This window comes from Mycolicibacterium tusciae, assembly GCF_002086795.1.
Lineage (GTDB): Bacteria > Actinomycetota > Actinomycetes > Mycobacteriales > Mycobacteriaceae > Mycobacterium > Mycobacterium tusciae.
The window spans coordinates 56,579-112,699 of record NZ_MVIM01000011.1 but is presented as its reverse complement, the minus strand read 5'-3'; the positions used below and the strand labels follow the sequence as shown (position 1 = coordinate 112,699).

The following is a 56,121-nucleotide window of genomic DNA, read 5'->3' as shown; positions in this document are numbered from 1 at the left end:
CAGCGACCGCTGTGAATTATGGGACCTTTGCCTCTTTTTGCTGTGCCGGACGACGTTGTGTTATCTAATTGACGTTGGTGACGGGTCGGGGGGCCATTTGGAGGGATTGGCATGGGACCTGCCAGCTATATCGGCCGTGTCGGATGGCTAGCCGTCGCGTTGGGCGTCGGAACCGCGATCGCGATGGGCCACGGGGTGGCCGCAGCGCAAACAGGTTCATCCACCTCGACCGACTCGCCGAACACAGACACGTCAAACACAGACACGTCGAACATCGAGGCCTCGAATACCGGCGCGACCACCGGCACCACAACGACCGGTACCACAACGACCGGTACCACAACGACTGGCACGACCACCGGCACATCGCCGGTCGGCTCCTCGACGACGACCCAGACGGACGGGTCACCGACGGACGGTTCGGACACCACAGGAACGACCCAGGACGTGCCACGCGGCGCGGTGGAACCCGGCCAGGTGACTGCTCAGACCAACACCGGGACCCTCGATAGGTCCGGATCGGCTCCAGCCGACGAACCCACCGAAGAGCCCAAACCCACCGAAGAGCCCAAGCCCACCGAGGAGCCCAAGCCCACCGAGACGCAGGAACCGCAGCCACCCAAGATCGACGAGGCCGACAAGGACTCGAACAACGATCCCGCTGCGTCGCAGCCGGACACCGCCACGACGACAACGCTCACAGACCAAAAGGTGACGGATCCCGGCTCGATCGACTCGAACACTCAGGAGGTCGAGAAGGTTGTCACATTCGCCGATGCGCGCGATCTCGCCGCGTCGGGACCGTTGATCATCTCTCCGCTGACGGCCGCGCAGTCGATCGAAGACGCCCCCGTCATCGCTCCTGAGGATCCAAACCTGCTGACCGCGGCGGTGGAAATCCTGACGAACATGGTCGACTCGTTGCTCGACCCGCTCGCGGGTAACGCGCCGCTGGATCCCGCGGCCCCGCTGGCGTGGAGCCTGCTGGCCTTCGCCCGTCGCGAGGTTGACGAATTCATAGACGCGCTCGCCGGTGGCACGGAGGAGGACATGACCCTCGCCGGTGCGCAGACCATGAGCCTCACCCTTGCGGAACTTACACCTCCGCCGACGACGCGGCCAGGATTCCCGGCGCCCGGCCAATATCTCAGCGTCTCAACTCAATTCGTCGACTGGATCACCGGGAACAATCCAGCGAACAACACGCAGTACTACTACGGCGTCACCGGCACCGACCTCGGCATCATGTGGGACAACGGCATGGTCGACGACCCGAACACTCCCGACGTGAACGAACACCAGGTTCTGATCGCGTTCGGCGACACCTTCGGTGTCGGCGGCATGGCGACAGGCACCCATTGGCGACCGAACGTCCTGTTCCGCAGCGTCGACGCCGATCTGTTCGACGGCCTCGACTTCACAGATCCGGAATGGTTCACCGGCAGTGACTTCGGCGGATCGCCGTTGACCTATGTTCCCTCCGGTGCGCCGTACCAGTACATGGCACGGCAGATCATCTTCCCCGAGGGACTGCCCGCCGGGATCACGCTGATTCCGACCGCGGGCATCTCGGTGCCGACGCCGGGAACCGAATACAACGTCACGCAGTACATCAGCTTCATGTCGGTGACTCAGTGGGGTGCTCCGGGGGTGTGGACCACGAACTACTCGGCGATCGCCTACTCCGAAGACAACGGCGAGACATGGAAGGTCGCCCCTCAGACCGTCCGCTACAACAACGCGGCGACCGGTAACCAGAATTTCCAGCAGATGGCATTCGTCCGGCCGGGCGACGGCTACGTCTACGCCTACGGGACACCCAACGGCCGCCAGGGTGCGGCCTATGTCGCCCGCGTCGCGGAACGGGACATCCTCGACCTGAGCAAGTACGAGTACTACACCTCGGGCACTGCCGGCGGGTGGTACGGCGCGGGCGCCACCCCGGCCGGCTGGGTCAAGGGCAATCCGGCGGCCGCGACGCCGATCTTCGGCCAGTCGACGGCCGGAGCCTGCGGCGCAGTCAACCCAGGCAGCGCGGTCAGCGAGATGTCCGTCCAGTACAACCAGCAGCTTAAAAAGTACGTCGCCCTACATGGCGACCGGAACAACAACATCGTCATGCGGACGTCCGACCGCCCGGAGGGCGAATGGTCGGCGGGCAAGGTCTTGATGACACAGCAGAACGGCGGGATTTACGCGCCGATGATGCATCCGTGGTCACCCTCGACGCAGGGCACCGGCTCGGAGTTGTACTGGAACCTGTCGATGTGGTCTGACTACAACGTCATGTTGATGAAGACAGACCTCGACAAGGTGGGCTGACGGTGTACCGCACTGTGGCCGGTATGCTCGTGGCCGTTGTCTTGGTGTTCACATCGGGTGTCGCGGCTGCTGATCCCGTTGTTCCGCAGGCGAATACACCGTGTCCACCGGACGCCGCCGGGGCAGCGACGCGGCCCGCGGACGCGAATATGCCGCTGGTGTGCAGCGATGGCACGTGGCAGGCGGTGACCACGCCGCAGCCTCCGAACGACCGCTGGCTGAGCGTCGGTCCGCCGATCCTGCTGCACGGGAACGGTCGGCAAAACCCGGACGTCCAGTCCGGCGACTGGACTGCCACGCCGCGCAATGCGGATACCCGATGCCGCGCCGAACAAGTCACCGTTCTCGGCCCAGGTGTCCTCTCTGCACCCGAGGTCACCGAGGGCGCTGCTGACCAGCGACTCGAGGTCACATTCGCGCCGAGGTTGTTCAATGTGACGCTGAGCGGTGACTGTCTATGGATTCGAAGCGGTTAAGATCGCATCGAACGGTGAAGTAGCTTCACACGCCGCACATGAACGAATCCGACGCACGGACCAGCACACGCCGCATAGGTCGGTTCACTCCGCGAAGGATATCGAGGTCTCGTCACATCGCGTGACGGCCCAGTTGGCCGGGAATGTCGACGGATTCGCTTCTGCGACAACAGAATTCCGGTAGTACGCGTGCTGCGCGTCGGCCGTGCACTCGAAGTCGGCGTTCACGACGCGACCAGCGACACCGCCGCAATCAACCTGCGCACCGGGGAATCAAATCACCTAATTCACAGGAACATCGAGAATCGGGTGGTTGTTGTAGGCGCCGGGCGCGTCGAAATGCCACCACTCGCCCTTGTAGACGGTGAACCCGCCGGCGGCCATCGCGTCGCGCAACCGGGTCCGATTCGCCTGCGCCGCCGGGCTGACACCGTCGGTGGCGTACGCGTGGGCGCGGGGCGTGAACTCGTCGAAGCCGGTTCCCATGTCCACGAGCGCGCCGTCATGTGCGAGCGTCACGTCGACTGACAGTCCCGCCTCGTGGCTACGGGCATAGGGTCCGGGCTTGCTGACCCAGCCGGGTTCGGATACCACCTCATACATCTGGACCTGTACCGCGTGCGGCCGGTAGCAGTCCCAGAAGACGAGGACGTCGCCGTCGGCCCGCAGGATGCCGGCGGCGGTCTTGAGGCCGTCGGCCATGGACTGAGCGACGAGGCACCGTGCGTCGGCCGGATACATCGCCACCCCGACGAAGTTGTTCGACGTCGCGTAGCGCAGGTCGATGACGGCGTCGGGCACGACGGTCCGGACGTCGACCAGTCCGGCGGCGCGCGCCGCATCCGAAACCGGCGGGATGTCGGGGGCCGCCGACGCGACGCCGGGCACACCCCACGCCACCATGCCCGCGACGAGCAGACCTGCAATGACCTGTCGCACTCGTGACCTCACTCTGCGCTGGGGATCTCTGGCTGGGGTAGTCGTCTACGCTAGTCCGCTTCCCCGCCCCGGATCGACCATCGAGGTGTCCTTCAAACGCCGGGGAGGCCCTCATGACCATCACGCTTGAACCCACCGTCGTCGACCTGCCGACCGTCGACTACGAAACCGCACCCGACCCTGCAGAGGCGCACCGCCGACTGGCCGTCGCTCTGAGCCAGGGGCCGGTCGTGATGGGGGCGCGCGGCCCCGAGATTCTGAGTTACGACCTGGCCCGCACCGCGCTTCGCGATCACCGCATGTGCGTGCCGGAAGGCCTTGGCCTCGAGACGCAGAGCATCACGTCGGGCCCCATCTGGGATCGCGCGGTTTCGACCATCTTGAGCATCAATGGACCCGACCACGATCGGCTGCGCCGTCTGGTGTCCAAAGCCTTCACACCGCGGGCGGTGGGCCGCCTCGACACGGTGATCACCGACATCATCACCCGACTGGTCGAACCGCTGCTGCCCGCGGGCAAGAGCGAGATCGTCGCGGACATCGCCCGCCCCTACCCCGTCCCGGTGATCGCGGAACTGCTCGGCGCGCCGAGCGAGGACTCGAAGCTGTTCTCCGAGTGGGCCGATGATTTCTTCAAACTGTTCACCTGGAACGTGGCCGAGCACGAGCAGGTGATTCTGCAGGCGTGGGCGGAGCTCGACGACTACATCGACGCCATGGTCGCCGAACGCCGCCATTCGCTGACCGACGATCTGATCTCGGATCTGATCCGCGCCGAGGACGACAGTGACCGGCTGACGACACCCGAGCTGCGCATGCTGGCGGCGGGGATCCTGATGGCGGGCACCGACACCACCCGCAATCAGCTCGCGGCAGCGGTGGACACGCTGTGCGATCACCCCGACCAATGGGAGTTGCTCGCCGAGCGGCCGGAGCTGGCGATGAACGCGGTGGAGGAGCTGATGCGCTTCAACCCCGTCGTCTTCGGCGCGATGCGGATGACGATCGAGGACGTCGAGTTCGGCGGCGTGACGATCCCGGCCGGCACATTCGTCATGGTGAACACGGCCGCGGGCAATCGCGACCCCGAGGTGTTCGACGATCCGCATCGCCTCGACATCACGCGTGCAGGTGCAGCGCCCATGCAGACGTTCGGCGCGGGTGCGCACTACTGCCTCGGCGCGAACCTGGCACGACGCGAGCTCGCCGAGGCGCTGGTGGTGATGACCCAGCGGATGACCGACGTGCGGCGAGCGGCGCCCGCGGTGTGGAAGCCCTTGGTGGGCATCACCGGTCCCGCGGTGCTGCCGATCGAGTTCGACGAACGCGGCCGCTGCTGAAGTCGGCTTACACTACGACGGTGCGCGACGTCCTCGACGAGTTGCTATCGGTATGGCGGACCGGTGGCACAGCGGGCGTCGCCACCGTCGTTCATACGATCCAGTCGGCGCCGCGGCAGCCCGGAGCGACCATGATCGTCGCACCCGACGGCACGGTGGCCGGTTCGGTGTCCGGCGGATGCGTCGAGGCGGCTGTCTACGAACTGGCCAACGACGTCGTCGCGTCCGGGCAGGCCCGGTTGCAGCGCTATGACGTGAGCGACGACGACGTGTTCACCGTCGGGCTGACCTGCGGGGGGATCGTCGACATCTTCGCTGAGCCGGTATCGCGCAGCACCTTCCCGCAACTGGAGACGATCGCCGACGACATCGCCGCCCATCGTCCGAGGGCCGTCGCCACGGTCATCGCCCACCCGGACCCACGGCGCGTCGGGCGCAGGATCGTCGTCGGGCAGCACGGGGTCGACGGCTCGCTGGGATCGCATCGCGCCGACGCCGCGATCATCGACGACGCGCGGGGTTTGCTGGCGGCCGGGCGGTCGACAGTGCTGTCCTACGGTGCCGACGGGCAGCGGCAGGAGTCCGGTATGGAGGTGTTCGTCGCCAGCCATGCCCCGCGTCCCCGGATGCTGATATTCGGTGCGACCGACTTCGCGTCGGCACTTGTCACGCAGGGTTCGTTCCTGGGTTATCGGGTGACGGTGTGCGATGCGCGGCCGGTGTTCGCGACACCGGCGCGGTTCCCGGGTGCCGACGAGGTCGTCGTCGACTGGCCGCACCGCTATCTCGCCGGGCAGGCGGCCAAGGACTTGATCGATGACCGCACCGCGATCTGCGTACTCACCCATGACGCCAAGTTCGACGTTCCGGTCCTACATACCGCGCTGCGACTGCCGCAGGTCGGCTATATCGGCGTGATGGGCTCGCGGCGCACCCACGACGATCGGATCGCCCGCCTCCGCGAGGCCGGCGTCTCAGATGTGGAGTTGGGCAAGCTGTCGAGCCCGATCGGCCTCGATCTGGGTGCGCGCACACCGGAGGAGACGGCGGTATCGATCGCCGCGGAGATCATCGCGCGGCGGTGGGGCGGCGGGGGTCTGCCGCTCGCGGATACGGATGGACGAATTCACCACGCCCAGTGAGGTGCGGCCGTAGGCGCCTGCCAGCAAGACCCGGCAATGTGGATGTCATGAAAATCGGGTTCGTAGGACTGGGAAACATGGGCGCGGGCATGGCCGCCAACCTGCTGGCGGCCGGACATGAGGTGACGGCGTACAACCGCTCGCAGGACAAGGTCGCCGCGCTGGTCGAGCAAGGCGCCGTCGCGGCGCGGACCGTGGCCGAGGCGTGCGGGGGCGACGCGGTGATCACGATGCTGGCCAACGACGATGCGGTGGAGACGGTCACGTTCGGCGAGGAAGGCATTCTCGCGTCGCTTTCGGCCGGCGCGACTCATGTCTCGTCGAGCACGATCAGCCTCGCGCTGGCGGAACGGCTGACGGACGCGCATGCCGAGGCGGGCCATCGGTTCGTGGCGGCGCCGGTGTTCGGGCGTCCGGAGGCGGCGGAAGCGGCCAAGCTGTTCGTGGTAGCTGCCGGTGAACCCGCTGCGGTGCAAGCACTTTCGCCGGTATTCGATGCGATCGGTCAGCGGACGTTCGTCGTGGCGGAACAGCCGAAGGCCGCGAACCTCGTCAAGCTGAGCGGGAACTTCCTCATCGCGTCGGTGATCGAGTCGCTCGCCGAGTCGATGGCGCTGGTGGAAAAGGCCGGCGTCGACAAGCAGGACTATCTCGAGGTGCTGACGTCGACGCTCTTCGACGCGCCGGTCTACAAGACGTACGGAGGACTGCTGGCACGCGAGGAGTTCGAACCCGCCGGCTTCGCCGCCGCACTGGGCTTGAAGGATGTCCGGCTTGTGCTCGCCGCGGGCGAGTCATTGGAGGTGCCGCTGCCGGTGGCGAGCCTGATCCGCGACCGCTTCCTCACCCTGCTCGCCAACGGCGGCGCCCACCTCGACTGGTCCGCGCTCGGAAAAGTCGCCTCGTGGGAAGCGGGCGCCCGCCGGTTGTAACCGGATGGCGAACATTCGGCTCGAAACGCGCCGCCAGGTTACAAGCGGCGAGAACGACTCCCCGAAACCTACTGCGAGACGACCCCGCGCAAGCCGTCGGCCCCGAAGAGCGGCTCCAGCATCGCCGAGTAATCGGGCCCACGGCGAACCAGCACCCCTCCGTCGACGTTGATCACCTGGCCGGTGATGTAACTCGCGGCGTCGCTCAGCAGGAACACCGCACAGTTCGCGATGTCCTCGACCTCACCGGGCCGCGGCAGCGGCGTGATGTCCGCGTAGTCGGCGCTCAACTCGGGCGACTCCAGAACCGGCGCGACGAGTTCGGTGCGGATGAGGCCCGGCCGGATGCAGTTCACCCGCACCCAGGACGCACCGAGCTCGTCCGCGGCCAGTTGCATCATGTGGTCGATGCCCGCCTTCGAGACCCCGTAGGCGCCGAACCACCGGTGGGTATTGCTCGCCGCGATCGACGAGATACCGATGAAGGATCCGCCGCCGCCGCGAACCATCTCCCGCGCGGCGTGCTTGAGCACGTACATGGTGCCGTTGATGTTCAGGTCGACGGTGCGGCGCCACGCCCCGGAGTCGATCTGCGTGATCGGCCCGATCGTCTCGCTGCCACCGGCGCAGTGCACGACACCCTGCAACCGGCCGGACCACGCGGTCGTCGCCCCCACGACGCGGGCGACCTCGTCCTCGTTGGTGACGTCGGCGGGCTCGTACAGCACCTCACCGGGTCCGCCCAGGGCCTTGATCTCGTCGGCCGCGGCCGAAAGCCTGTCTGCGTTGCGTCCGACGAGCATCGCATTGCCGCCGGACGCGACCACCGCGGCGGCGCACGCTTTACCTATGCCACTACCACCACCGGTGACCAGAACCGTTTGCCCCGTCAATGACAGTTGCACTGCAGACCCCTTCGTCCGACAACTAGAACAGGTTCTAGTTATACGTCACGGCTCGTCATAACGCGCAGGCTTGGGCGCGCCCAACGTTCGCCAGTCCGGTACGTCTGGCGGCAGTCCGACCGGGTAGCGGTTCTCGTTAGCGGCAGCCCAGTGGGCGTGCCCGAGTTCGTGGATGTGGAACGCATGCCGCAGCGCCTCGGTGAAGCCCATCGCGTCGGCCGCGGCGTTGACCGAATCCTTGACCAACAGTGCCGCCATCGTGGGTCGCTCGGCGATGCGTCTCGCGAAATCAAGCGTCTTGTCCTCGAGCTCGGAGCGCGGGAAGACCTTCGACACCATGCCCAGCCGGTACGCCTCTTCGGCGTCGATCGAATCACCGGTCAGCAGAAGCTCTTTCGCCTTACGCGCGCCGAATTCCCATGGGTGCGCGTAATACTCCACTCCCGGCATGCCCATCCTGACGGCGACGACGTCGCTGAACTTCGCGTCGTCGGCGGCGACGATCAGGTCGCACGCCCAAATCAGCATCAGGGCAGCCGAGATCGCGTTGCCCTGCACCTGCGCGATGGTGATCTTGCGCAAATCGCGCCAGCGGCGGGTGTTCTCGAAGAAGTAGTGCCACTCCTGCAGATACGTCTTCTCGGCGACGGCGTGCCTCGTGGCTCCGTTGATGGAGAACGTCGGATGCTGGCCGGGGCCGGGCTTGCGCTCCAGCATCGCCTCCTCCGAGCCGAGATCGTGTCCGGCCGAGAAGTTCTTGCCGCGGGCGGCGAGAATCACCACCCGGACCTCGTCATCCGCCTCCGCACGGCCGAAGGCTTCGTCCAGTTGCACGAGCAGAGTTCGCGACTGGGCGTTCTGCGCTTCGGGTCGATTGAGCCAGATACGGGCAATACGCCCCTCGTCCAGAGTCTCGTAGGTGACCTGTTGTCCGGTCGGTTCCGCACGTGTCACATCAGGGCTGGCCACAGCCGACCACCTCGTTCGCGTAGTTGGGCAGATTGCACATTACGGTGCTCGGTCAAGCGGTCGCTCAGCGGTGCCACAGCCATCGTCCAGCGAATTCACAGTCCGATGAGCGCCAACTTCCAGACAATGCACCCACCTCGCTATTCCCTTGTTTACGAGTACACTTGAGCCACCCAGTGCGGGGTGCAGGCAAACTTCGTCGCCGCTCCGTGCCGGCACAGCAAACTAGATGGCGGCGTTGGCGACCCACGATGCGCCGCGGACAGCGGCTTGTCCCTCCGGCAAATCCGAGGATCTGTTCACCACGACGTGCACCCCGGAACTCGTGCCGAACCAGGGGGGATCAAACGCAACTTCGCCGTTTACGACGATTCCGGGTAACCCGGACTTGCCCTCGATCGACGGAATCCCCTGCGTTGGCCACAATTCGGGTCAGTGCATCGGACTCGCCGAAGAGCAGCAGGCCCAGACTCCCCTGGTTCAGCCGCACACCAGCGTGAGCTCCAGCCCCTAACCGGGGCGGGCGCTCCCTCAGAAGATCCACAGAATCACGGCGCGATCACTAGACTCTCGGAATGGCCTCTTCCTCATTCGCGATCCGGCGTCACCTTCTGATCGGCGCCTTCGTCGTCGCGGCGGCAGCCGCGCCCGTCGTCGCCGCGTACTCGATGCCCGAGCCCGGAATACCCGTGGCGCAATGCACGGGTGGTGAGGAACCCGACCAGTTCACGACCACCTGCGTGCCCTTCATGGTGCCCAACGCCGGATCCCCGTACACCACGACCGCGGCCAACCCGGATGTGCCGGAGATCGACGGCATTCCGTGCATCGGGCACAACTCGGGTCAGTGCATCGGTCTGGCCGAGGACCAAGCGCTCATCCCGAATGTCACGCCACGGTCCACCGTCAGCGCGAGCCCTACGGTGACCTAGCCCTGGCTTGTAACCAGCGAACTCACCGAAGCTGTGCAGAAAGGTGGCAGCTTCCATAGAATCTTGCCGACGACACGATCTAACTAGAGAAAGCGTGACGATGGCGACCTTCCAGCTCTCAGCTCGACGACTGATCCTTGCCGGTGGCTTTGCGGTCGCAGTTGCCGCGGCCCCCGCAATCTCTGTACTCGCGGTGCCGGCCACCGACATCGCCCCCATCGCTCAGCCGTGCAACGGCGGTGAGGAGGCCGACCAGTTCACCGGCGTGTGCGTCCCCCACACGGTTCCCAACTCGGGCTCCTCGCCGTACACGACGTTGCCGGGCAACCCCGACATTCCGACGGTCATGGGCATCCCCTGTGCCGGGCACAACTCGGGTCAGTGCATCGGCCTCGCCGAAGAGCAGCAGGCCATGACGGTGACCCCGCCGCCCGCACCCGTCTTCGGCGACGGTCGCAACTAGCCTTCGGAAGCCTCCGAACAGGGGCTATGACACCGTCCCCTAGAGTTGTCGTATGCCTGCGAAATCTGATCCCGCCGAACTCGGCGACGTCGAACCGCTTGCCGACAGCACTGCGCGCCAGGCCAGGCGCGTCGTTGCCGCATATGCGAACGACGCCGACGAGTGCCGGATTTTCCTGTCGATGCTCGGCATTGGACCCTCGAAACTCGAGGCGTAAGTGAGTCGGGGGGGTGACCGGAAGGTCAGCTCCGGAGATTCCGACTTCGTCGTGGTCGCCAACCGGCTGCCCATAGACATGGAACGGCTGCCGGACGGCACCACGACGTGGAAACGGGCCCCGGGCGGCCTCGTGACAGCTCTGGAACCACTTCTGCGCCGCCGTCGGGGTGCCTGGATCGGTTGGCCAGGCGTACCCGACGCCGGTGACGAGCCGATCGAGCAGGACGACATGCTGCTCTGTCCGGTCAGCTTGTCCGCCGACGACATCGCCGAGTACTACGAGGGCTTCTCGAATGCGGCGCTGTGGCCCCTGTATCACGACGTCATCGTCAAGCCGATCTACCACCGCGAGTGGTGGGACCGGTACGTCGACGTCAACCGCCGGTTCGCGGACGCGACAGCGAAAACGGCGGCCAGCGGCGCCACGGTGTGGATCCAGGACTATCAGCTGCAGCTCGTTCCGAAGATGCTGCGGGAGCTGCGACCCGACCTGACCATCGGCTTCTTTCTGCACATCCCGTTCCCACCGGTCGAGCTGTTCATGCAGATGCCTTGGCGTACCGAGATAATCGAGGGGCTGCTCGGCTCTGATCTCGTCGGCTTCCACCTGCCCGGAGGCGCGCAGAACTTCCTGATCCTGGCTCGTCGGCTGGTGGGCGCCAACACCTCGCGCGCCAACATCGGCGTGCGTTCCAGGTTCGGTGAGATCGAAGTCGGCTCGCGCACCGTCAAAGTCGGCGCGTTTCCGATCTCCATCGATTCGACGGCTCTCGATCAGCAGGCGCGGACACGCCCGATCCGTCAGCGGGCCAAGGAGATTCGCCGCGAGCTCGGCAATCCGCGAAAGATTCTGCTCGGCGTGGACCGGCTCGATTACACGAAGGGCATCGACGTCCGGCTCAAGGCGTTCTCGGAGCTGCTCGACGAGGGCCGCGCGAATCGTGAGGACACCGTGTTGGTTCAGCTCGCGACGCCGAGCCGGGAGCGAGTCGAGAGCTACATCGCGATGCGCGAGAGCATCGAACGTCAGGTCGGCCACATCAACGGTGAACACGCCGAGGTCGGACATTCGATCGTGCACTACCTGCACAGGCCGATACCTCGCGACGAGCTGATCGCCTTTTTCGTCGCGGCCGACGTCATGCTCGTGACGCCGCTGCGCGACGGTATGAACCTCGTCGCGAAGGAGTACGTCGCATGCCGAAGCGACCTCGGCGGCGCCCTGGTCCTCAGCGAATTCACCGGCGCCGCAGCCGAATTACGCCAGGCCTACCAGGCGAATCCGCATCACCTCGAAGGGGTCAAGGACGCCATCGAAGCGGCCTTGAGTCAGACACCTGAGGAGGGCAGGCGTCGGATGAGAGCCATGCGTCGCCAGGTGCTCGTACACGACGTCGACCTGTGGGCACAGTCGTTCCTCGAAGCGCTGGCTGCAACCCGCGACGCTAAATCGGAGTGATGTAGTTGATCAGCCACTTGCCGTCGATCTTCTGGTAATCGACGCGCAGTCGCGCACCGTCATAGATCGGCTCCTCGCGGTTCGTCTTGTCCGAAACCGTCCGGTTGATGTAGACCATCACCGCCGCCGAATCCCGCTGCGCGTCCAGCACTCCGACGCCGACCACGTTGGCTTGACTCACCAGTTCTCGAGCCCGGGCCTGCGGAATGATCTCAGCGTTCGCCCTGTCCTCGAACTCCTTGCGGTAGCTAGGTGTGAGCATGCTGGACGCGTCGGTGAGGTTGCGCTCGACGGTCTTGTAGTCATAGGTGAACACGCTCGGAATCTGTTTCTGCGCAAGCGGTCCGAGCTCAGCGCGAGCCGCTTGCTCACCGCGTGTCTCCACCCGCTGCCAGTACAGCCCGCCACCCACCGCGGCGAGACTCACGAACGCGACAGCCACCAGCGCGACGATTCCGCGCACCATCCAGCGCATCAGTTACCGCCGTTGGGGTAGTTGAGGTCGTAGGCCGTCATCCGCCCGTCGTCGTCCTCGTGCACGATGATGCGCAGCCGGTACGGCTGCGACGGCCTGTTGTTCCCGTTCATGTCACTGGCGGTGACCCTCGCCGAGACCAACACCGTTGCGTTGTTGCTGACATCGTCGAAGCTCTCCAGCGCGGCGCCGTTGATCACCGTCTCGGAACTGCCGCCGGTCTGCCGGAAGATCGCCTTGAGATTCTCGACATTGTTGTTCTGGCTGAACATGTCGCGCAGCGGGCCGCTGGTGCTGTTGTAGAACTGGTCGACGCTGTCGTCGATGCTGTCCGGCTTGAAGCTGAACATGTTCACCACGACCTGCGTCGCGGTGTCGACAAACCGCTGGTCGCGCGCCTGCACTTCTTCGGCGTTGTTCTCCTGGACGATCAGCACGGCCACCGCGGCGCCCACAATGGCGGTCGCCACAAGCCCACAGGCCAGCGCCACGATCGTGACGAGTCGGCTGGGCGCCGACCGGCGCGACGGCGGGACCACGGGCTTGACGACCTTGCGAGCGGTCGTCGCGCTGACCGCTTCAGCCGTCGGAACGCTTACTGCGGTGACCTCGGGGGCCTTGCCGGCGGTCGGACCGGCCGGCCTGGAAGCGCGCCGGCGCACGGGCTTCCCCGGTGGTGTCGGGGTGGACGTCATTACACCTGCTTCGGATACAGCATCAGATCAAGCCAGTTCTCAGTTGGCCGCAGATCAGCGGCACCGGGCGCGTACACCCCCGTACCGCCGGCCGGGTCAACGAAGACTCCTGTGTGCTGATCGTACGTCCCGTAGGCAGCCCCACCGGCCGCAGGTGGCGTTCCCGCAGGTGACGGCGCTGCGTCTGACAATCCCGCGAGCGGCGCAGCCGCAGGTGGCAGTCCCGAAGGAGGTGGCGCGGGCGCCGGCGGTGGCGGTGGCCCATAGGGCCCGGCGAAGATGTCCGGCGGATTGGTCGGATTGGTCGTCCAGCCCGGCGGGATCGCCGGCGGCGGCCAGGCATTCGGATACGGCGCCGGCGGAATCCACGCCGTGTACGGCGGCGGCGGCGGTCCCGAATTCGGCGGTGGAATGTACGGCCACGGCTGATGCGGCGCCGGTCCGGGGCCCCTTGGCGCGTCAGGCGGCAGCAGGCCGGGCGCGACGGGATATCCCGGATCAGGATCAGCTTCCGGCGGGATATACGGGAACTTGTTGGGCGGCAGGATGTTTCGCCCATCCTCGGGCGTGTCATCCTCCATGATGTCCGACGGCGTGCCGATCGGCACCGGCGGACCGCGCCATGGGTTGTTGCCCAGCGGCACATAGCCGGCCGGGTCGCGGCACAACTGGATCGTCGGGGCCCGCTTGCCGGGGAACTCCTGGCACGGGTAGTTCCTCGCGCCACGCACCACGCTCGGATCGTTCTGCGGGACCTTGCAGTACAGGTCCGTGGGCAGATCGCGAATGGTCGTGTCACCGGGTGTGCGGATCTCCGCCCCTGGCAGGAATCCGGTGATGCACGGCGGCGGGTCGTTGATCGAGATCTTGAAGTCCTGCTTGCCGCCCTCGCTCACGGGAAGCTGACCGCCGATCGTCAGCAGAGACGCCTGTAGGGCCGGAAACACGACCAGCGCCTGTTCGATCGACTTGTGATAAATGACGCCGACGCGGCCGAAGTTGGCCAGGTTGGCGGCGAGCACCGGGAACGACGGGCGGATGCCCGAGAACGTCTCGCTGGCCTCGGCGGCGGCTCCCGGCGCGGTGGCGAGCAGGTCACGCACCTGAGGGTCGGCGTTTGCCACTTCAGTGGTCAGGCGCGCAAGGCCTTCGGAGGACGACCGGATGTCGTCGCCACTTCGGATCTGCGCGTCCAGGAACGGTCCCGCCTGGTCGATCAGCGTCGAGGTCTGCGGCCAGCTCGCGTTGGCCTCGTCAATCAGCGTCCGCGCCGAGGAGAGCAGTCGCGCGAGCTCGGGCCCTGAGCCGTTGAACGCCGCGAACGTCTCACGCAGCAGATCCTGGAGGCGGGTGTTGTCAAGGCTGGCCACCAGGCTCTCGGCCTCTTGCAACAGCTCGGCGACGTCCTGCGGGATCGCCGTCCGATCCTTGGGGATGGTTGCGCCGTTGCGTAGCAGCGCCTGCGAGGGATCCGCGGGCGGGACGAAATCCACGTACTGTTCGCCGACCGCCGACACGCTCTTGACGGTGGCGGTGGAGTTCTCCGGGATCTTGATGGTGCTGTTGATCCGCATGCGCGCCGCGACACCGTCATTGGTCAGCCTGACGGACTCGACCCGGCCTGCCTGCACACCGCGGAAGGTGACGTTGGCGTTCTCGTACAGTCCGCCACCGGCCACGAAATTCGCGGTGACCTCGTACGTGCCGATGCCAAGTCGGGCGGGCACGCGCACATACAGCATAGCGATCGCACCGACGGCCAGCACCGTGACAACGGCGAAGACCCACAACTGAATTCGTGTAGTTCGGCTGTACATTACTCTGCTGGCACCTCCTGGCCCGACGCGGTGCCTGCCGGGATACTGAACGGGTCAGCGGCCTGTCCTGACAAGTTGGCCATTTCTCCGGTGAGGAATTCCGGCGGGCTCACCACTTCGGCGAGGCGCTTCATGTTCGGGTCGAAGAACGACGTCGTGAAGATGGTCTCGCCGAGCCGCCGAATCGTCAGATCGAAGGTCGAGAAGACGTTGAAGTAGTCGCCTCTGGCCACCTTGGGCAGGTTCTTGCCGGGGAACGGAAACGTCGCCAGGCTGTCGAGGCTGTACACGAGATCCGCACGAGTGTCGTTGATCGGCTTGATCACCGAGTACAGGGCGATCATGTCCTGCGTGAAGTCTTCCGAGGTTTCGGACAGGATGCGCGACGCCACCGTGCCAAGCCGCTGCAGCCCCGCGAACGCATCGACGATATGGCCACGGTTCTCGTTCAGCACCCGCAGTGCTCCCGGCAACGTGTCCAGCGCCCGGCCCAGATCATCCTTGCTGCGCGCGAGGACACCGGCGAATCGGTTCAGGCCCTCGGCTGTCGCGATGATGTCGTCGGTCTGGCGATTCAACGACGAGGCCAGTTCGGCAAGCCGCGGGATCAGACCGGCGAACTGCCCTTCACGGCCGGCCACCGCATTGTAGATCTCCTGCGTGATGTCTTGCAGCGCACCGAGATTGCCCTTGTTGACGACCGTACCCAACGCGGACAGCACTTCCTCCGTCGTCGGAGCGCGGCTGCCGTCACTCAGCGGAATCTGAGCGCCGTCACGCAGTTGGCCAACGGGCTCCTGATCAATCGGCGGGGCCAGCGCGATGTGCTGCGAACCCAACAGTGAGGTCTGCCCGACGCGCACCGTCGAGTTCTCCGGCAGCTTGACGTTTTCGTCCAGCGACAGTTTCACCGCCGCGTAGAAGCTGCCATCGGGACGCTGAACGGCCTCGATTCCCGAAACGCTGCCGACCGTGACGTCGTCAACCAGCACCGGCGAGTTCTGCGGCAGCGTCGCCACGTCGGACACTTCCACCGTGATGGAGAAGGAGCCCTTGCCGTGCCCGGCGGTGCCGGGCATGTCGAGCGAGTTCAGCCCGCCGAATTGGCAGCCGGCGAGTAGCACTGCGCCGGAGCCGATGGCCAGCGTCCGGGTGGCCGCGCGACCCGCTTTGAGGCGCACCGGCTTGCGTGTCACTGTCCACCTCCATGCGGGACGCCGCCGGCCTCGGCGGGAAGCGGACCGGGCGGAATCGGCGCGGGCGGCGCACCCGGAACCGGACCGGGCGCGGGCGCCGGACCAGGCGGGAGTATCACCGGACCGAGCGTGTACGGCTGCGCTGGCGGCGGCGGTCCCGGCACCGCGGGCTGCGGAAGCAGCAACGCGCTGGGATCTCCTGGATCACCCTGCCGCGGCGGGAACCGCCCGTCGGCCGGAATCCACTCCAGGTACGGGATGTACGTCTTGGCCTTGGCCTCGGTGGCCGGGGTGTCGTAGATGACCTGACCCTTATAGGCGGTGATCGTGTTGATCCCGTGCTCCATGAACGGTGGGAAGTTCATCGCGAGACGCTTCAACACCGGGGCCATTCGTTGGCGGCAGATCTCGGACCGCTTGTCGTAGTCGGGGATGCCGGCGCCGTCGAAGTTGCCGCAGATGAACTGCACCGGGTTCTGGAACTCCGGCAGGCCGAGCAGACCATTGGCGGTGCCCTGCGCCGGGTTGTAGATGTTGTAGAAGTTCACCATCGCATTCGGCAGGACATGCAGGATCTGCTCGACGTCGTCGGTCTGGTTCGTGAGGATGCTGGTGAAGTCGGTCAGCCTGTTGATGCTGTTGACCAGCGTCTCGTTGTTCTCGTCGAGGAAGCCGCGGACGTCCGAAAGGGCCTGGTTGAGGCTGCCCACCGTGCTGTCGAGACCCACCGTGCTGTCCGCCAGCACCTGAGACACCGACGCCAAATGTCCACTGAATTGGACGATCTGTTCGTTGCTCTTCGAAAGCGCGTCGACCAGGATCTGCAGATTCTTCACCGTGCCGAACAGGTCGGTGCTCGAGTCACCCAACCGTCCCGCGGTCTGCGACAGTTCGCGCAGCGCGTTGCGGAACGAATCGCCGTTGCCGTCGAAGGTATCGGCGGCCTGGTTGACGAACTCGCTCAACGGCCCCTGAACCTGGCCCGCGGACGGCCCGAGCTGCTGGCTCAGCCGCGTCAGCTCGGTCTTGACGTCGTCCCACTCCACCGGCACGGCGGTGCGGTTCAACTCGATGGTGGCACCGTCCTGCATCGCCGCGCCGTCCTTGTAGACCGGCGTGAGCTGAACGAACCGGGCGGCAACGATATTCGGCGACATGATCACTGCACGGGCATCGGCGGGGATCTTGACGTCGTTGTTGACCCGCATGGTGATCTTGACGGCATCGGCCTGGGGCGTGATCGATTCGATCATGCCGACCGGAACGCCGACCACGCGTACTTCGTCACCCGGGTACACGCCGGCGGCCGAGGCGAAATAGCCGACCACCTTGTATGTGGTGACGCGTGGCCAGACCACGTAGAGGCCACCGATCAACGCCACCACTAGGGCGCCGATGACTCCGAAACGTATGAGCCGGCTCATGGCGACTTCGGCTTGATGATCAGGCGCTCCTGGATGAACCCGCGCAGGAGGTCGGAAAGGCTGTCGGGGATCTTGCCCGGCTGGAAGTAGAGATCCAAGAGCAGGGCCTCTTGTGTGGTGTTCGGAATCGCGTTGGGCAGGTTGACCATGAAGCCCGAGCCCGAGCCCACCGACTCGCCGAGCGCGGTGGCGTAGGGCGGCAGGCGCTTCAGCGCCTCGCTGATGTGATCACGGCGTTCGAGCAGGTTGTCCAACACCAGATTCAGTTTCCTCAGGGCCGGTCCGAACTCGCGACGGTTGTCGTTCACAAAACCGGAAAGCTGCTCGGACACATCGTCGATGCCCGCGATCAAAGTGCTCAGCGCTGCGCGTCGCTCATCGAGCGCGGCGAACAACTGGTTGCCGTCGGTGACGAGCTGGTTCACCTGACCGGCCCGGTCGGCGAGAGTCTGGGTCACCGACTTGGCGCGCGTCAGCAACTGGCCCAACGCTTCATCGTTGGCGTTGATGCTGCGCGACAAGGTCGCCACACCATCGAGTGTGCGGCGCAGCTCGGGCGTTGCATCGCGGAACGAATCGGTCAGCACCCCCAACGCCTGGGTCAGCTGCTCCTGGTCGACGGCGGCCGCGTTCTGACCGAGGTCCTGCAGGGCCTGGTTCAAGGTGTACGGAACTGTCGTGCGGGCCACCGGAATCGAGGTCACCGACCCGCCGCCCGCCGGAGTGATACCGAGCGATCTCTCGCCCAGAACCGTGTCGGTGCGGATCGATACGAGGGTCTGGTCACCCAGCCTGATCTTGCGATCGACGGTGAAGGTCACCTTTGCGAACTCGCCCGCGAGGGCGACGTCGCTCACCTTGCCGACCGTGATGCCGGAGATGTTGGCGTCGTTACCCGGCGAGATGCCGCCGGCGTCGGCGAAGTATGCCTCGTAGGACTTGCCCTGCGGAAAGAATGGCAGGCTGCTGTAGCCGAACGCGACGACGACGACCATCGCCAGCACCGCGATTCCGAAGATGCCCGCCCGCAGCGTCTTATCCATTGGCTGAACACCTGCCCTTCGAGAGGTCCGGCACGCCGCCGATCGGGAGGAGGATGTCGCTCCCTGCCGGCCCGTTGAATTTCAGCGTGGTCGCGCAGATGTAGTAGTTGAAGTACGACCCGTACGCACCGAGGGAATTGAGTCGCAGATAGTTTTCTGCAAGCGGTTCGATGACAGCGTTGACCTCGGCCTTACGGTTGTCGAACTCGGTGGCCAGCGGTCGAAGGTTCTCGAGGACGCCCTGCACGGGCCGCCTCGAATTCGCCAGCATGTCCGTCAGATTCGACTCGGCTGAGGCCAGCGGCGGAATCGCACCGGCGATGGGGTCCCGGCCCTCCGCGAGCCCCGTGACGAGCTTCTGCAGCTCGTCCACGCTGGCATTGAATTCGGCGCTTTTCGAGTCGATGGTCCCCAGCACCTGGTTGAGGTTCTGGATCACCTCCGAGATCACTTGGTAGCGATCACCAAGCGTCTGGCTGAACGTTCCTGTCTCCGACAGCAGTTGAGACAGCGCACCGCCCTGGCCCTGCAGTAGCTCGAGGATCGCATTGCTGATCTGATTGACCTGCTCGCCGTCGAGGCCCTTGACCACCGGTCGCAGACCGCCGAGCAGTGCATCCAGGTCAAGGGCCGGCTGTGTGTTCTCTTTCGAGATGGTGCCGCCCCTGGGTAGCTTCTTCAGTTCACCCGGGCCCGAGGTGATCTCCATGAAGCGATCGCCGACCAGGTTTTCATACCGAATCACGGCTCGCGTCGACGTATACAGCTGATACTTCTTGTCGAGCGTGAACGCCACGTCGACGGTGTTGTCGGGGTTCAGCTTCACGGCTTCGACCGTGCCGACCGGAACGCCTGCGATCCTTACGTCGTTACCGCCCTCGAGCCGCGAGGCGTCCTTGAATGTGGCGTGGTAGCTGGTGGTCGACGCGAACCGGAACTCGCCGAAGATCACTATCAACCCGGCGGAGACCAATAACATCGCCACCACGAAGATGCCGACCTTCGTCAGGATTGCCTTCATCAGAAGTCGTCCCGTTCTGCGAAAGCGCCATTGAAGAGGAACTGGAAAGTGCTCGGGGCGTCGACCTGTACCTCGGTGAACGGCTCATACGGAATGAGCGCGTTGTCGGTGACCAGGAACGGTGACCGGAAGTACGAGCCGCCGAACTGCATGTTCGGCAGGTTCGGCAAGCCACGGCAGTTCGGACCACCCGTCGCGTTCACGATGGGCAGGCTCTCCGGATACGTGTATGTCGGCACACCCAACACGAAGCTGGAACTGACCATGGCGCCGGGCTTGTATCCGCCCAGGATGTCTGCGCCCCGCTGGCGGCCTTTCGCGACACCCTGGATGATGCAACCGAGTACGGGCGAATAGTCGCGGAGCACCTTCAACGGCGCCCGCAGTCGCTGGATCGCCGCGATGTAGTCGTCGGCGCCGGGCTCGAGTGTGTCGGCGCCCTCGTTCGCCAGGCCGATGGTCGCGAGCAACGTGGCGTTCAGGTTCTCCTGCTGGTCGACGACCGTCTGACTGATGGTCGGCACGTTCTTGATGACGGTCACCAAGTCGGGGCCGGCATCGCCGTAGATGTTGGCCACCGTGTTGGTCTGCGCGAGAATCGCCTCGACCTGCGGCAGCTTCGGATTCAGTTGTGTGAGGTACTGATTCAGCCCGGCCGTGCTGACGCCGACGTCCTCACCATGACCACGCAGGCCCTCCGCGAGCGCCGACATGGTCGCGTTCAGATGGATGGGATTGACCTTGTTCAAGACGTCGATCAGTGTCTGGAACAGCGTGTTGGCTTCCAGCTGGACATTGTCGGCCTTGACAGCAGCGCCAGCGGCCATCGGCTTACCTGACGGCTGTTCCGGCGCAAGGAATTCCACCGACTTTGCGCCGAACACCGTCGTGCTGGCGATCCGCACCGGCGCGTTCGACGGCACGTAGCGCAGCTCGCCCTTGTTGATGGCTAGCGTCAGCTTCGCATCCTCACCGGTATACGAGATGTCTTCGACCTTGCCGATCTGGATACCGCGGTACTTGACCTTCGCGTCGCGGTCCATCACCAGACCGGCCCGCTTCGAGGTGACCGTCACGGTTTCGGTCGGTGTGAACGCGGCGGAGTAGGACAGGTAGGTGAACACCGAGAACGCCACGATGATCGCCGCCAGCACTACGGCGGCGATCCTGATCGCGACTGTCCTCGACATGGTTTCTCTTTCCCCTTACCCCGAGAGGTTGAAGTTTCCGGTGGCACCGTACACGGCCAGGGAGATGAACAAAGTGATGATGACGACGACGATCAGCGAGGTCCGGACCGCCTTACCCACCGCGACACCGACGCCGACCGGTCCGCCGGATGCGTTGTAGCCGTAGTAGGTATGGACCAACATCACCGCGACCGCCATCACGATCGCCTGAGCGAAAGACCACAGCAGATCGGTCGGGATCAGGAACGTGTTGAAGTAATGGTCGTACAGCCCGCCGGACTGTCCGTTGACGAAGACGGTGATGGTGCGGGCCGAGAAGAACGCGGCCAGGACAGCGAGCGAGTACAGCGGAATGATCGCGATGAGCCCGGCGACGATGCGGGTGGACACCAGGTAGGACATCGAGTGCACGGCCATCGATTCGACGGCGTCGATCTCCTCGGAGATGCGCATGGCCCCCAGTTGGGCCGTGGTGCCCGCACCGATAGTGGCCGCGAGCGCGATGCCGGCGATGATCGGCGCCACGATGCGCACGTTGAGGTACGCCGAGAGGAAGCCGGTGAGCGCCTCGATGCCGATGTTGCCCAGCGATTCGTAGCCCTGTACGGCGATGACACCGCCGGAGGCCAGGGTGAGGAACGCCGCGACGCCGACCGTGCCGCCGATGAGGACCAGCGCGCCGGTGCCGAGCGTCATCTCCGCGATCAGCCGGGTCGTTTCCTTGCCGTAGCGCCGCACCGCGTTCGGCATGTACCGGACCGACTCGGCGTAGAACAACGCCTGCTCGCCGAACGTGTCGACGGCCCTGGGAAACCATCCGAGCGCCCGCCGCATCCTCACCGTCACGTCGTAGCTCATCAGCCGAGCACCCGGACGCCGATTGCGGTCATCAGCACGTTGATGACGAACAGACAGATGAAGGCATAGATGACTGTCTCGTTGACAGCCTCTCCGACGCCCTTGGGTCCACCCTTGACGGTCAGCCCGCGGTAGCAGCCGACAAGGCCTGCCATCACACCGAACAACAGGGCCTTGACTTCGGAGATCACCAACTCGCCCAAGCCGGTCAGGATCGTCAGACCGTTGATGAACGCACCGGGGTTCACCCCCTGCAGCAGCACGGAGAACACGTAACCGCCGGTGAGACCGATCGCGATCACCAAACCGTTGAGCAGCAGAGCGACGGTGGTCGAGGCCAGCACACGCGGAACCACAAGGCGCTGAATGGGATCGATGCCGAGCACCCGCATCGCATCGATTTCTTCACGGATGGTGCGGGCACCCAGGTCGGCGCAGATTGCGGTCGCGCCTGCGCCGGCGATGACAAGCACGGTCGAGATCGGACCGAGCTGCGTCACCGTGCCGAACGCGGTACCGGAGCCGGACAGATCCGCGGCTCCGATTTCTCGCAAAAGAATATTGAGGGTGAAGGCGACCAGCACCGTGAACGGAATCGAGATCAGCAGCGTCGGGATGAGCGCAACCCGCGCGATCATCCACGTTTGGTCGAGGTACTCGCGGAACTGAAAGGGGCGTCGAAATATCTTGACGAAGGTGTCCATCGACATTTCGAAGAAACCGCCCACGGCCCGAGTCGGTGCCGCGAGCTGTTCGATCAACCTCGGGCTCCGTTTCTCTGCGGTGGCGGGCGGAGAGCTCGCGTGGCGAAGACTTCGGATAACGTCGCCGACGCTTGCTTTACACCCGTGGTTTAAGCACTGCTCTTAGTGAGCCGGATCATACTAACTAGAACAAGTTCACAGTGTCAAAGAACCGGAAAAAAGGTCCAAATTGTTATATCCGCGCTGGTCAAAGCCGGTGTGACACACGCCATGTTAGAACGTGTTCTAGTCTCCCAAGTCGGGACCGGTCAAGATTATCGAGCTTATGAATTCATAATGTCGGTCGCTGCGAAATTCGCATCCGAGCCGCGTTCAGCAAAGTAGTCGCGCAAAGTAATTGACAGGTCCGTAGGTTTCCAGGCGTCACCCAGCGCGCTGAACTGAGCTTCGACCGTTGGCGCCGCAACAAGCGTCACAGTAGGACCGTAAACGATGAAGAGCTGTCCGTTGACGCCTTCCGCGGCGGGCGAAGCCAGAAATTGCACCAACGTGACGACATGCTCGGGCGACAGCGAGTCGATCTGCCCCTCGGTCAGCTCCGGCGCCTCGCCGAACACGTCGGCGGTCATCGCGGTGCGGGCGCGGGGCGCGATCGCGTTGGCCCGCACGCCGTAGCGCTCCAGGGCCCGTGCCATCGTCAGCGTCAGCGCGGTGATGCCCGCCTTCGCGGCGCCGTAGTTCGCCTGCCCGACCGGCCCGACCAGGCCGGCCTCGGACGACGTATTGATGACGCGGCCGTAGACGCGGCCGTCGTTCGCCTTCGCCTTACTGCGCCAATACGTCGCTGCATTGCGAGTCAGCAGGAAGTGACCGCGCAGATGGACGGCGATGACCGCATCCCAGTCTTCATCGGTCATGTTGAACAGCATGCGGTCGCGCGTGATGCCGGCATTGTTGACGACGATGCTCAGACCGCCGAGGCCGTCGGCGGTGGACACCAGCTCGTCGGCCGTCGACCGCTCGCTGATGTCACCGGCAACCGCGACCGCCTTGGAACCCGCGGCGACGATCTCGTCGATCACGTCGGAGCGGTCCAACGCTCCTGCGATGTCGTTGACCACGACGGTGGCGCCGGCTCGCGCCAGACCGATGGCCTCGGCGCGGCCCAGCCCAGCGGCCGCGCCGGTCACCACGGCAACGAGGCCGGAAAGATCAGTCGCATCTGCAGTCATTTATGAATACCTCTAGTCTCTGCGGATCAGGGCTGCTCGCGGGCACTCGGCGATCGACTGCTCCGCCAGGTCCTCCTGGTCGGCGGGCACTGGATCGGCCTTGACGACCGCATAATCCTCGTCGTCGAGATCGAACAGGTCGGGGGCAATTCCAACGCATACGGCGTTGCCCTCGCAACGGTCACGGTCCACTTCCACTCGCATGACGCACTCCTTGCGCTCGGGGCTGCTTCGAGCAACCAGTGTGGCACCGGCCTGGACCCCAAGACTAGAACGTGTTACAACCGGGAGTGAAGTCGGGCTGGACTTCGGTTCAAGCCTGGTGCACTTATACCGGTGCTCTACAGAAGTTAGGACAAGGCGATGCGGATCGGCTACACCCCAGAGCAGGAGGAGTTGCGTCGCGAGCTACGGGCGTACTTCACCAAGCTGATGACCCCCGAGCGCGCCGAAGCGCTGGCCTCCAGCGACGGAGAGATGGGGCGGGGCAACGTCTACCGCGAAACGGTCGCCCAAATGGGCAAGGACGGGTGGCTGACGCTTTCGTGGCCCAAGGAGTACGGCGGCCAGGCGCGTCCGCCGATGGACGGGCTGATCTTCAACGACGAGGCCGCTATCGCGAACGTCCCGGTGCCATTCCTGACCATCAACAGCGTCGCGCCGACGATCATGCACTTCGGCAGCGACGAGCAGAAGAAGTTCTTCCTGCCCAAGATCGCAGCCGGAGAGCTGCACTTCGCGATCGGATACTCCGAGCCGGGCGCCGGTACCGACCTGGCCGCGCTGCGGACCACGGCGGTACGCGACGGTGACGACTACGTCATCAACGGTCAGAAGATGTGGACCAGCCTGATCGCCTATGCCGACTACGTGTGGCTCGCGGTGCGCACCAACCCTGACGCCAAGAAGCACCGCGGCATCTCGATGCTCATCGTGCCGACGACGGCCGAGGGCTTCTCGTGGACTCCGGTGCACACCATGGCCGGCGTCGACACCAGCGCCACCTACTACCAGGACGTGCGGGTGCCGGTGTCCAGCCTCGTCGGCGAGGAGAACGCGGGGTGGAAGCTGGTCACCAATCAGCTCAATCACGAGCGCGTCGCACTGGTTTCCGCGCAGCCGATCTTCTCGGCGCTCGACGGTGTCCGCGAATGGGCACAGAACACCAAGGACGCCCATGGCAGGCGCGTGATCGACTCCGAATGGGTTCAGCTGAACCTGGCTCGGGTGCACGCCAAGGCCGAAGTACTCAAGCTCATCAACTGGGAGCTCGCGTCCTCCACGGATGCCGCCCCGTCTCCGGCTGACGCGTCGGCGGCGAAGGTGTACGGCACCGAATTGGCCACCGAGGCCTACCGACTGCTGATGGAGGTGCTCGGCACCGCCGCGACACTGCGCACGAACACCCCCGGAGCCCTGCTGCGGGGCCGCATCGAACGCATGCACCGCTCGTGCCTGATCCTCACCTTCGGTGGCGGCACCAACGAGATCCAGCGCGACATCATCGGCATGGTCGCGCTCGGCCTGCCCAGGGTCAACCGGTAAGGACTGAGACGACATGGACTTCAAGACAACTGAGGCATCCGAGGATCTCGGAGGTCTGGCGCGCGCCATCACCGAGTCCGTCAGCACGCCGGAACGCCAACGCGAACTCGACGGTCTCGAAGAACGCTTCGACAAGACGCTGTGGAGCAAGCTGATCGAGGCCGACATCTTGTCCACCGCTGCGCCGGAATCCCTGGGCGGTGGCGGGTTCGGTGTGCTGGAGCAGGTCGCGGTGCTGGTCGCACTGGGTAGGCAGATGGCCGCTGTGCCTTATCTGGAATCGGCAGTGCTGGCCGCGGGCGCGCTGGCGACGTTCGGGTCCGAAGCGCTGCAGCAGGAGTGGGCGGCGCCCGCCGTCAACGGGCAGAAGATCCTGTCCGTCGCGCTTGACGGTGAGATGGGCGAAGGCCCGGTCCAGGCGAGTGCGAACGGCGACGGATTCCGGTTGACCGGCAGCCGCACCCAGGTCAGCTACGGCCCGGTCGCCGACGCGTTCATCGTGCCCGCCGAAACCGATTCCGGCACCAAGGTCTTCGTGGTCGCCGCCTCCGATTCCGGTGTCACGGTTGAGTCGCTGAGCACCACCGGACACGGCAGCGTCGGCCATCTGGAACTTCGCGGTGTCGAGTTGAGCGCCGACCGCGTCGTCGGCGGCGACGAGGTCCTCGCCTGGCTGACCACGCATGGCACGTTGGGCCGCAGCGCATTCCAGCTCGGAGTGGTCGAGCGCGCACTCGAGCTCACGGCCGAATACGCCCGCGAGCGTGAGCAGTTCGAGCGGCCGATCGGCAGCTTCCAGGCCGTCTCGTCACGGCTGGCCGATGGCTACATCGACGTCAAGGCGCTGCGCCTGACGGTGACGCAGGCGGCATGGCGGCTGTCCGAGGACCTGCCCGCCGAGGTCGAGGTGAATACGGCGGCGTTCTGGGCGGCCGAGGCGGGGCATCGCGTCGCCCACACCACGGTGCACGTGCACGGCGGCGTCGGGATCGACACCGATCACCCGGTGCACAGGTACTTCCTGGCGGCCAAGCAGACCGAGTTCGCGGTCGGCGGGGCCACCGGGCAGCTGCTGCGCATCGGTCGCGAACTGGCCGACACCCCGGTTTGAATCCGGCGACGGGAAGCGAGCTTCCCACCGTAACCTCGCTGATCGCACCGCTGGTCGACGTCGACGACCGCGGGGTCTACTTCGAGGACACGTTCACCTCGTGGCGTGCGCACATTGCCAACGGTGCTGCGGTGGCGGCTGCGCTGCGTGCGCGCATGGATCCTGAGCGGCCGCCGCATGTCGGTGTGCTGCTGCAGAACACCCCGTTCTTCTCCTCGGTTCTGGTGGCGGCGGGGTTGACCGGGATCGTGCCGGTGGGGTTGAACCCGGTGCGCCGTGGTGCGGCGCTGCAGCGCGACGTCACGCACGCGGATTGCCAGGTGGTGCTTGCGGATTCGGCATCGGCGGCGGTCGTCGGCGATATCGAGCACATCGACGTCGACTCACCGCAGTGGGCAGCCGAGGTAGCGCGCTACGCCGACGAGCCCGTCGTCGCCTATGACGCCGATCCGGGTGATCTGTTCATGCTGATCTATACGTCGGGCACCAGCGGGGACCCCAAGGCGGTCAAGTGCAGCCAGGGCAAGGTCGCCATCGCGGGTCAGATGATGACGCAACGATTCGAGCTCGGCCCCCGTGACGTGTGCTACGTGTCGATGCCGTTGTTCCACTCGAACGCGGTGCTGGTCGGCTGGTCGGTAGGCCTGGCTTCGCAGAGCTCACTTGCGTTGCGGCGCAAGTTCTCCGCGTCGCAGTTCTTGCCGGATGTCCGCCGGTTCGGCGCCACGTACGCCAACTACGTGGGCAAGCCGCTGTCGTACGTGCTCGCCACTCCCGAACAACCCGACGATGCCGACAATCCGCTGCGCGCGGTGTACGGCAACGAGGGCGCACCCGCCGACGTCGACAGGTTCGCCGAGCGGTTCAACACCCTGGTGATGGACGGGTTCGGTTCGACCGAGGGCGGCATCGCGATCGGCCGCACACCGGATACCCCGCCGGGGGCGCTCGGCCCGCTGCCCGAAGGCACCGAAATTCTCGACGTCGAGACCGGGGAGCCCTGCCCGCCCGGCGTCACGGGCGAGTTGGTGAATACCTCCAACGCCGGGCGTTTCGAGGGTTACTACAACGATCCGGGCGCCGACGCCGAGCGGATGCGCGGCGGGGCGTACCACAGCGGCGATCTGGCCTACCGCGACGAGAACGGCTACGCGTACTTCGCCGGACGGCTCGGCGACTGGATGCGCGTCGACGGTGAGAACCTCGGCTCAGCGCCGATCGAGCGGGTGCTGCTGCGCCATCCCGACGTCGTCGAAGTGGCGGTGTACGGGATCCCCGCGCCTGATGTCGGAGACCAGGTCATGGCGGCCGTGGTGTTGGTCGAGGGCGCGTCCTTCGATCCGGAGCAGTTCCGCGGATTCCTCGCCGATCAATCCGACCTCGGACCCAAGCAATGGCCGTCGTATGTGCGGGTCGGCACCGACCTACCTCGCACCGAGACGTTCAAGGTGATCAAACGCCGGCTGCAGGCCGAAGGGACTGACTGCGACGATCCGGTGTATCCCGTTCCGCGCTGAGAATTGATGTCGCGACGACGGTAGCCCGCACGCGGTATACCTCTGTCATGTTGGCTGACTCACCGCTGTGGCTGATCCTCGATCTCGTCGGCACCTTCGCGTTCGCGCTCAACGGCGCGCTGACCGCGGTCCGCGCCGAGCGGCTGGACATTGTCGGCGTCGTCACGCTCGGTATGTTCACCGGCCTTGGCGGTGGCACCATCCGCGATATCCTGCTCAATGCCTTGCCACCGGCTACGTTCGTCGACTGGCGCTACCTCGCACTGGCGGCGGCAGGTGGCTTGATCGCCTTTGCGCTGAGCCGGGTACTTCACCGACTGGCCGCCGTGATCAACGTTCTCGACGCCATCGGATTGAGCGTCTTCGCCGTGCTGGGCGCCTACAAGGCACTCGACATGGGATTCGGTGTGGTGCAGGCGATCATTGTCGGCGCGATCACAGCCGTGGGGGGTGGCACGATTCGCGACGTGCTGATCGGTCGAATTCCCGTTGTCCTACGTAGCGAGCTCTACGCCATCCCCGCCCTCATCGGTGCAAGCTGCGCGGTCGCGGCCAACAGCCTCGGCTACCACGGAACGTTTGCCGCACTCGGTGCGGCATTCGTCTGCTTCGCTATCCGCGTGGTGGGCATCCGATTCGACCTGCACGCACCGCAGCCGCCGGGCTGGCGCCACGAACAGAATGGTTCGCGCTAGCGACTGTGTTGTCAGTTCTTCGGGTAAGTCCACCGCTGTGGGCGCGGGCTTGCTCCCCCGTCGGATTCCCATCGCTCCAGAGCGATAGGTGCCAGTACACGGTCGTCGTTGTGCCGCATCTGATTTCCGAGATGACCTTCGGCGATCCTTTCGGGTGATGAAAACATCTCTTACTCCTTCCATGGTCGGACATGAAGCGTCGCAATCATTTTCGGCCTCGTCCTCCCGGCTAACCCATCTCAGCGGTGTGCAAACCGTAGGGAACGGCTGCCAACATTGTGACAGGCAGCTCAGCACCACTTGGCGATTTGACCGTGCGCTGCTCACTGGGACGAGCACCGAGAATGGCCGCGCCGAGCGGAGATTGAATAGAGTAGACCTCGATATCGCCATGCTCAGCGCCGCGAACACCGAAGAGAAACGATTCGGTATCCCCGGTATCGTCGTATCGGACAGTGACGACCATGCCCGGTTCGGCGATACCGTCATTGGGCGGGTCCTCGCCCACAACAGCGTAAACGAGCAGGTCATGAATCTGTTGTATCCGGGCTTGCCGGGCGCGCTGGATCGCGGTGGCATTTTCGCCGATATCCCCATCCACAGCGGCGGTCTTGCACAATTGGCGCAGGGCGGCCAATTCCTGCTGTAGACCGTCATAGGCTTCCGAGGAGATCCAGACGCGTTGTGCACTAGTCATATTCGTTCCTTTCATTGCGAAGAGCTGACAGTTGCCCGTATTTGGTTGTCGTCAGGGGCGGGCCGCAACAACTGCGCCGCCCCTGACGACTCGCGGTGCCCGTAACGGGCGAGACCCTCGGTCTAGGTAACAACTCGCCGCAGCGGATCGAATGGCCGCAGGGCTTCGGGTTGCTTGCCGGTGGTGATCTGTTCGGCGAGTAGCCGGCCGGTGATCGGCCCATGTGCTAGACCCCACATGCCGTGCCCGCCAGCGACATACACGTTGCGAGACATCTCACCGATCAATGGCAGGCCGTCGGGGGTTATCGGGCGCGGACCGACCCAGATGTCGCTGCGTTCGGCCCAGCGAACCCCTTCCATCAGCGGGCTCACGGAGGCGACGATTGCGCCGACACGTTCAGCCATCAATGGTTCATGCGGGTCGCGGAATTCCATCGTGCCCGCGACCCGCAGTGCCCCGTTGAAGGGAGTGCAGGCCACTCGCGCGTCCGGCAGGTAAATGGGACCGGGTATGGGCCGGTCGACGGGCACGGTGAACGAGTAGCCGCGACCGGCCGTCACCGGTACCCGCAGTCGGCTGCCCGCCAGTCGTGACAACCACGCGCCGGTGGCGATCACCGCAGCGTCGGCGGTCAACGGCTTGCCGCGGTAGGGCACCACGGTCGCTGAGTTACCGGAGCTGAAGACGTCCCGCACATCCTCTGTGCGGATGGTGGCTCCCCGCTCTTCGACAGCTCTTCCCAGGGCCGTGACGAAACGACCCGGATCCACGAATCGTTGACCGTTGATGTTGAGCGCAGCGGTGATCGCCGGCGACGCCAGCGGAACCTGCTCGCGAAGTGCCTCACCGGACAGCCCGGTCACGAACACAGACTGTCCGGCGTTCTCGAGGGCACGGAGGTCCCGCAACATGTTCTCCGCGTCACGGGTCGTTCGGAACACCGCCGTGATCGGAGCATCGGTCACGGGCGCGTCGACCCCGTTCCCGACGAGAACGTCGTATGCCTCGATGCATTCCTCGTTGAGTGGCACGTTGGCTTGCACCGCGCGAATCCACGCCGACGGGCGACAGTTGGCTGCGAATTGAATCAGGAACGCCCACAGTGCGGTGTCCGCGGACAACGGGATGTGCAGAGGAGCGTTCCGGTCGCGCAACGATCGCAAACCGTAGCGAAGCAGCTTCGGAGAGTTCAGCGGCGTCGTCAACGCGGGTGAGATCCAGCCGGCGTTACCCCGGGAGGCTCCGGCGGCTACGCCCGCGCGGTCCACCACCGTGACGTCGACTCCCCTCTCCTGCAGGAACCATGCCGTCGACAATCCGACGATGCCTGCGCCGACCACGACCGCAGACCGCGGACCGCCATCGATACGCTCGTCGCCGACCATTGCCATACCTCCATCGCTGAATCCACCTACGGATAACCCCATGGTGGCCTGACCAGCGATGGCAAGGGTTGCCGCGAGGGGACAACCAACGGCGGCGCCGTTGTGGCGATCCGACAAACGGTGCGTCAGTCGGCTTGAGTGGCAGCGAGTTCGATCATCATGGCCAGCCGCTTGCGGGCGTCGTCCAATTGAAGGTCGGTGATCTCGCCCATCTTGCGCAAGCGGTACCGCACGGTGTTCTCGTGCACGCCCAATCGGTTGCCCGCTTCGGCCGGGTCGCCCATGGCCTCCAGCCAGGCCCTCAGAGTCGATACATAGTCGGTGGTGTTATCGGCGTCGTGGCGTCGCAACTCGGCGACGGGTCCGCGGTCGGGGGTCCGGCCTGAGCGCGCCGCTGTCCGAAGCCGTTGCAGCAGGATCTCGTCCCACGACTCGTCGTAGGCCGGCGGCGGGGCATCAGGCGGCTTGATCCCGTGCAGCGCGAGACATTCGTCAGCTTCCTGACGCGCCGCAGGCAGATCTGTGGCCGCGGCCGCCTTGCTGATACCGGCCAACACGGTCAACGGATCGGGCAGAGACGCCTGCAGGCCCGCGAACCACCGTCGAGCGGACTCCGCCTGCTCGCCCGGCAACAATGTGTACACCGTGTTGCCGCAGAGGGCACTTCGGCCGGGACGTGACCAACCGAACCCGGTCGTCGCCCGCTCGAAGGCAAGGAGAAGACCGGCGTCTCGATCGAAGTCGATGAAAGCCTGCACCGCGATCACGCGCATACGGCCTGGTGCCAAACCGAGTCTGCTGGCCGACGCCGCGGCATCGGGGCTGCCGTTCAGGAGTCGCAGCACCAATTCGGATTCGACCTGACGCTCCAAATCCGCGCTGGCGCGTGAGCGCAACAGATGCAAGGCCACTGTGCGGGCCCCGTCGGCCAACGCGGTCCGTTCGGGTTCGGCCAGCGGCTCGAGGCAGGCAACCCACAACGACCCCATGAGTTCTGTCCCCGAACGCACCGCAACGACCATGCGGCCCGACATTCCGCGATCGGTGTCCGGACTGACGAACAGCGGTTCGTCAGAGTTTGCCAGATGCGTGAAAACACCACGAGTTTCGAAGAATTCGCGCAGACTTGCCGGCGCCTGCCTATCCATGACCGTCGCGACACGCGCCGGGTCGGCGTTCTGCTGCATCGTGGAGTACGCGAGTACCCGCGACAACGGATCCTCGATGGTGACCGCGCCGCCGACCACCTCGGCCAGGCTATCGGCGAGGGCGAACAGATCGGTTGGACCGCGGCCGGATTCGGTTTCCCGACCTTCCAGAACCAGCCCGTAGACGACAGCCGAAAGCTCGCTCCACGAAACCGATGCATCGACAACCATCATCGCGACGCCCTCGTCCATCCCGGCGAAGGTGGTGTTGTCATCGTGGTCACGCAGAAGAACGACCACGGCGTGCGCCGACACCGCCCACCGCAAGGCCTCGTCCACCGAACGCGCCCCGATGGCCAGCAGCACGTCGCCGATGACCGTACGGCCGCCTGCATCTTCGTGCACTACGACGCTGCCGAGTTCCGTGGAGCGCGGTATCGGACAGAAACGCAGTCGGACGCCGTAGCTCCCCAGCACGTTCACCAAGCGGTCCAAAGTGACCACGCACTTCTCCTTTTCAGCCGAGTCTATTCTCGCCAATATGGGGTACCGCGAATACGCGCCGACCACCGCGCTGGCCGACCTGGTCGAGGTCGCGTGGACGATGGACGGGCCGCCCGCACCGGTGCGGGTGCTGCCCGATGGATGCATGGATCTCATCGCGATGGACGACGACATCGTCGTCGCGGGCCCGGACACCGCGCCGCTGATGACGACGCGTGACGTAGACCCGTACGTCGGCCTGCGGTTTCGGCCCGGCATCCTGCCCAGGCTGCTTGGGATTCCGGCGGTCGAGATACGCGACACCAGGGTGGGGCTCTCCGATCTCCGACGGCTGCCGCGGGCCCGGTCACTGACCGACCTGACCGAACAACTGGCGGCCGAGACCCCGCGTGGCGAAACCGCACCCTGGACGCTGCCGCAGCTGAGGCAGGTCACCGCCCGCCTCGCCAGCGGATCCGGTGTCGCCGATGTCGCGCAGACCCTCGGCTGGTCACCGCGCACCCTGCAGCGCCATTGCACCGCCGTCTACGGCTACGGCGCCGCGACGCTGCGACGCATCCTGCGGTTCCGTCATGCCCGGCGGCTGCTCGATGAGGGGCTGCCCTTCTCCGACGTCGCGGCCTGCGCGGGCTACGCCGACCAATCGCACCTGCACCGCGAGGTCCGCGCGCTCGCTGGTGTCCCGCTGGGGTGGTTCGGTCAGGATTCCAGTGCGGCGAACAGATCCACCCAGTTGCCGTCGGGGTCGGCGACGGTCGCATAGCGCTGCTGCCACGGCGCATCATATGGGGTTAGTACGCCGGAATAACCTGCCGCCGTGACCTTTTCGAAGAGTGCATCGACCTCGCCAGGCGTGCCGACACCGAGTGCCAGGGCAACCCTGCTGTGCGATGACGACGGCGCCGCCCAACCGGGATGCATCGCCGCGATCGTCTCCTCATTGTCGAAGGACAAGGTATTGCCTCCCGGCAGTTCGACCGCCACATGCGGAGCGTCGGAGCCGGGAACCGGCAGCCCGAGCAGCCGGTAGAAGGCCAGCGAAGCTGTGAGGTCGCTGGCGAATACCTGAAAGACGGTTGATGTCAGACGAATCTCCATGGCCCTGACGCTATGTCGGTCCACCGCGAGGTGTCGTGAACAAATCGGACACGGCCCGGCTGCGGTTTGCCGGATTTCACATCGAGTAGAACTACTCGCCCTTCATAGAGCCGCTTTTCGATTACGCTTCGTCACGACCAAAGCAACCGGCCATGTTTGCCGAGAACGGCGACACGCGTTGCAGGACGACAGGAGTGACTGATGAGGCGCACGGCGATCACCGGAGCGGCGGCGTTGGCTGCCGCTCTGGCCCTGGTGTTGTCGGGCTGCGGCTCGGACACCAAGACCGAACCGAGCACCAGCGAGTCGGAGACCACGACGACCACCACGGCCAAGGCCGCACCGACGACGACGGCCAAAGTCGCTCCGCGCGATGAGGATGCCGCCGGCCCGAACCCGACGATCGCCAGCTACATCAAGGAGAACAACATCCAGGAGACGCCGGTCAAGCGCGGCGACCCGGGCTCACCCACCATCGACCTGCCGATCCCCGAGGGCTGGGAGCCGGCCGGCGAGAACACCCCCGAGTGGGCCTACGGCGCCATCATCTACACCGGCCCCGAAGCCGCCGAGTACTCGCCGAGCATCGTCGCGCTGGTTTCGAAGCTGACCGGCAACGTCGACCCGCAGCAGATCATCGACCTGGCGCCCGGCGAACTGCAGAACCTGCCGGGCTGGAGCGCGTCGAACGAGGGTGAGAACAGCACGCTCGGCGACTACCCGGCCTACCAGCTCGGCGGCACCTGGGACTCGGAGGGGCAGACCAAGATCGTCGCCCAGAAAACCGTCGTGATCCCCGGAGCCGACGGCCTCTACGTTCTGCAGCTCAACGCCGACGGCCTGGAGAACCAGGGCGACATCGTCGGCGCGGCAACGGATGTCATCGACGCGGAAACAAAAATCACGCCGTAACAAAGCAGACGCATCGCTTGAAGCCACGCCGCCAGTGTCCAAAGGACTTTGGCGGCGTTCGGCTTATCCGACGCCGTCCAGTACCGCAGCCAGGTCACGCGGTCGAGAAAGAAACGGCGAATGGCTGCCGGGCAACTCGATCAGCTCCGCGCGCATCCGCTCGCGCGCAATCCGACGCGACCAAACTGGGTTGACGATGCGGTCCTCGGTGCACAGCACATACGTGGAGTCGACAGTAGGCATCTCCGACAGCGAGCAGGGAATCCGATAAGGATTCGTCGCCTGCGGACAGAGGCGGGCGACGGCGGCAGATGCGACGGCCTCGTCACAATCATCGAAGAGATGCCTACGCGCTATTACTTCGTCGACCCAGGCACGTCTTCCCTCGGAGTCCTTGTCGCCGAGGCCTTTCGCATAGTCCGGGTTGAGCATCACCGTGTCCTCGGCCATCTGTTGCGTCAGAGGCACTCCGAGCTTGGGCAGAAGGGCACACAGGTATACGACCCGGCGTAGCGGCCGACGTGCCGCGACGAGCGGAACGGTCAGCCCCGCGAGTGAATGCCCGACAAGGACCAAATCCTCACCGGAGCAGTGGTCGACTGCGCGACAGACGATGTCGGCGTAGTCGTCAAACGTGGCCGAGCTGTCGTCGATGGGGAGGTCCATCGTGATCACGCGATGACCCAGTTTCTCGAGCTCGGGAGTCAGCCTCTCCCAACACCATGCCCCGTGCCACGCACCGTGGACCAACGCGAATGTCGCCATAACCCCCCCTGCGGTGGGCCGATCATACGAAGAATGTCGAGTGCGCCGCTAGCCCTCGCGAATGACGTCGAGTCGCTTCGAGGCCTCGTCGAAACCGGAGACCAACTCGGCGATGATGTCGGCGACCGGCCGGATCTCGTTCATCCGTCCGACGATCTGGCCGACGGGCATCGCGACGATGTCGGGATTGTCCGATTCGTTCATCCGCTGATGGGCCTCGCTGACGAGGATGTTCTGCAGCGGCATCGGCAGCGGCTCGGGCGCGTCGGGCGCATCCCAGGCGTCGGTCCAGCGCGACTTCAGCAGGCGCGCGGGCTTACCGGTGTAGATACGGCGGCGCACGGTATCGCTCGAGTTGGCCCGCAGCAGGGCCTCCTGGATCGTCGACACACCGGACGGCTTGCGGTGGCCCAGGTCGTACTCGGCCGACGTCAGGAACGCCGAGCCCATCCACACCCCCTGGGCGCCCAGCGCGAGAGCCGCGGCGACCTGCCGCCCGGTGCCGATACCGCCTGCCGCCAGCACCGGGGTCGTACCGTCGAGCGCATCAACGATTTCCGGCCACAGCACCATCGAACCGATCTCGCCGGTGTGTCCACCAGCTTCGTGGCCCTGCGCCACGACGATGTCGACCCCATTCTCGGCATGACGCTGCGCGTGCTTGGCGCTACCGGCCAGGGCCGCCACTGGCACCCCCGCCGCGTGCACCTGATCGATCACGTCCTTCGGCGGTGAGCCAAGGGCGTTGGCGATCAACTTGATCGGATGCTTGAGCGCCACCTCGACGTGCGAGCGGGCCACCGAATGCAGCCAGCCCAGCACACCCGAGCTGCGCTCCTCGTCCTCGGGCAACGGCGGAACGCCGAGATCGGCGAGGGTCTTGTCGATGAAGTCACGGTGGCTCTGCGGGATGAGCTTGCCGATATCGGCGGCCGTGCCCTCCTGCGGCACTTTGGCCGGCATCACGATGTCGACACCGTACGGCTTACCGTCGGTGTTCTCGTCCATCCAGCGCAGCACGTTCTCGAGATCGTCGGCGTCGTTGAACCGCACGCAGCCGAGCACACCGAGACCGCCGGCCTTGCTGACCGCGGCGGCGACCTTCTCCGACGGCGTGAAGACGAATATCGGATAGTCGATGCCGAAACGGTCACACAGCTCGGTACGCATCAGGATGTGCTGCCCGCATGCTTGGCGTGTGCGTCGTCGGCGGGCCGCTCCTCGGTGGTGTCCTTGGCCCACCGGTAGTCGGGCTTGCCGGCGGGCGTGCGGTGGATCTCGTCGACCCACCAAACCTTGCGTGGCACTTTGTAACCCGCGATCTCATTCCGGACGAAGGTGTCGAGTTCGGCCAGCGTCGGGTTGGTGCCTTCGCGGCGGTGGATGACGGCGGCCACGCAGTTGCCGTACCGCTCGTCGGGCACGCCGACCACCAACGCGTCGAAGACGTCGGGGTGGCCCTTGAGTGCGGCCTCGACCTCTTCGGGGTAGATCTTCTCGCCGCCGCTGTTGATGGACTGCGAACCGCGGCCGAGCATCGTCACGGACCCGTCCGCGTCGACCTCGGCGTAGTCACCCGGAATCGCATAGCGCACACCGTTGAACGTCTTGAACGTCTCGGCGGTCTTCTTCTCGTCCTTGTAGTAACCGACCGGGATGTTGCCCTTCTTGGCGATCATTCCGCGCACCCCGGACCCGGGCTTGACCTCGTTGCCGTCCTCGTCGAGAACGACGGTGCGATGGTCGATCGTCACGCGCGGTCCGCCGGTGTGCGACTGGCCCTTCGCCACGATGCTGGTGCCGCCGAAGCCGGTTTCCGAGGAACCGATCGAGTCGGTGATCACCCGGTTGGGGAGCAGCTCGAGGAACTTCTCCTTGATGCTCGTCGAGAACAGCGCGGCCGTGCTGGCGAGCAGGAACAGCGACGACAGGTCGGGCTCGCGGCCCTCGTCGTGCAGTTTGGTCAACGCGTCCAGCAGCGGGCGCGCCATCGCGTCGCCGGTGAAGAACAGCAGGTTCACCTTGTGCTTCTCGATGGTCTCCCAAACCTCGTCGGCGTCGAACTCCGGTGCGAGCACTGTGGTTTGGCCCGAGAAGATCGACATCCAGGTGGCCGACTGGGTGGCGCCGTGGATCATCGGCGGGATCGGGTAGCGGATCATCGGCGGGTTCTCCGCGGCAGCCTTGGCCAGGTCGTACTCGCCGGAGACGAACTCACCCGTCGCAAAGTCGGTGCCGCCGAACAGCACCCGGTAGATGTCCTCGTGGCGCCACATCACGCCCTTGGGGAAGCCGGTGGTGCCGCCGGTGTAGAGCAGGTAGATGTCGTCGGCGCTGCGCTCACCGAAGTCGCGCTCGGGCGAACCCTGCTCCAGCGCCGAGTAGAACTCGACACCGCCGTAACGCTGGTAGTCGTCGTCGCTGCCGTCCTCGACCGAAAGGATGGTCTTCACGGCGGGTGTCTCGGGCAGCACGTTGGCGACGCGGTCGGCGTAGCGGCGCTCGTGCACCAGCGCGACCATGTCCGAGTTGTCGAACAGGTACTTCAGCTCGCCCTCGACGTAGCGGAAGTTGACGTTGACCAGAATCGCGCCCGCCTTGACGATGCCCAGCATCGCGATGACGATCTCGATGCGATTGCGGCAGTACAGCCCGACCTTGTCGTCCTTCTTCACGCCTTGGTCCAGGAGGTAGTGGGCCAGACGGTTGGCCTTCTCCTCCAATTCGGCGTAGGTCAGCTGTACGTCACCGGAAATGAGGGCGACACGGTCTGGCACGGCGTCGATGGCGTGCTCGGCAAGATCGGCAATGTTCAGGGCCACAGCACATAAACTAGAACGTGTTACATTTCCAGACAAGTCTGTGGCATCGACGCTGGAAGGCGGACTAGTTCGTGAGCGACGAAGGAAAACCGGAAAAAGGCCCCGACGCCCTCATTGAGCAGCGCGGACACACCTTGATCCTGACGCTGAACCGACCGGAGGCGCGCAACGCGCTGTCCACCGAAATGATGTCGATCATGGTCGACGCCTGGAACCGCGTCGACGAGGATCCCGAGATCCGGACCTGCATCCTCACCGGCGCAGGCGGCTACTTCTGCGCAGGCATGGACCTGAAGACGGCAACCAAGGCGCCTCCCGGCGACTCGTTCAAGAGCGGGGCGTTCGATCCGACGAAGATCGAGGCCCTGCTGAAGGGTCGTAGGCTCACCAAGCCGCTGATCGCTGCCGTCGAGGGCCCGGCCATCGCGGGTGGCACCGAGATCCTGCAGGGCACCGACATCCGCGTCGCGGGTGAGAGCGCGAAGTTCGGCATCTCGGAGGCCAAGTGGAGCCTGTATCCGATGGGCGGCTCGGCGGTGCGGCTGCCGCGCCAGATCCCGTACACGATCGCGTGCGACCTTCTGCTGACCGGTAGGCACATCACCGCCGCCGAGGCGCTGTCCTACGGCCTGATCGGCTACGTCGTGCCCGACGGCACCGCGCTGGAGAAGGCGCTGGAGATCGCCGAGGTGATCAACAACAACGGCCCGCTGGCCGTGCAGGCGATCCTCAAGACCATCCGCGAGGCCGAGGGCATGCACGAGCTCGACGCGTTCAAACCCGACACCGCCAACGGCATCCCGGTGTTCCTGTCCGACGACGCCAAGGAAGGCCCGCGTGCCTTCAAGGAGAAGCGCGCGCCCAACTTCCAGATGAAGTAGTGATTTCGGTGCGCAAACAGTCGCTGAGCGATCGTAGGCGCACCCGAATCGCTACCTCAGCCCACAGGTTGGGTCGGGGTGAACGTCACCGGCATCGACTCCAGGCCGCTGACGAAGTTGGCCGGCCGCAACGGCAGCGTCGCGGAGCTGTCGGCCAGCTGCAGGTCGGGCAGCCGCTTCAGGACCGCGCCGATCATGTTGATGAGTTCGATCCGGGCCAGCTGGTTACCCAGGCAGAAGTGCGTTCCGAAGCCGAATGCCAAGTGGCTGTTCGGATCTCGCTGGATGTTGAAGTTTTCGGGATCACCGAAGACGGCTTCGTCGAAGTTCGCCGACTCGAACATCAGCAGCATCTTCTCGCCCTTGCTCAGCTGTGCTCCGTGAAACTCGGTGTCGGCGGTGATCGTGCGCGCCATGTTCTTCAGCGGTGAGGTCCAGCGCAGCATCTCCTCGATCGCGAGGGGGATCCTGTCGGGGTTGTTCTGCAAACGCTCCCACTGCTCGGGGTGGCGGATGAGCTGTTCGATTCCACCGGAGATCGTGTGGCGTGTGGTCTCGTCGCCGCCCACGAGGATCAGCAGGGTCTCCTGCAGGATGTCGTCGTTGGACAGCCGCTGACCGTCGACCTCCGCGTGCACCAGAACGCTGATCAGGTCTTCGGTCGGTTCCGCTCGACGCTGTTCGATCTTGTCCATGGTGTACTCGTTGTATGCCATGAAGGCATCCAAGGTGACCTGCATATCAGCCTCGGACACAGTGGAACTCAGACCTTCCATCATGTCGTCAGACCACTTGAGGAACAGCTCTCGCTCGTCGGGCAGCACACCGAGCATGTCGCCGATCACCGCCATCGGCAGCGGTGCGGCGATGTCTGCGACGAAATCGCACTCACCCCGCTCGCACACCCGGTCAATGAGGTAATCACACAGCGAGCTGATTGAATCGCCTTGAACCTTCAACCGCTTCCGGGTGAAGCCGGCGTTGACGAGCTTGCGGCGCAACAGATGTTCCGGATCGTCCATGTCGATCATCATCGGCAGCGCAGGTTGATCGGGGCGGATGCCGCCCGCGTTCGAGAACAACTCGGGATTGCGCTCCGCGTCGATCACGGCCTCGTATGTCGTCGCCGCGGCCAAACCGTTGCGGTCCCGAAACACCGGTTCGTTCGCGCGCATCCACTTGTAGGCGTCGCGGGACGACGGGCGGTCGGCATAGAATCCGCCGTCGGCAAGATCCACGTCCGGCTTCGTCGCCTTGGTGGGCGCAACCATGTCAAACCTCCTGCGCGTCTGCGAACGACATCGCCACGTTGCCTGCCGAACCGGAGACCATCGCGCGTTTCGGGAAGCCTAGCGAGGCGAGTTCTTTGGCGTATGGATGTTCGCCGAGACGCACGGTCGCACCGCCGGGCCGGTAGCGCGCGTCGGTCATCGTCATCGTTCCGAGGGTCCGGCGGCGAACGCCGTCCCGGTATGAGTAAGTGGGCTGCTCCTGCGGCTTGGACGTGAAAGCCGACGGCATCGGTAGGCCGGGCTTGAAGTCCATGCCGACGGCGAATTGGCCGTCGATCGTCACGTCGAACGAATATGTGTGGCCGTCGCGAATCGTGAAGTCGGCCATCACCTTCGGGTAGCCCCATATCTTGCACCCGGCCTCGAGGGTGAACGGTTGGTCGACGGGCAGGTGGTGGACGAACGCCCCCGCCGACTGCAGGGCGCGCAGTCCCTTGGCCTCAGATCCGGGCGGATTCACCATCACGTTGGTGCCGTACTCGTAGTACTCGCCGAGATCGGTGTCGATGTAGCGCATCAGCATCAGGACCGCGACCGCGCGGTTCGGTCGGTAGCGGCAGACCTGGAATCCGCTGTAGTCGATCATCGCCTGAGCGGCGTCGGCGTCCACGGAGAACATCGCCATGTGTTGGGTGGCTTTGCGGACCTCTACCGGCATGGTCAGCACCGTGCCGGCGATGGTGTGCTGCGAGGCAGTCATCGGGTCAATCTAGAACGCGGACTAGACAACTAGCAAGGAAGTGTCTACCCGAGTTTCAGACCTGTGCGGCAAGATCCTTGATCTGCTCGACCGAGCGCGCGCCGACGACCATCATCGTCACGCCGGCGGCCTCCCACGCCTTGATCTGTTCCTGCACGTAGGCGAGGTCACCCACGATCGCCGAATCGTCGACGAGCTCGTCCGGGATGATCTTCGCCGCCTCGTCCTTGCGATCGGAACGGAACAGCTTGGTGACGTCGTCGACCACCTCGGCGTACCCCATGCGGCGATAGACGTCGGCGTGGAAGTTGGTGTCCTCGGCGCCCATCCCGCCCATGTAGAGCGCCAGGTGGGGCTTCATCAACTCCATGATCTCGGCGCGATCGTCGGTGACGACGACCTGCGCGGTCGCGCAGATCTCGAAGGTCTCGCGGGTGCGCCGCGCGCCGGGACGCGCGAAGCCCTCGTCGAGCCATTCGTTGTACATGCCCGCGATCCGCGGCGAATAGAAGATCGGCAGCCAGCCGTCACAGATCTCGGCGGCCAGCGCGACGTTCTTCGGCCCCTCGGCGCCCAGCATCACCGGGATGTCGGCGCGCAGCGGGTGGGTGATCGGCTTCAGGTTCTTGCCGAGACCGGTGGTGCCCTCGCCGGTCAACGGCAGCGGGTAGTGCGGGCCGTCGCTGTGCACCGGCGCCTCGCGGGCCCAGACCTGGCGCAGGATGTCGATGTACTCGCGGGTGCGGGCCAGCGGCTTGGGGAACTTGGCGCCGTACCAACCCTCGACCACCTGCGGCCCCGACACCCCGAGACCGAGAATGTGCCTGCCACCGGAGAGGTGGTCGAGCGTCAGCGCAGCCATCGCGCACGCCGTCGGCGTCCGCGCCGACAGCTGGATGACCGACGTGCCCAGCCGCATCTTCGTGGTTTCACGCCCCCACCAGGCCAACGGTGTGTATGCGTCCGAACCCCACGCCTCGGCGGTGAAGACGGTGTCGAAGCCGGCCTCCTCGGCCGCTGCCACGAGTTCGGCCTGGTTCTCCGGCGGCTGCGCGCCCCAATAACCCAGCTGCAGTCCTAACTTCATTAGCCCGCCTCTCGACCCATGGTTGAAACCATTCTTAGAACCTGTTCTACTCGATGCCGTGACCACCAGCCAAAGCAGCCCGGTGCAGATCGATCCGCATGAGCCGCCACTTTCAGCGCCGTTGCGGCTTTCATTCGACTACACCCGTTCAGTCGGACCACTCCTGTCCCAATTCTTCACCGCCCTGCGCGAGCGACGCGTCGTGGGCGTGCGCGGTTCGGACGGTCGGGTGTTGGTGCCGCCTGCCGAGTACGACCCAGTCACCTATGAGGAATTGACCGAAATCGTACCGGTGAGCAGCGTCGGAACCGTCGTTTCGTGGACCTGGCAGCTACAGCCGCTCGAGGGCCAACCCCTGGACCGCCCGTTCGCCTGGGCGCTGGTGAAGCTCGACGGGGCCGACACCCCCCTGGTCCATGCTGTCGACGCCGGCTCGTCCGACGCGATAAGCACCGGTGCCCGGGTACACGTGCACTGGGTTGACGAACCGGTCGGAGCGATCACCGACATCGCCTACTTCGAGCTGGGTGACGAGGCTGAGGACGTCCCCGACGTGACCGATGACAGGGACCCGGTGACGATGCTCGTCGTTCCCACGACCATCGAAATCCAGCACACCGCTTCACTTCCCGAGAGTGCGTTCCTGCGTGCGCTCGAGGAGGGCAAGCTGCTCGGCGCCCGCACCGGAAAAAACGGGAAGGTGTACTTCCCGGCGCGGGAGGCCGACCCGGCGACGGGCCAGCAGCTCGACGAGTTCATCGAACTCCCTGACAAGGGGACGGTGACGACGTTTGCGATCATCAACATCCCGTTCGCAGGCCAGCGCATCAAGCCGCCCTATGTCGCGGCGTACGTGCTGCTCGACGGCGCGGACATCCCGTTCCTGCACCTGGTCACCGAGATCGACGCGACCGACGTGCGGATGGGCATGCGGGTCGAAGCGGTGTGGAAACCCCGCGAAGAGTGGGGTCTCGGCATCGACAACATCGATTATTTCCGGCCGACGGGCGAACCCGACGCCGACTACGAAACCTACAAGCACCACCAGTAAGGGATGCCCACATGACTTCACATGACGTTGCCGTCGTGGGCTTCGCCCATGCTCCGCATGTGCGCCGCACCGAAGGCACCACCAACGGCGTCGAGATGCTGATGCCGTGCTTCGCCGAGCTTTACCAGGATCTGGGTATCAAGCAGACCGACATAGGATTCTGGTGCTCGGGTTCCTCGGATTACCTTGCCGGGCGCGCATTCTCGTTCCTGTCCGCGATCGACTCCATCGGCGCGGTCCCGCCGATCAACGAATCGCACGTGGAGATGGACGCCGCGTGGGCGCTCTACGAGGCCTACATCAAGATCCTGACCGGTTCGGTGGACACCGCGCTGGTCTACGGCTTCGGCAAGTCCAGCGCCGGGGTGCTGCGCCGCGTGCTGGCGATGCAGACCGACCCGTACACGGTGGCGCCGCTGGTGCCCGACGCCGTGTCGACCGCCGGCCTGCAGGCCCGGCTCGGGCTGGACTCCGGTAAGTGGACCGCCGAACAGATGGCCCAGGTCGCGCTGGACTCCTTTGCGGTTGCCGAGCGCACCGACTCGGAGAAGCCGGCGAAGAGCATCGACGAATTGCTCTCCCGGCCTTACTTCGCAGATCCGCTGCGCCGCCACGACATTGCGCCGATCACCGATGGTGCATCGGCGATCGTGCTGGCTGCGGGCGACCGCGCCAGGGAGCTGCGGGAGAACCCGGCATGGATCACCGGCATCGAGCACCGCATCGAAACGCCGGTGCTGGGGGCCCGCGACCTGACCACGTCGCCATCCACGGCGGCGTCGGCCGCGGCCGCGACGGGCGGCGACACCGGGTCGATCGACGTCGCCGAACTCTATGCACCGTTCACCCACCAGCAGTTGATCCTGACCGAGGCCATCGGGCTTGGCGACTCGACCAAGATCAACCCATCCGGCGGCGCGCTGGCCGCCAACCCGATGTTCTCGACGGGCCTGGAGCGAATTGGTTTCGCGGCCAGGCACATCTTCGACGGCTCCGCGCAGCGGGTGTTGGCGCACGCCACCAGTGGTGCTGCGCTGCAACAGAATCTCGTCGCAGTCATGGAAGGCCGATGAGCGCTTGCGCGAAGAGCAAAGGATTGAGTGATCATGTCTAAAAATCTCGCTGCGGTGCTGGGCACCGGGCAGACAAAGTACGTCGCCAAGCGCAAAGACGTATCGATGAACGGCCTCGTTCGTGAGGCCATCGATAAAGCGCTCGCGGACTCGGGCTCGACGTTCGACGACATCGACGCCGTGGTGGTCGGCAAGGCGCCCGACTTCTTCGAGGGCGTCATGATGCCCGAGCTGTTCATGGCCGACGCCGTCGGCGCCACCGGTAAACCGCTGATCCGGGTGCACACCGCAGGCTCGGTCGGCGGGTCCACCGCCGTCGTGGCCGCCAGCCTGGTGCAGTCCGGCAAGTACAACCGCGTGCTGACGATGGCGTGGGAGAAGCAGTCCGAGTCCAATGCCATGTGGGCGTTGAGTATTCCGGTGCCGTTCACCAAGCCGGTTGGTGCCGGCGCGGGCGGGTACTTCGCCCCGCATGTGCGCTCCTATATCCGGCGCTCGGGCGCACCGACCCACATCGGCGCGATGGTCGCGGTCAAGGACCGGCTCAACGGGGCCAAGAACCCGCTGGCCCACCTGCACCAGCCCGACATCACGCTGGAGAAGGTGATGCAGTCCCAGATGCTGTGGGACCCGATCCGTTTCGACGAGACGTGTCCCTCATCGGACGGCGCGTGCGCGTTGGTGATCGGCAACGAAGAGATCGCCGATGCCCGTGTCGCCGAAGGCCATCCCGTCGCATGGGTGCACGCCACCGCGCTGCGCACCGAACCGCTGGCCTACTCCGGTCGCGATCAGGTCAACCCGCAGGCCGGGCGCGACGCCGCGGCTGCACTGTGGCGCGACGCCGGGATCACCAGCCCGATCGACGAGATCGACGTCGCCGAGGTCTACGTGCCGTTTTCGTGGTTCGAGCCGATGTGGTTGGAGAATCTGGGCTTTGCGCCCGAGGGCGAGGGCTGGAAGCTGACCGAGGCCGGTGAGACGGCGATCGGGGGACGCATCCCGTTCAACCCCTCCGGTGGCGTGCTGTCGAGCAATCCCATTGGCGCATCAGGCATGATCAGGTTCGCCGAGGCGGCGATCCAGGTGATGGGCAAGGCGGGTGAGCATCAGGTCGAGGGCGCCCGTAAGGCGCTGGGCCACGCATACGGCGGCGGTTCTCAGTACTACTCGATGTGGGTGGTCTCCTCCGACAAGCCCGCTGACAAGCCGTGACTCGCATGCAGTACACGATCAGTATCGCGTTCAGCCCACTGGACCAGCTGATCGAAATCGCCAAGGCGGCTGAAGAACTCGGCTTCGACAACATCGCCCTGCCGGACTCGATCTTTTATTTCGAGGAACAATCCGTCGACTATCCCTACACTGCCGACGGCAAGCGGATGTTCGATGAGAACTCGCCCTGGGTCGATCCGTTGATCCTCGCGGGTGCATTGGGTGCGGTGACCTCGAAGCTGCGCTTCTACACCAACGTGATGAAGCTCGGTTCGCGGAATCCGCTGCTGCTGGCCCGACAGGTCGGGTCGGTGGCGAACCTCACCAACAACCGGTTCGGCTTCGGTGTCGGGATCGGCTGGGCTCCCGAGGAATTCGAGTGGTGCGGGGTGCCCTACGCGAAGCGCGGCAAACGCGTCGACGAGATGATCGACGTCATCAAGCTGGTGCTCGCCGGAGGAATGGTCGAACACCACGGCGAGTTCTACGACTTCGACCGGCTGCAGATGAGCCCGGCACCGTCGGAGCCGGTGCCCTTCTACGTCGGCGGGCACACCGATGTCGCGCTCAAACGCGCCGTCCGGATCGGTGACGGCTGGACGAGCGCGATGATGACGTGCGACCAGCTCGCCGAGACAATCGGCAAGATCAAGACGCTGCTGGCTGAGAACGGTCGTGGCGACGACCCGTTCGAGTACCAGGCCGTGTGTATCGACAAGTTCGGTGTCGACGGCCACCGCGACATCGCCGCGGCGGGTGTCACCGACTACATCGGGATTCCGTGGGTGTTCGAGGGCCTCGCCTTCGACGCACCGCTGGAGCAGAAGATCGATTCAATGAAGCGCTTCGCCGATACGTACATCCACTCCGGCTGGCAGGACTGACGCATGGCGGTCACCGACCCGAACGCCCCGGTTCACCTGGCGGGCAAGCGTTCTCGCGAGGCGGCGATCACACACGACAAGGATGCCTGGCTGGCGAACTTCGCCGACGACGCCGTCGTCGAGGATCCGATCGGGCCGTCGCACTTCGACCCGGAGGGTAAGGGTCACCGCGGCAAGGAAGCGATCGCACTGTTCTACGACAAGGCGATCGCCCCCAGCGACCTGACCTTCCACTTCGAGCAGACGTACCAGTGCGGCAACGAGGAGGCCAACGTCGGCCACATCGTGATCAGGGCCGCCGGCTACGAGGTGAAGGCCGAAGGCGTGTTCACCTACCGCGTGAACGACGACGGCAAGATCGTTGCACTGCGGGCGTTCTGGGAGCTCGACCGGGCGACGGCAAGCGCTCGCAAAATCTAACGCGACGCCGGCTGTGGCACGGTGGAGGTATGCGATCCAGATCCACCGCGGCCTTGGCAGCGTTGATGTGCGTGGCGGCGATCGGGTGTGACTCATCCGGCACCGGCCCCGCCGGTACCGTGCCGAGCCTGCCCGCGTCAACGACCTCGTCGGCGTCGGCCGCTCCGACCACCACCAAGACGGACGAACAGGTCGACTACAGCCGATTGCTGCTCCAGCCAGGCGACCTCAGCGACAACGAGGACACCTTCACCGAGCAGTCGCGCACACCGTCCGGTCCGGACGGACTGCCCGGTGCCAGTGCGTTGTTCGTCAACCAGGACGACACCAGGGCCATCTCCGACACCATCGTGATCTATCCCGATGCCGAGACGGCCGCCAACACTCTGAAGGCGGCGCTGCCCACGATCGGCTCCACGGTCACAGGCGCCACCACGCGTCCGGCGCCGGTCGGCAGCAACGGCACGATGGCCGTCGGCACGTCGGCGGACGGCAGTAAGGCCACGACACTGCTGCTGTTCAACGAGGGCCCGGCGTTGGTGCGTCTGGAGTTCCAGAGCGTTCCGGGCGACGTCACCACGGACCAGTTCGTCATCAACATCGGCAAGATGCAGCAGATCGCGCTGCGAACCGGGTTGGCGTCGGCCGGCTAGCGCCCGAGTCGTTCCATGGCCGACGTCGCCACGCCGAACGCGAACCGCTTCGTTCGGCGGGCGGCATCGGCGAGCACACGATTCCTGCTCTGTTTCAGTGTCGCCTCGTCACCGACGCTGACCGGGCCGCCGACGTTCACCCAGCAATAGGTGCCCAGGCAACGTCCCGCCCGGGAAGCGACCGCCTTGGTGATTCGGCGGTCGACCTCGATGCCGGGTTGCGCACGACTCGGCACGACGCACCGAATGGTCGGCATCGTCACCGCGAGCACGGCGCCGCCGACCGAGAGGCGTCCGCCGGTCCACTGCGACTCGGGCAGCCCGTCCTCGGGGTTGGCAAGGTTGAGCAAGATGTTGGGGCGGAAGCGGCGCGCATCGACGTGGGTGTCGTCGGGGTCATCGCCGAGTTCGGCGCCGATGGTCGCCAGGCTCGTCCGGGTCATGACATGGACGGGCGCCAGGTCGACGAACATGCCCGGCGGCGTCGAGTACCTGCCCAGCAAGGTCAGATCGGTGACGCGGAACATCGACATGTCCGGGAACTTCTCGCCTTCGGCGACCCCGAAGTCCTTGCGCAGCGCGGCGATCGACATGTTCTCGCGCTCGTCGCGGCTCAGCTTGTGCAGCGAGGTGTCGTCGGCGGGTGGCAGGGCGGTCAGACGGACGTCGCGATCGGCCAGTTCGGAGAGCTTCTTGTGCACACCGGGGTCGCTGCTGGAGCACACACTGCCGTCGGGGAAGGTGATCTCGACCTCGGGTGCGTTGCCCGGGCCTGCGTCGGCACCGACCGGCTGCGCGTAGCGGGCCGTTGCACCAAGCAGGGCGGGGATGCGCCTGGCCGTCGCGGTGACGTCGCGTTCGAGGTCGCGGACCGCCCACAACCGGTCGCCGTGCAGACCGCGGGCCCCGATGTCGATCTGCTCGAGCTGCTCGCCGCCGAGGGACTTCACCGGGTAGCGCCACAGCGCCGTGACCTGACCGAACGACATGCGGCTACGGTACGCGCTACTCGGGGATGAGCTGCAGTCCCGCGATGTAACGACGGGCCAGATCCTGATAGGCGCCCGGATTGGTCTTCACCCACATCTCCGCGCCGGTCCCCGCCACGGGTCCGCGGACCTTCGCCGGTGCACCGGTCACCACCACCTCGTCGGGGATCTTGGTGCCGCCGATGACCAGCGAATGCGCCGCGATCAGGCTGCGTGCGCCGATGACCGCGCCGTCGAGCACCGTGCAGTGGTTGGCCAGCACGGCCTGGGCGCCGATGTGCACGCCGTGCACCACGCACCCGTGCGCGACCGTGGCACCGGGTCCGACGTCGACCGGGATGCCCGGTGGGGCGTGCAGCACACAACAGTCCTGCACGTTCGCGCCCTCGCGGACGACGATCGGAGCGAAATCGGCCCGGAGTACCGCGTTGAACCACACCGAAGCACCCGCCTCCACATGCACGTCACCGACCAGAGTGGCGGTCGGAGCGACGAAAGCACTGGGATCGACGATCGGTGATCGTCCCTCGAACGAGTACAACGGCATTGTCTAGATATACCGCAGTTGCCTCGCGATAGTGCCTGCGCGAAAAAGCAGGTAGAGGCGTTTGATTGCGCGGCCGCAGGGGAAAACTGTAACGTGTTCTAGTTAGAGCCACAGAAACGGGAGGCCCACCGTGACTACCGAAACAGCAGCCGTGCGCGAAATCGACACCGGCGCGCTCCCGGACAGGTTTGCGCGCGGCTGGCACTGCCTGGGCCCTGTCAAGGATTACCTGGACGGCAAGCCGCACGGCGTGGAGATCTTCGGCACCATGCTGGTGGTCTTCGCCGACTCCAACGGCGACCTCAAGGTGCTGGACGGCTACTGCCGCCACATGGGCGGCAACCTGTCGCAGGGCACGATCAAGGGCGACGAGGTCGCCTGCCCGTTCCACGACTGGCGCTGGGGCGGCGACGGTAAGTGCAAGCTGGTGCCCTACGCCAAGCGCACCCCTCGGCTGGCCCGCACCAAGGCCTGGCACACCGACGTCCGCGGTGGTCTGCTCTTCGTGTGGCACGACCACGAGGGCAACCCACCGCAAGAAGAGGTGCGCATCCCCGACATTCCAGAGTTCGCCGACGACGGGTGGACCGACTGGCGGTGGAACACGATGCTCATCGAGGGCAGCAACTGCCGCGAGATCATCGACAACGTCACCGACATGGCGCACTTCTTCTACATCCACTTCGGCCTACCGACGTATTTCAAAAACGTCTTCGAGGGCCACATCGCGTCGCAGTACCTGCACAACGTGGGCAGGCCCGACGTCAGCGATCTGGGCACCTCCTACGGTGAGGCGCATCTCGATTCGGAGGCGTCGTACTTCGGGCCGTCATTCATGATCAACTGGCTGCACAACAACTACGGCGGATTCAAGGCCGAGTCGATCCTGATCAACTGCCACTACCCGGTCACCCAGGACTCGTTCGTGCTGCAGTGGGGTGTCATCGTCGAGAAGCCCAAGGGACTGGACGAGGCCACGACCGACAAGCTCGCGCGAGTGTTCACCGAGGGCGTCAGCAAGGGCTTTCTGCAGGACGTCGAGATCTGGAAGCACAAGACGCGCATCGACAACCCGCTGCTCGTCGAGGAGGACGGCGCGGTCTACCAGATGCGCCGCTGGTACCAGCAGTTCTACGTCGACGTCGCCGACGTGACTCCCGACATGACCGACCGCTTCGAGATCGAGGTCGACACCACGGTGGCCAACGAGAAGTGGCACGTCGAGGTCGAAGAGAACCTCAAGACTCAGGCCAAAGAGCAGGACGAGAAAGAAAAGGCAGAGCACGCGAGCTCATGACCCCGCGTAAGGACGCCCCGGACGTCGACCAGCTGGCGAGGTCGATGCTGCTTCTGCACGGCGTTCATGACGACGACGACCACAGCCATGGCGGCGGCGCGACTGGGGATTCAAAGGAGACCTGGGCTCGGTCTTGGTCCAAGGCACCGGCTTTCGGCGACGACCGGGCCGAGGCTCTTCGGGAGGCCACCGCACGCGACCGTGAGCGTTACCTGAGATCGGGGCTGGTTTCAGTCGACTGCAGGTTCTGCCACGTGGCGGTCGATGTGAAGAAGCTCGGTCCCGCGCAGACGTCGGTGCAGTGGAACTCCGAGGCAACCCGCCGTTGCGCGTACTTCAACGAGATCCGGGAGGCCGGCGGCGATCCGGCACGGGCCCCCTCCTGCCCCAAGCTCGCTGGCAGTATCAAACACGCTGTGGTCGAAGGCTGTCTGGAGGAGATGTCCTCGGCGCCATCCCCGGGGGACGGCTGAGTTCTACCATGGCGGCCATGGTGGCGCGGTGGTCGGTGCTTCTGCTTGCGCTCGCACTCGTTCCGGGCTGCACCGAAGTCGTTGACTCCCCACCGAAGGCCGCTCCGCCGGTGGCGCCTATCACCGCCGGACAGGTCAAGGACCTGCTGAGCCCGAAAGTCGAGAAGTACGACGGGAATCTGTTCGCCACCGTCGAACCCGACGAGTGCAGCGGCGTCGCCAGAGAGGTGGATCCGCCGTTCATCTTCGACCACGATCCGGCTGCGACCGACGGCGGGCACTGGATGGTCGACGACGTCGGGCGCCAGGTGTACATCGAGGAGATGGTCGGCGTCTATCGGGCCGACTACGACGCGAAGAATGCACTGGCGCAGGCGAAGCGGACGCTGCAGTCGTGCGTGGATACTCCGTTCACCGTCACCGATATGAAGGGCCGCGTCTACGACTTCACGCTGCAGCCGCTGACGACATCCAGCTCACCCAACATCCTGCTATGGTCCTTCACGGCCAGCGACTGGGCTTGCGACAGTACGTTCGTCGCCGCCCACAATGCGGCGGTCGAGATCTCGACGTGTGGCGCGCCCGGCGGCTATCCGGTGCGCACCCTCGCTGCGGAAGCGTTGGATCGCATTGAGCGGCTGGCCAATACGACGGCCTGACCGTCACAGCCCCTTGAACTGCTCCTTGACCTGATCGTCGGTCAGCCCGTAGTCGGCAAGTGAGTACGTGTGCTTCGGCGCGCGCGGGCCCTGCTGACTCTCGGCGTGGCTCTCGGTTATCGCCGTGCGGGCCTCGTCGGTGAACTCGATGTCGAAGTGCGAATAGATGCCCTCGACCGCCGACACCGGATCCTTGACGAACTCGAAATAATCGACGTCGCAGAACTGCGCCTGGTCATGATCGGCCCGAACCTCGTTGAACCGCCTGAGACCTCGCGTCCACGTCTCCATCGCGTCCGCGCCGATCTGCGCGCCGACGAACGAGTTCGACCATCCCTCGGTCGTGTGCTGCGCCAGCGAACACATCGACGCCATGATGGTCTCCGCGGGCCGGTGGCACTGCACGATGAGCGCATCCGGGTACGTCTTAAAAATCGCGTCGAGCGCGAACAGATGGCTCGGATTCTTGAGCACCCAGCGCTTTTCGGCGTCGTTGAGACCGATCAACTGCAGGTTCTTGCGATGCCGCTGATACGGCTTGGACCAGTCCTGCTTGGCCAGCCACTGCGAATACGTCGGCAGATGGGACAGCGTCTCGTACGACACCGAATGCAGCGACTGGCGCAACAGTTGCCAGCACTCCTCCACCTCGTCGGCAGTCATGTAGTGCAGACCGGTGTAGTCCGGATTTTCTGCATGCGCCTTGGCGAACTGGGCGTCGATCTGCGCGAAAACCGGGTTTTCCGACCATGTCTCGCGTGGCGGACGGGGTTGCGGGAACTCGGCCAACCAGAGTTCCAGCCCCTGATGCCGCGGGTCGGCGGTGAGCAGTCGGTGAATGACGGTCGTGCCCGTGCGCGGCAGCCCGGTGACGAAGATGGGGCGCTCGATCGTCACGTCGGCGTACTCGGGGTACTGCTTCCAAGCCGCCTCCGACACCAGTCGCGCCACCAGTGCGTTGCGTACGAAGAACCGGTTCATCTTGCTACCGATTTCGGTGAGGTCGGCGTCGCGCCGGAACGACTCCAGCAGAACGCTCAGCGCCTCCCGGTAGTTGTCATCGTCGGCACCGAAGTCGTCGAGTCCGCACGCCTTCGTCGCCGAAGCGTGCAGATCGTCGACGGTGCCAACGTCCGTCCTGGTCATCAGGCTTTGTACTCCCCGCAGTTGACGTCCAGCGCCTGCCCGGTGATACCACTGGACAGATCGCTGGCCATGAACAGGATCGCCGACGCGACCTCGTCCTCGGTCGGCAGCCGCTTCAGGTCGGATCCGGCGGCGGCAGCGTTGTAGATGTCCTCGACACTGGTGCCGTATTTGCCGGCCTGGTGCTCGAAGTAGCCCTTCAGGGTTCCACCCCAGATATAGCCCGGGAGAACGGAGTTGACGCGGATGCCCTGCTCGCCGAGTTCGGTCGCCAATGTCTGCGACATCGCCAGCAACGCCGACTTCGCCATCTTGTAGGCGCCGTACTTGGCCTGCGAGTGGCGTACGACCATGGAGTTCACGTTGACGACGGAACCCTCGGACTCGGCCAGCGCAGGCGTGAAGCCCTGGATCATCCGCAGCGCGCCGAACACCGTCAGCTCGATGGCGTCCTTCATGTGCTCGAACGTCGTGTTGGCGAACGGCTTCATCGACGGCACCCGGAAAGCATTGTTGATCAGCACGTCGACCTTGCCGTACGCCGCCAGCGTCTGATCGACGAGGTTACTCACCTGCGCTTCGTCGGTGATGTCGGTACCCACCGTGACCGCACGCCTGCCGATGTCGGTGATCTGCTTGGCGACGTCCTCGAGCCGCTCGACGGTGCGGGCGGCCAGCACCAGATCCGCGCCCGCTTCGGCACATCGCCTGGCGAGCGTGGTGCCCAGCGCCGGGCCGACGCCGGAAATGACGACAACTTTGTCCTTCAGAAGTTCCGCGGACACCCTAACCCACCATCCTGTCGCCGATCTGCTTCTGACGCAGCGCGATTCGCGCCCGCCAGTCCTCGTCTGAAATCTTGTTTGCCTCGTAGTTCGGCAGCGCGGAGGCCACCTTTTCGATGTCGACCACCTCGACGCTCGGGCCGTCGGCCTCCGTCAGTTCCCGGGAGAGCCGCTGCCAACGAAACTGCAGATAACCCTTGCGGTGGCCGAGGGTCTCGACCCAGTTCGTCACACCCGGGTTGGCATCCGACACGACGTAACGGATCTTGCCGTCCGGATCCGCCTGCGCCTGAGTGCCATTGAGCGACGTCTGGTGGTTGATGTAGTCCAGCGAGATGTACCACAGGCTGCCCAACTGGAAGCCCAGGTAAGGCGCATCGGTGACCGGCAGCGTGATGATCATCGCCTGATCCGGTGCGAGGTCGAAGTGGCCGACCGACGAATACTGCGTCGCGAGACCACCAGGCGTCAGCCGCGGCGCGATCATCGTGTTGACCGGCAGCGTGTCGTAGAACCACTGTGGAAACTGTAGCCATGTCTTCACTCGCTGCACCAGCTGCTTACCCGCTACGGCGTAACGCTTTTCGATCAGCTGCCGGGTCAGCGGCGGTGGCGCGGTGCCCGCGGTGTCGGTCCTGGCGATGCTGATGTACCCGCGTCGCGCCGACCAGTCGTTGTAGACCTCGCGGACCACCAACTGCGACGGGCTTGTCGGGGTGACCCGCCACTCGTAGTTGCCGTCGGCGTCGATGTCGAGTTCGCGGTCATCGAATGCCGCCTGGCTCGGCGGGACGTTGTCGTCGGTGTACTCACCGCCGAGCATCTGGAAGCAGAGGTCGGTGGTGGTACCGCGGTTGCCGGTCACGACGTACTCGTAGCCGGGCTGCACCCGGGTGCCGAAGTACATCGCGTCCGGATTGTCCAGGCCCATCTTGGTGAACGGCCCGGTACCGGACTGCATGAACGGATGGTCGCGGTCGTAGTCGAACGCCAGGTGCGTACATCCCGATATGCAACCCGCCAGGTACTGCAGGCCCTCGAGCAGGTCGGCTTCGGATTCGATGAACGGTGCGGCGGCGACAAGGCTTTCCGCCTCGGCGATCGCGTCGATCAATGGCTGAGAAAACACCTCTTGAAACTAGAACGCGTTCTAGCAGGAGTCAATATATCGACCGTCTCGGTACATATATGGAACGACATGTACGCTGCGGGGATGTCCGCCCCCGAACCTTCCGGCCGCGCATCGCCGCCGACCGACCGGGTCGTGCGGATCCTCGACTACCTCGCGGGCCGCCCCACGGAACGCTTCGGGGTGTCCGATCTGGCCCGTCGGGTCGGACTGAGCAAGCCGACGTGCCTCGGCATCGTCACATCCCTTGCCGATGCGGGATACCTCGTGCGCGACGCCGCCGACAAGACGTACCGCCTTGGTCCGGCACTGATCACTCTCGGCCAGAAGGCGCAGGAGTCGATGCGGGTCAGCCCGGCGGCACGCGAAGAACTGCGGAGGCTGTCGGCGCGCTTCGGTGTCACCGCGGCGCTGTCCGGTGTCATCGACGACCGGATCACGCTGCTGGACCTGGTGGCTCCCGCCGGTGCCAGACCGGGCGTCGAGGTGGGGCAGAGCTATCCGTTCGCCCCGCCCGTCGGGTTGATGTTCGTGCTGTGGGATGAAGAGGCCGAACGCAATTGGCTCGCCAAGGAGCCGACGATCCCGCTGCGCACTCATTCGGACCGGTTCAACAGGGTGATCTCCAGGTGCCGCGAGGACGGCTATCTGGTCGAGCGGCTGACGCCGGGTGGCCGACGGTTGTATTCCCTGATGGCGGGGATGTCGAGCAACCTGCCCGACGAATTGCGGGCGCTACTCGGCGAATTGGTCTCCGACATCGGTGAGCGCGTGTATCTGCGCGACGAGAACGGGCAGGCCGGCCGGAAGCGCCATGACATCAGCGTGATCTCGGCGCCGGTCTACGACCACCACCAGCGACAGGTGATGGTGGCCTCGATGCACATCGGAAAGTCATTGACGGACAACGAGATTGTCGAACGCGCCCGCGCCCTGGTGGCGACCGCCGACGCGGTCAGCGCTCAGTTGGGAAGCACTCAATCGCGCCGGCGGGACAGCCGACGCGATTGAGCGGTGGAGATTCAGCTGGCTTAGAGGTCAGTCAGCGCTTCGGTGATGGGTGTAGGTGCCACCTCGACACCACACTGGCTGGCCAGATCGATGGCCGGCTGATTGATCGTCATCAACTCGGTCTCGACCTTCGGATTCTCCGCAAAGTAGGTGCGGAACGCCTCGGTCACATCGGCAGGCGACTGCTCGACGATGTTGGTGAGCGCGTCATTGGCTGCAGGATTGCCCGCCAGGTACATGCTGGTGGACTCCGCCACGGTGCGTGAGGTGTCGGCAATCGTGCTGACGCTGCAGTTCTGGGGTTCCGTGCCCGGACCCGGGGCAGGCTGGGCATTCACGACCGGAATCACGATGGCCGCGGAACCGAAAGCAAGTAGACCCCCGGCGAACATGCCGTATAGGCCGCGTCGCACGGTCTTCTCGGACATCTTCATCAAATCACTCCTCTAGTCGGCGACCTCGTGGTCGCTGTCAAAGGCGTAACCGATGTGGGGTCGGGCTTAAACAAACTCCTGGCCAGCCCGGCGTGTCAGCTGGTGGTGGCCAGCGTGAAGGGAAGGACGGCCACGGCGCCCGCCGCGCGCATGACCCTGGCGGCCATGGTCAGCGTCCACCCGCTGTCGGAAAGGTCGTCGACGAGCAGCACCGGTCCGCCGACGGAGGCGACGAGGCCGGGATCCGGCGCCGTCCATGCCCCATCGAGTGCAGCCACGCGGTAGGCGGAGTTCGCCGCGGTCACCGGTCGCCGCGTCGGCGAGTACTGCAGGGTGCCGAGGTCGGTCAGCCTTCCGAGTCGGGCGAGCTCGCGGCTCAGCGAGGAAACGAGCAGCGGGTGGCGGTCTGAATCCAGTGCCATCACCGCGGCGGGCCGCTG

At 65.3% G+C, this 56,121-nt stretch carries 58 protein-coding genes (1 of these 58 running past the window's edge); 26 read left to right on the top strand and 32 right to left on the bottom strand.

What is annotated here, in order from left to right:
- Positions 1-111: 111 nt before the first annotated feature.
- Positions 112-2,322, top strand: a complete 2,211-nt coding sequence (locus BST47_RS20020; RefSeq protein WP_083127390.1) for a glycoside hydrolase family 183 protein — start codon at positions 112-114, stop codon at positions 2,320-2,322.
- Positions 2,323-2,324: 2 nt separating this feature from the next.
- Positions 2,325-2,798, top strand: a complete 474-nt coding sequence (locus BST47_RS20015; RefSeq protein ID WP_083127389.1) for a hypothetical protein — start codon at positions 2,325-2,327, stop codon at positions 2,796-2,798.
- 282 nt (positions 2,799-3,080) lie between these two features.
- On the opposite strand, the gene BST47_RS20010 is transcribed toward BST47_RS20015, so the two are convergent.
- The gene (locus tag BST47_RS20010) at positions 3,081-3,701 is read right to left on the bottom strand and encodes a M15 family metallopeptidase (RefSeq protein ID WP_083127454.1); all 621 of its coding nucleotides are present in this window, start codon (positions 3,699-3,701) and stop codon (positions 3,081-3,083) included.
- A 149-nt stretch (positions 3,702-3,850) separates the two neighbouring features.
- On the opposite strand from BST47_RS20010, the gene BST47_RS20005 reads away from it, so the two are divergent.
- From BST47_RS20005 to BST47_RS19995, 3 genes are read left to right on the top strand one after another with little or no spacing between them, the layout of a single operon-like run.
- On the top strand, positions 3,851-5,077 hold the full coding sequence (locus tag BST47_RS20005) for a cytochrome P450 (protein ID WP_083127388.1): 1,227 nt from the start codon (positions 3,851-3,853) through the stop codon (positions 5,075-5,077).
- Between the two features lie 20 nt (positions 5,078-5,097).
- Entirely contained in the window at positions 5,098-6,219 is a 1,122-nt protein-coding gene (locus BST47_RS20000) for an XdhC family protein (protein ID WP_083127387.1), read from the top strand.
- A gap of 47 nt (positions 6,220-6,266) precedes the next feature.
- Positions 6,267-7,151, top strand: coding sequence for an NAD(P)-dependent oxidoreductase (locus BST47_RS19995; protein WP_083127453.1), 885 nt, complete (start codon positions 6,267-6,269; stop codon positions 7,149-7,151).
- A gap of 68 nt (positions 7,152-7,219) precedes the next feature.
- On the opposite strand, the gene BST47_RS19990 is transcribed toward BST47_RS19995, so the two are convergent.
- Positions 7,220-8,056, bottom strand: coding sequence for an SDR family oxidoreductase (locus BST47_RS19990; RefSeq protein ID WP_083127386.1), 837 nt, complete (start codon positions 8,054-8,056; stop codon positions 7,220-7,222).
- Positions 8,057-8,101: 45 nt separating this feature from the next.
- Positions 8,102-9,025 carry an enoyl-CoA hydratase gene (locus tag BST47_RS19985; protein WP_083127385.1) on the bottom strand — a complete coding sequence of 308 codons (924 nt, stop codon included), beginning with the start codon at positions 9,023-9,025 and terminating at the stop codon, positions 8,102-8,104.
- A 575-nt stretch (positions 9,026-9,600) separates the two neighbouring features.
- On the opposite strand from BST47_RS19985, the gene BST47_RS19975 reads away from it, so the two are divergent.
- The 4 genes from BST47_RS19975 (at position 9,601) to BST47_RS19965 (ending at position 12,098) form a co-directional block, all read left to right on the top strand.
- The gene (locus BST47_RS19975; protein WP_083127383.1) at positions 9,601-9,957 is read left to right on the top strand and encodes an intersectin-EH binding protein Ibp1; all 357 of its coding nucleotides are present in this window, start codon (positions 9,601-9,603) and stop codon (positions 9,955-9,957) included.
- 100 nt (positions 9,958-10,057) lie between these two features.
- A complete protein-coding gene (locus BST47_RS19970) occupies positions 10,058-10,420 on the top strand; it encodes a hypothetical protein (protein ID WP_083127382.1) in 363 nt (120 codons plus the stop codon).
- A gap of 52 nt (positions 10,421-10,472) precedes the next feature.
- Complete coding sequence (locus BST47_RS30325) at positions 10,473-10,637, top strand: hypothetical protein (RefSeq protein ID WP_107529025.1); 165 nt, start codon at positions 10,473-10,475, stop codon at positions 10,635-10,637.
- The gene (locus BST47_RS19965; RefSeq protein ID WP_083127381.1) at positions 10,638-12,098 is read left to right on the top strand and encodes an alpha,alpha-trehalose-phosphate synthase (UDP-forming); all 1,461 of its coding nucleotides are present in this window, start codon (positions 10,638-10,640) and stop codon (positions 12,096-12,098) included. It abuts the gene before it with no gap.
- On the opposite strand, the gene BST47_RS19960 is transcribed toward BST47_RS19965, so the two are convergent.
- The 12 genes from BST47_RS19960 to BST47_RS19905 form a co-directional block, all read right to left on the bottom strand.
- Positions 12,085-12,573, bottom strand: coding sequence for a mammalian cell entry protein (locus BST47_RS19960; protein ID WP_107529024.1), 489 nt, complete (start codon positions 12,571-12,573; stop codon positions 12,085-12,087). The genes BST47_RS19965 and BST47_RS19960 overlap by 14 nt on opposite strands.
- Positions 12,573-13,268, bottom strand: coding sequence for an Rv1363c family protein (locus BST47_RS19955; protein WP_083127379.1), 696 nt, complete (start codon positions 13,266-13,268; stop codon positions 12,573-12,575). The genes BST47_RS19960 and BST47_RS19955 overlap by 1 nt, the downstream gene beginning before the upstream one ends.
- On the bottom strand, positions 13,268-15,085 hold the full coding sequence (locus tag BST47_RS19950; protein WP_083127378.1) for an MCE family protein: 1,818 nt from the start codon (positions 15,083-15,085) through the stop codon (positions 13,268-13,270). Before BST47_RS19950 ends, BST47_RS19955 begins: the two co-directional genes overlap by 1 nt.
- A complete protein-coding gene (locus BST47_RS19945; protein WP_083127377.1) occupies positions 15,085-16,281 on the bottom strand; it encodes an MCE family protein in 1,197 nt (398 codons plus the stop codon). The genes BST47_RS19950 and BST47_RS19945 overlap by 1 nt, the downstream gene beginning before the upstream one ends.
- Positions 16,278-17,705 (bottom strand): MCE family protein, encoded by a 1,428-nt coding sequence (locus BST47_RS19940; RefSeq protein ID WP_083127376.1) that lies wholly within the window; start codon positions 17,703-17,705, stop codon positions 16,278-16,280. Before BST47_RS19940 ends, BST47_RS19945 begins: the two co-directional genes overlap by 4 nt.
- Positions 17,702-18,748 carry an MCE family protein gene (locus BST47_RS19935; protein WP_083127375.1) on the bottom strand — a complete coding sequence of 349 codons (1,047 nt, stop codon included), beginning with the start codon at positions 18,746-18,748 and terminating at the stop codon, positions 17,702-17,704. Before BST47_RS19935 ends, BST47_RS19940 begins: the two co-directional genes overlap by 4 nt.
- Positions 18,741-19,769, bottom strand: a complete 1,029-nt coding sequence (locus BST47_RS19930) for an MCE family protein (protein ID WP_083127374.1) — start codon at positions 19,767-19,769, stop codon at positions 18,741-18,743. Before BST47_RS19930 ends, BST47_RS19935 begins: the two co-directional genes overlap by 8 nt.
- Complete coding sequence (locus tag BST47_RS19925) at positions 19,769-20,959, bottom strand: MCE family protein (RefSeq protein ID WP_083127373.1); 1,191 nt, start codon at positions 20,957-20,959, stop codon at positions 19,769-19,771. The genes BST47_RS19930 and BST47_RS19925 overlap by 1 nt, the downstream gene beginning before the upstream one ends.
- A 15-nt stretch (positions 20,960-20,974) precedes the next feature.
- Positions 20,975-21,817, bottom strand: a complete 843-nt coding sequence (locus BST47_RS19920) for an MlaE family ABC transporter permease (RefSeq protein ID WP_083127372.1) — start codon at positions 21,815-21,817, stop codon at positions 20,975-20,977.
- Complete coding sequence (locus BST47_RS19915; RefSeq protein ID WP_083127371.1) at positions 21,817-22,578, bottom strand: MlaE family ABC transporter permease; 762 nt, start codon at positions 22,576-22,578, stop codon at positions 21,817-21,819. Before BST47_RS19915 ends, BST47_RS19920 begins: the two co-directional genes overlap by 1 nt.
- Before the next feature lie 266 nt (positions 22,579-22,844).
- Positions 22,845-23,753: a 3-oxoacyl-ACP reductase gene (locus BST47_RS19910; RefSeq protein WP_083127370.1), complete on the bottom strand. Its 909-nt coding sequence runs from the start codon at positions 23,751-23,753 to the stop codon at positions 22,845-22,847.
- Between the two features lie 12 nt (positions 23,754-23,765).
- On the bottom strand, positions 23,766-23,957 hold the full coding sequence (locus BST47_RS19905) for a ferredoxin (protein ID WP_015309489.1): 192 nt from the start codon (positions 23,955-23,957) through the stop codon (positions 23,766-23,768).
- A 159-nt stretch (positions 23,958-24,116) separates the two neighbouring features.
- On the opposite strand from BST47_RS19905, the gene BST47_RS19900 reads away from it, so the two are divergent.
- The 4 genes from BST47_RS19900 to BST47_RS19885 are packed head-to-tail and all read left to right on the top strand — an operon-like array spanning position 24,117 to position 28,621.
- Positions 24,117-25,298, top strand: a complete 1,182-nt coding sequence (locus BST47_RS19900; protein ID WP_083127369.1) for an acyl-CoA dehydrogenase family protein — start codon at positions 24,117-24,119, stop codon at positions 25,296-25,298.
- 13 nt (positions 25,299-25,311) lie between these two features.
- Complete coding sequence (locus BST47_RS19895) at positions 25,312-26,409, top strand: acyl-CoA dehydrogenase family protein (RefSeq protein ID WP_083127368.1); 1,098 nt, start codon at positions 25,312-25,314, stop codon at positions 26,407-26,409.
- Entirely contained in the window at positions 26,406-27,926 is a 1,521-nt protein-coding gene (gene fadD17, locus BST47_RS19890; protein ID WP_083127367.1) for a long-chain-fatty-acid--CoA ligase FadD17, read from the top strand. Before BST47_RS19895 ends, fadD17 begins: the two co-directional genes overlap by 4 nt.
- 47 nt (positions 27,927-27,973) lie before the next feature.
- Positions 27,974-28,621, top strand: a complete 648-nt coding sequence (locus tag BST47_RS19885; RefSeq protein ID WP_083127366.1) for a trimeric intracellular cation channel family protein — start codon at positions 27,974-27,976, stop codon at positions 28,619-28,621.
- A gap of 229 nt (positions 28,622-28,850) precedes the next feature.
- Here the strand turns inward: BST47_RS19885 and BST47_RS19880 are convergent, their stop codons facing one another.
- The 3 genes from BST47_RS19880 to BST47_RS19870 all read right to left on the bottom strand — a co-directional run bounded on the left by BST47_RS19880 (position 28,851) and on the right by BST47_RS19870 (position 32,358).
- Complete coding sequence (locus BST47_RS19880) at positions 28,851-29,318, bottom strand: GreA/GreB family elongation factor (protein WP_083127365.1); 468 nt, start codon at positions 29,316-29,318, stop codon at positions 28,851-28,853.
- Between the two features lie 122 nt (positions 29,319-29,440).
- Positions 29,441-30,706, bottom strand: a complete 1,266-nt coding sequence (locus tag BST47_RS19875; protein ID WP_083127364.1) for an NAD(P)/FAD-dependent oxidoreductase — start codon at positions 30,704-30,706, stop codon at positions 29,441-29,443.
- Positions 30,707-30,831: 125 nt separating this feature from the next.
- Positions 30,832-32,358 (bottom strand): PucR family transcriptional regulator, encoded by a 1,527-nt coding sequence (locus BST47_RS19870; protein ID WP_083127363.1) that lies wholly within the window; start codon positions 32,356-32,358, stop codon positions 30,832-30,834.
- A 37-nt stretch (positions 32,359-32,395) separates the two neighbouring features.
- Here BST47_RS19870 and BST47_RS19865 point away from each other — a divergent pair, with 37 nt between their 5' ends.
- Entirely contained in the window at positions 32,396-33,121 is a 726-nt protein-coding gene (locus BST47_RS19865; RefSeq protein WP_083127362.1) for a helix-turn-helix domain-containing protein, read from the top strand.
- On the opposite strand, the gene BST47_RS19860 is transcribed toward BST47_RS19865, so the two are convergent.
- Entirely contained in the window at positions 33,058-33,456 is a 399-nt protein-coding gene (locus BST47_RS19860; RefSeq protein ID WP_083127361.1) for a VOC family protein, read from the bottom strand. The two genes, BST47_RS19865 and BST47_RS19860, sit on opposite strands and share 64 nt — an antisense overlap.
- 201 nt (positions 33,457-33,657) lie before the next feature.
- Between BST47_RS19860 and lpqN the strand changes: the two genes are divergently transcribed.
- Complete coding sequence (lpqN, locus tag BST47_RS19855) at positions 33,658-34,368, top strand: envelope biogenesis lipoprotein LpqN (RefSeq protein WP_083127360.1); 711 nt, start codon at positions 33,658-33,660, stop codon at positions 34,366-34,368.
- A gap of 63 nt (positions 34,369-34,431) precedes the next feature.
- On the opposite strand, the gene BST47_RS19850 is transcribed toward lpqN, so the two are convergent.
- The 3 genes from BST47_RS19850 to BST47_RS19840 are packed head-to-tail and all read right to left on the bottom strand — an operon-like array spanning position 34,432 to position 37,955.
- Entirely contained in the window at positions 34,432-35,133 is a 702-nt protein-coding gene (locus BST47_RS19850) for an alpha/beta fold hydrolase (protein WP_083127359.1), read from the bottom strand.
- 48 nt (positions 35,134-35,181) lie between these two features.
- Positions 35,182-36,303, bottom strand: coding sequence for an NAD(P)H-dependent flavin oxidoreductase (locus tag BST47_RS19845; RefSeq protein ID WP_083127358.1), 1,122 nt, complete (start codon positions 36,301-36,303; stop codon positions 35,182-35,184).
- Complete coding sequence (locus BST47_RS19840) at positions 36,303-37,955, bottom strand: medium/long-chain-fatty-acid--CoA/3-oxocholest-4-en-26-oate--CoA ligase (protein WP_083127357.1); 1,653 nt, start codon at positions 37,953-37,955, stop codon at positions 36,303-36,305. The genes BST47_RS19845 and BST47_RS19840 overlap by 1 nt, the downstream gene beginning before the upstream one ends.
- A gap of 71 nt (positions 37,956-38,026) precedes the next feature.
- Here BST47_RS19840 and BST47_RS19835 point away from each other — a divergent pair, with 71 nt between their 5' ends.
- On the top strand, positions 38,027-38,836 hold the full coding sequence (locus BST47_RS19835) for a crotonase/enoyl-CoA hydratase family protein (protein ID WP_083127356.1): 810 nt from the start codon (positions 38,027-38,029) through the stop codon (positions 38,834-38,836).
- A gap of 56 nt (positions 38,837-38,892) precedes the next feature.
- Here BST47_RS19835 and BST47_RS19830 read toward each other — a convergent pair whose 3' ends face one another.
- From BST47_RS19830 to BST47_RS19820, 3 genes are read right to left on the bottom strand one after another with little or no spacing between them, the layout of a single operon-like run.
- Positions 38,893-40,107: a cytochrome P450 gene (locus BST47_RS19830; RefSeq protein ID WP_083127355.1), complete on the bottom strand. Its 1,215-nt coding sequence runs from the start codon at positions 40,105-40,107 to the stop codon at positions 38,893-38,895.
- A gap of 1 nt (position 40,108) precedes the next feature.
- Entirely contained in the window at positions 40,109-40,828 is a 720-nt protein-coding gene (locus BST47_RS19825) for an acetoacetate decarboxylase family protein (RefSeq protein WP_083127354.1), read from the bottom strand.
- A 55-nt stretch (positions 40,829-40,883) separates the two neighbouring features.
- A complete protein-coding gene (locus BST47_RS19820; protein WP_083127353.1) occupies positions 40,884-41,915 on the bottom strand; it encodes an LLM class F420-dependent oxidoreductase in 1,032 nt (343 codons plus the stop codon).
- A gap of 58 nt (positions 41,916-41,973) precedes the next feature.
- Here BST47_RS19820 and BST47_RS19815 point away from each other — a divergent pair, with 58 nt between their 5' ends.
- From BST47_RS19815 to BST47_RS19790, 6 genes are read left to right on the top strand one after another with little or no spacing between them, the layout of a single operon-like run.
- Positions 41,974-42,966 (top strand): Zn-ribbon domain-containing OB-fold protein, encoded by a 993-nt coding sequence (locus tag BST47_RS19815; RefSeq protein ID WP_207568645.1) that lies wholly within the window; start codon positions 41,974-41,976, stop codon positions 42,964-42,966.
- An 11-nt stretch (positions 42,967-42,977) separates the two neighbouring features.
- Positions 42,978-44,039, top strand: a complete 1,062-nt coding sequence (locus tag BST47_RS19810) for a thiolase family protein (protein ID WP_083127352.1) — start codon at positions 42,978-42,980, stop codon at positions 44,037-44,039.
- A gap of 33 nt (positions 44,040-44,072) precedes the next feature.
- Positions 44,073-45,254: a thiolase family protein gene (locus BST47_RS19805; RefSeq protein WP_083127451.1), complete on the top strand. Its 1,182-nt coding sequence runs from the start codon at positions 44,073-44,075 to the stop codon at positions 45,252-45,254.
- A gap of 5 nt (positions 45,255-45,259) precedes the next feature.
- Entirely contained in the window at positions 45,260-46,138 is an 879-nt protein-coding gene (locus tag BST47_RS19800) for a TIGR03619 family F420-dependent LLM class oxidoreductase (RefSeq protein WP_083127351.1), read from the top strand.
- Positions 46,139-46,141: 3 nt separating this feature from the next.
- Positions 46,142-46,558, top strand: a complete 417-nt coding sequence (locus tag BST47_RS19795) for a nuclear transport factor 2 family protein (RefSeq protein WP_083127350.1) — start codon at positions 46,142-46,144, stop codon at positions 46,556-46,558.
- Between the two features lie 29 nt (positions 46,559-46,587).
- The gene (locus tag BST47_RS19790) at positions 46,588-47,211 is read left to right on the top strand and encodes a hypothetical protein (protein ID WP_083127349.1); all 624 of its coding nucleotides are present in this window, start codon (positions 46,588-46,590) and stop codon (positions 47,209-47,211) included.
- Here the strand turns inward: BST47_RS19790 and BST47_RS19785 are convergent.
- Complete coding sequence (locus BST47_RS19785; protein ID WP_207568644.1) at positions 47,208-48,200, bottom strand: MOSC domain-containing protein; 993 nt, start codon at positions 48,198-48,200, stop codon at positions 47,208-47,210. The two genes, BST47_RS19790 and BST47_RS19785, sit on opposite strands and share 4 nt — an antisense overlap.
- A gap of 16 nt (positions 48,201-48,216) precedes the next feature.
- Complete coding sequence (locus BST47_RS19780) at positions 48,217-48,747, bottom strand: gamma carbonic anhydrase family protein (RefSeq protein ID WP_083127348.1); 531 nt, start codon at positions 48,745-48,747, stop codon at positions 48,217-48,219.
- Positions 48,748-48,877: 130 nt separating this feature from the next.
- On the opposite strand from BST47_RS19780, the gene BST47_RS19775 reads away from it, so the two are divergent.
- Genes BST47_RS19775 through BST47_RS19765 form a run of 3 tightly spaced genes read left to right on the top strand, consistent with a single transcriptional unit; the run spans position 48,878 to position 51,176 of the window.
- Positions 48,878-50,044 (top strand): 3-ketosteroid-9-alpha-monooxygenase, oxygenase component, encoded by a 1,167-nt coding sequence (locus tag BST47_RS19775; protein WP_083127347.1) that lies wholly within the window; start codon positions 48,878-48,880, stop codon positions 50,042-50,044.
- Entirely contained in the window at positions 50,041-50,517 is a 477-nt protein-coding gene (locus tag BST47_RS19770; protein WP_083127346.1) for a hypothetical protein, read from the top strand. Before BST47_RS19775 ends, BST47_RS19770 begins: the two co-directional genes overlap by 4 nt.
- 17 nt (positions 50,518-50,534) lie before the next feature.
- On the top strand, positions 50,535-51,176 hold the full coding sequence (locus tag BST47_RS19765) for a sensor domain-containing protein (protein ID WP_083127449.1): 642 nt from the start codon (positions 50,535-50,537) through the stop codon (positions 51,174-51,176).
- A gap of 3 nt (positions 51,177-51,179) precedes the next feature.
- Here BST47_RS19765 and BST47_RS19760 read toward each other — a convergent pair whose 3' ends face one another.
- Genes BST47_RS19760 through BST47_RS19750 form a run of 3 tightly spaced genes read right to left on the bottom strand, consistent with a single transcriptional unit; the run spans position 51,180 to position 54,236 of the window.
- Positions 51,180-52,322, bottom strand: a complete 1,143-nt coding sequence (locus BST47_RS19760) for a sulfotransferase family protein (protein ID WP_083127345.1) — start codon at positions 52,320-52,322, stop codon at positions 51,180-51,182.
- Positions 52,322-53,107: an SDR family oxidoreductase gene (locus tag BST47_RS19755; protein ID WP_083127344.1), complete on the bottom strand. Its 786-nt coding sequence runs from the start codon at positions 53,105-53,107 to the stop codon at positions 52,322-52,324. Before BST47_RS19755 ends, BST47_RS19760 begins: the two co-directional genes overlap by 1 nt.
- Before the next feature lies 1 nt (position 53,108).
- Positions 53,109-54,236 carry a hypothetical protein gene (locus BST47_RS19750; protein WP_083127343.1) on the bottom strand — a complete coding sequence of 376 codons (1,128 nt, stop codon included), beginning with the start codon at positions 54,234-54,236 and terminating at the stop codon, positions 53,109-53,111.
- 84 nt (positions 54,237-54,320) lie between these two features.
- On the opposite strand from BST47_RS19750, the gene BST47_RS19745 reads away from it, so the two are divergent.
- The gene (locus tag BST47_RS19745) at positions 54,321-55,247 is read left to right on the top strand and encodes an IclR family transcriptional regulator (protein ID WP_083127448.1); all 927 of its coding nucleotides are present in this window, start codon (positions 54,321-54,323) and stop codon (positions 55,245-55,247) included.
- A 20-nt stretch (positions 55,248-55,267) separates the two neighbouring features.
- Here BST47_RS19745 and BST47_RS19740 read toward each other — a convergent pair whose 3' ends face one another.
- Positions 55,268-55,681 (bottom strand): hemophore-related protein, encoded by a 414-nt coding sequence (locus BST47_RS19740; RefSeq protein WP_083127342.1) that lies wholly within the window; start codon positions 55,679-55,681, stop codon positions 55,268-55,270.
- A 95-nt stretch (positions 55,682-55,776) separates the two neighbouring features.
- Positions 55,777-56,121 carry the final stretch of a RecQ family ATP-dependent DNA helicase gene (locus tag BST47_RS19735; protein ID WP_083127447.1) on the bottom strand. The gene runs 1,740 nt beyond the window's last position, so 345 of the gene's 2,085 nt are visible here — the last part of the coding sequence; its start codon lies off the right edge, out of view — the gene reads right to left on this strand; the stop codon is at positions 55,777-55,779.

Coding starts and splice junctions, on each gene's coding strand:
- BST47_RS19900 (WP_083127369.1), top strand. CDS start 24,117: ATGCGGATCGGCTACACCCCAGAGCAGGAGGAGTTGCGTCGCGAGCTA.
- BST47_RS19740 (WP_083127342.1), bottom strand. CDS start 55,681: ATGAAGATGTCCGAGAAGACCGTGCGACGCGGCCTATACGGCATGTTC.
- BST47_RS19805 (WP_083127451.1), top strand. CDS start 44,073: ATGTCTAAAAATCTCGCTGCGGTGCTGGGCACCGGGCAGACAAAGTAC.
- BST47_RS19770 (WP_083127346.1), top strand. CDS start 50,041: ATGACCCCGCGTAAGGACGCCCCGGACGTCGACCAGCTGGCGAGGTCG.
- BST47_RS19790 (WP_083127349.1), top strand. CDS start 46,588: ATGCGATCCAGATCCACCGCGGCCTTGGCAGCGTTGATGTGCGTGGCG.
- BST47_RS19780 (WP_083127348.1), bottom strand. CDS start 48,747: ATGCCGTTGTACTCGTTCGAGGGACGATCACCGATCGTCGATCCCAGT.
- BST47_RS19785 (WP_207568644.1), bottom strand. CDS start 48,200: ATGTCGTTCGGTCAGGTCACGGCGCTGTGGCGCTACCCGGTGAAGTCC.
- BST47_RS20010 (WP_083127454.1), bottom strand. CDS start 3,701: ATGGTGGCGTGGGGTGTGCCCGGCGTCGCGTCGGCGGCCCCCGACATC.
- BST47_RS19955 (WP_083127379.1), bottom strand. CDS start 13,268: ATGACGTCCACCCCGACACCACCGGGGAAGCCCGTGCGCCGGCGCGCT.
- BST47_RS19885 (WP_083127366.1), top strand. CDS start 27,974: ATGTTGGCTGACTCACCGCTGTGGCTGATCCTCGATCTCGTCGGCACC.
- BST47_RS19925 (WP_083127373.1), bottom strand. CDS start 20,959: ATGTCGAGGACAGTCGCGATCAGGATCGCCGCCGTAGTGCTGGCGGCG.
- BST47_RS19845 (WP_083127358.1), bottom strand. CDS start 36,303: ATGCGTACCGAGCTGTGTGACCGTTTCGGCATCGACTATCCGATATTC.
- BST47_RS19880 (WP_083127365.1), bottom strand. CDS start 29,318: ATGACTAGTGCACAACGCGTCTGGATCTCCTCGGAAGCCTATGACGGT.
- BST47_RS19995 (WP_083127453.1), top strand. CDS start 6,267: ATGAAAATCGGGTTCGTAGGACTGGGAAACATGGGCGCGGGCATGGCC.
- BST47_RS19745 (WP_083127448.1), top strand. CDS start 54,321: ATGTCCGCCCCCGAACCTTCCGGCCGCGCATCGCCGCCGACCGACCGG.
- BST47_RS19940 (WP_083127376.1), bottom strand. CDS start 17,705: ATGAGCCGGCTCATACGTTTCGGAGTCATCGGCGCCCTAGTGGTGGCG.
- BST47_RS19850 (WP_083127359.1), bottom strand. CDS start 35,133: ATGGCGACATTCGCGTTGGTCCACGGTGCGTGGCACGGGGCATGGTGT.
- BST47_RS19810 (WP_083127352.1), top strand. CDS start 42,978: ATGACTTCACATGACGTTGCCGTCGTGGGCTTCGCCCATGCTCCGCAT.
- BST47_RS19830 (WP_083127355.1), bottom strand. CDS start 40,107: ATGGTTGCGCCCACCAAGGCGACGAAGCCGGACGTGGATCTTGCCGAC.
- BST47_RS19875 (WP_083127364.1), bottom strand. CDS start 30,706: ATGGTCGGCGACGAGCGTATCGATGGCGGTCCGCGGTCTGCGGTCGTG.
- BST47_RS20020 (WP_083127390.1), top strand. CDS start 112: ATGGGACCTGCCAGCTATATCGGCCGTGTCGGATGGCTAGCCGTCGCG.
- lpqN (WP_083127360.1), top strand. CDS start 33,658: ATGAGGCGCACGGCGATCACCGGAGCGGCGGCGTTGGCTGCCGCTCTG.
- BST47_RS19935 (WP_083127375.1), bottom strand. CDS start 18,748: ATGGATAAGACGCTGCGGGCGGGCATCTTCGGAATCGCGGTGCTGGCG.
- BST47_RS19910 (WP_083127370.1), bottom strand. CDS start 23,753: ATGACTGCAGATGCGACTGATCTTTCCGGCCTCGTTGCCGTGGTGACC.
- BST47_RS19825 (WP_083127354.1), bottom strand. CDS start 40,828: ATGACTGCCTCGCAGCACACCATCGCCGGCACGGTGCTGACCATGCCG.
- BST47_RS19930 (WP_083127374.1), bottom strand. CDS start 19,769: ATGAAGGCAATCCTGACGAAGGTCGGCATCTTCGTGGTGGCGATGTTA.
- BST47_RS19760 (WP_083127345.1), bottom strand. CDS start 52,322: ATGACCAGGACGGACGTTGGCACCGTCGACGATCTGCACGCTTCGGCG.
- BST47_RS20005 (WP_083127388.1), top strand. CDS start 3,851: ATGACCATCACGCTTGAACCCACCGTCGTCGACCTGCCGACCGTCGAC.
- BST47_RS19920 (WP_083127372.1), bottom strand. CDS start 21,817: ATGAGCTACGACGTGACGGTGAGGATGCGGCGGGCGCTCGGATGGTTT.
- BST47_RS19765 (WP_083127449.1), top strand. CDS start 50,535: ATGGTGGCGCGGTGGTCGGTGCTTCTGCTTGCGCTCGCACTCGTTCCG.
- BST47_RS30325 (WP_107529025.1), top strand. CDS start 10,473: ATGCCTGCGAAATCTGATCCCGCCGAACTCGGCGACGTCGAACCGCTT.
- BST47_RS19800 (WP_083127351.1), top strand. CDS start 45,260: ATGCAGTACACGATCAGTATCGCGTTCAGCCCACTGGACCAGCTGATC.
- BST47_RS19975 (WP_083127383.1), top strand. CDS start 9,601: ATGGCCTCTTCCTCATTCGCGATCCGGCGTCACCTTCTGATCGGCGCC.
- BST47_RS19865 (WP_083127362.1), top strand. CDS start 32,396: ATGGGGTACCGCGAATACGCGCCGACCACCGCGCTGGCCGACCTGGTC.
- BST47_RS19895 (WP_083127368.1), top strand. CDS start 25,312: ATGGACTTCAAGACAACTGAGGCATCCGAGGATCTCGGAGGTCTGGCG.
- BST47_RS19960 (WP_107529024.1), bottom strand. CDS start 12,573: ATGCGCTGGATGGTGCGCGGAATCGTCGCGCTGGTGGCTGTCGCGTTC.
- BST47_RS19795 (WP_083127350.1), top strand. CDS start 46,142: ATGGCGGTCACCGACCCGAACGCCCCGGTTCACCTGGCGGGCAAGCGT.
- BST47_RS19905 (WP_015309489.1), bottom strand. CDS start 23,957: ATGCGAGTGGAAGTGGACCGTGACCGTTGCGAGGGCAACGCCGTATGC.
- BST47_RS19970 (WP_083127382.1), top strand. CDS start 10,058: ATGGCGACCTTCCAGCTCTCAGCTCGACGACTGATCCTTGCCGGTGGC.
- BST47_RS19950 (WP_083127378.1), bottom strand. CDS start 15,085: ATGTACAGCCGAACTACACGAATTCAGTTGTGGGTCTTCGCCGTTGTC.
- BST47_RS19820 (WP_083127353.1), bottom strand. CDS start 41,915: ATGAAGTTAGGACTGCAGCTGGGTTATTGGGGCGCGCAGCCGCCGGAG.
- BST47_RS19860 (WP_083127361.1), bottom strand. CDS start 33,456: ATGGAGATTCGTCTGACATCAACCGTCTTTCAGGTATTCGCCAGCGAC.